Annotated in this window: 49 protein-coding genes (2 of these 49 only partly in view); 14 read left to right on the forward strand and 35 right to left on the reverse strand. The window is 71.5% G+C overall.

Annotation, left to right across the window (positions count from 1 at the left end; all coding sequences use genetic code 11):
- Positions 1-407, forward strand: partial view of an RluA family pseudouridine synthase gene (locus ABZ478_RS10360; protein ID WP_359547166.1) — the 3' portion only. 547 nt of this gene lie to the left of the window's left edge; only the last 407 of its 954 coding nucleotides appear in the window; its start codon lies beyond the left edge, outside the window; it ends in the stop codon at positions 405-407.
- A gap of 32 nt (positions 408-439) precedes the next feature.
- Here the strand turns inward: ABZ478_RS10360 and ABZ478_RS10365 are convergent, their stop codons facing one another.
- The 6 genes from ABZ478_RS10365 to ABZ478_RS10390 form a co-directional block, all read right to left on the reverse strand.
- Positions 440-1,936: a cytochrome P450 gene (locus ABZ478_RS10365; RefSeq protein ID WP_359547168.1), complete on the reverse strand. Its 1,497-nt coding sequence runs from the start codon at positions 1,934-1,936 to the stop codon at positions 440-442.
- 41 nt (positions 1,937-1,977) lie between these two features.
- Entirely contained in the window at positions 1,978-2,598 is a 621-nt protein-coding gene (locus tag ABZ478_RS10370) for an ATP/GTP-binding protein (protein WP_358932072.1), read from the reverse strand.
- Positions 2,579-3,004 carry a DUF742 domain-containing protein gene (locus ABZ478_RS10375; protein WP_359547170.1) on the reverse strand — a complete coding sequence of 142 codons (426 nt, stop codon included), beginning with the start codon at positions 3,002-3,004 and terminating at the stop codon, positions 2,579-2,581. The genes ABZ478_RS10370 and ABZ478_RS10375 overlap by 20 nt, the downstream gene beginning before the upstream one ends.
- Entirely contained in the window at positions 3,001-3,405 is a 405-nt protein-coding gene (locus ABZ478_RS10380; RefSeq protein ID WP_359547173.1) for a roadblock/LC7 domain-containing protein, read from the reverse strand. Before ABZ478_RS10380 ends, ABZ478_RS10375 begins: the two co-directional genes overlap by 4 nt.
- A complete protein-coding gene (locus ABZ478_RS10385; RefSeq protein WP_359547175.1) occupies positions 3,402-5,060 on the reverse strand; it encodes an ATP-binding protein in 1,659 nt (552 codons plus the stop codon). Before ABZ478_RS10385 ends, ABZ478_RS10380 begins: the two co-directional genes overlap by 4 nt.
- 352 nt (positions 5,061-5,412) lie before the next feature.
- Positions 5,413-8,265: a DEAD/DEAH box helicase gene (locus ABZ478_RS10390; RefSeq protein WP_359547177.1), complete on the reverse strand. Its 2,853-nt coding sequence runs from the start codon at positions 8,263-8,265 to the stop codon at positions 5,413-5,415.
- 184 nt (positions 8,266-8,449) lie between these two features.
- Here ABZ478_RS10390 and ABZ478_RS10395 point away from each other — a divergent pair, with 184 nt between their 5' ends.
- Complete coding sequence (locus tag ABZ478_RS10395; RefSeq protein WP_358932062.1) at positions 8,450-8,725, forward strand: hypothetical protein; 276 nt, start codon at positions 8,450-8,452, stop codon at positions 8,723-8,725.
- Between the two features lie 80 nt (positions 8,726-8,805).
- On the opposite strand, the gene tatC is transcribed toward ABZ478_RS10395, so the two are convergent.
- The 10 genes from tatC to ABZ478_RS10445 all read right to left on the reverse strand — a co-directional run bounded on the left by tatC (position 8,806) and on the right by ABZ478_RS10445 (position 17,331).
- Positions 8,806-9,711 (reverse strand): twin-arginine translocase subunit TatC, encoded by a 906-nt coding sequence (gene tatC / locus ABZ478_RS10400; protein WP_359547519.1) that lies wholly within the window; start codon positions 9,709-9,711, stop codon positions 8,806-8,808.
- Positions 9,712-9,801: 90 nt separating this feature from the next.
- Entirely contained in the window at positions 9,802-10,080 is a 279-nt protein-coding gene (gene tatA / locus ABZ478_RS10405; protein ID WP_358932060.1) for a Sec-independent protein translocase subunit TatA, read from the reverse strand.
- A 253-nt stretch (positions 10,081-10,333) separates the two neighbouring features.
- Positions 10,334-10,528 (reverse strand): hypothetical protein, encoded by a 195-nt coding sequence (locus tag ABZ478_RS10410; RefSeq protein ID WP_359547179.1) that lies wholly within the window; start codon positions 10,526-10,528, stop codon positions 10,334-10,336.
- A 20-nt stretch (positions 10,529-10,548) separates the two neighbouring features.
- Positions 10,549-10,803 carry a hypothetical protein gene (locus ABZ478_RS10415; protein WP_359547522.1) on the reverse strand — a complete coding sequence of 85 codons (255 nt, stop codon included), beginning with the start codon at positions 10,801-10,803 and terminating at the stop codon, positions 10,549-10,551.
- Positions 10,804-10,865: 62 nt separating this feature from the next.
- On the reverse strand, positions 10,866-11,909 hold the full coding sequence (locus ABZ478_RS10420; protein ID WP_359547181.1) for a WYL domain-containing protein: 1,044 nt from the start codon (positions 11,907-11,909) through the stop codon (positions 10,866-10,868).
- Between the two features lie 16 nt (positions 11,910-11,925).
- Positions 11,926-12,903: a WYL domain-containing protein gene (locus ABZ478_RS10425; protein ID WP_359547183.1), complete on the reverse strand. Its 978-nt coding sequence runs from the start codon at positions 12,901-12,903 to the stop codon at positions 11,926-11,928.
- Positions 12,904-13,065: 162 nt separating this feature from the next.
- Positions 13,066-13,449, reverse strand: coding sequence for an FKBP-type peptidyl-prolyl cis-trans isomerase (locus ABZ478_RS10430; protein WP_358932052.1), 384 nt, complete (start codon positions 13,447-13,449; stop codon positions 13,066-13,068).
- A 93-nt stretch (positions 13,450-13,542) separates the two neighbouring features.
- Positions 13,543-14,556: an FKBP-type peptidyl-prolyl cis-trans isomerase gene (locus ABZ478_RS10435; RefSeq protein ID WP_359547186.1), complete on the reverse strand. Its 1,014-nt coding sequence runs from the start codon at positions 14,554-14,556 to the stop codon at positions 13,543-13,545.
- A gap of 144 nt (positions 14,557-14,700) precedes the next feature.
- The gene (pafA, locus tag ABZ478_RS10440) at positions 14,701-16,062 is read right to left on the reverse strand and encodes a Pup--protein ligase (protein WP_020938995.1); all 1,362 of its coding nucleotides are present in this window, start codon (positions 16,060-16,062) and stop codon (positions 14,701-14,703) included.
- A 9-nt stretch (positions 16,063-16,071) separates the two neighbouring features.
- Positions 16,072-17,331 carry an MFS transporter gene (locus ABZ478_RS10445; protein ID WP_359547190.1) on the reverse strand — a complete coding sequence of 420 codons (1,260 nt, stop codon included), beginning with the start codon at positions 17,329-17,331 and terminating at the stop codon, positions 16,072-16,074.
- A gap of 140 nt (positions 17,332-17,471) precedes the next feature.
- Here ABZ478_RS10445 and ABZ478_RS10450 point away from each other — a divergent pair, with 140 nt between their 5' ends.
- Positions 17,472-18,494: a LacI family DNA-binding transcriptional regulator gene (locus ABZ478_RS10450; protein ID WP_359547192.1), complete on the forward strand. Its 1,023-nt coding sequence runs from the start codon at positions 17,472-17,474 to the stop codon at positions 18,492-18,494.
- A 299-nt stretch (positions 18,495-18,793) separates the two neighbouring features.
- Here the strand turns inward: ABZ478_RS10450 and ABZ478_RS10455 are convergent, their stop codons facing one another.
- From ABZ478_RS10455 to arc, 8 genes are all read right to left on the reverse strand, one after another.
- On the reverse strand, positions 18,794-23,110 hold the full coding sequence (locus ABZ478_RS10455) for a cation-translocating P-type ATPase (protein WP_359547195.1): 4,317 nt from the start codon (positions 23,108-23,110) through the stop codon (positions 18,794-18,796).
- Between the two features lie 9 nt (positions 23,111-23,119).
- Positions 23,120-23,656: a hypothetical protein gene (locus tag ABZ478_RS10460; protein ID WP_359547197.1), complete on the reverse strand. Its 537-nt coding sequence runs from the start codon at positions 23,654-23,656 to the stop codon at positions 23,120-23,122.
- Between the two features lie 227 nt (positions 23,657-23,883).
- Entirely contained in the window at positions 23,884-24,627 is a 744-nt protein-coding gene (prcA, locus tag ABZ478_RS10465; protein ID WP_199209929.1) for a proteasome subunit alpha, read from the reverse strand.
- Positions 24,628-24,688: 61 nt separating this feature from the next.
- Positions 24,689-25,534 (reverse strand): proteasome subunit beta, encoded by an 846-nt coding sequence (gene prcB / locus ABZ478_RS10470; protein WP_359547199.1) that lies wholly within the window; start codon positions 25,532-25,534, stop codon positions 24,689-24,691.
- Complete coding sequence (locus tag ABZ478_RS10475) at positions 25,486-26,091, reverse strand: endonuclease VII domain-containing protein (RefSeq protein WP_359547202.1); 606 nt, start codon at positions 26,089-26,091, stop codon at positions 25,486-25,488. Before ABZ478_RS10475 ends, prcB begins: the two co-directional genes overlap by 49 nt.
- Before the next feature lie 48 nt (positions 26,092-26,139).
- On the reverse strand, positions 26,140-26,358 hold the full coding sequence (locus ABZ478_RS10480; RefSeq protein ID WP_031108679.1) for a ubiquitin-like protein Pup: 219 nt from the start codon (positions 26,356-26,358) through the stop codon (positions 26,140-26,142).
- Between the two features lie 199 nt (positions 26,359-26,557).
- Positions 26,558-28,069, reverse strand: coding sequence for a depupylase/deamidase Dop (dop, locus tag ABZ478_RS10485; protein WP_359547205.1), 1,512 nt, complete (start codon positions 28,067-28,069; stop codon positions 26,558-26,560).
- A 232-nt stretch (positions 28,070-28,301) separates the two neighbouring features.
- Positions 28,302-30,068, reverse strand: coding sequence for a proteasome ATPase (gene arc, locus ABZ478_RS10490; RefSeq protein WP_359547207.1), 1,767 nt, complete (start codon positions 30,066-30,068; stop codon positions 28,302-28,304).
- 516 nt (positions 30,069-30,584) lie between these two features.
- Here arc and ABZ478_RS10495 point away from each other — a divergent pair.
- A complete protein-coding gene (locus tag ABZ478_RS10495) occupies positions 30,585-30,887 on the forward strand; it encodes a ferredoxin (RefSeq protein WP_359547209.1) in 303 nt (100 codons plus the stop codon).
- 118 nt (positions 30,888-31,005) lie between these two features.
- Here the strand turns inward: ABZ478_RS10495 and ABZ478_RS10500 are convergent, their stop codons facing one another.
- The 3 genes from ABZ478_RS10500 to ABZ478_RS10510 form a co-directional block, all read right to left on the reverse strand.
- Positions 31,006-31,587 (reverse strand): hypothetical protein, encoded by a 582-nt coding sequence (locus tag ABZ478_RS10500; protein WP_359547211.1) that lies wholly within the window; start codon positions 31,585-31,587, stop codon positions 31,006-31,008.
- Positions 31,588-31,821: 234 nt separating this feature from the next.
- Positions 31,822-32,724 (reverse strand): tRNA (adenine-N1)-methyltransferase, encoded by a 903-nt coding sequence (locus ABZ478_RS10505; RefSeq protein ID WP_189951268.1) that lies wholly within the window; start codon positions 32,722-32,724, stop codon positions 31,822-31,824.
- A 53-nt stretch (positions 32,725-32,777) separates the two neighbouring features.
- Positions 32,778-34,493, reverse strand: a complete 1,716-nt coding sequence (locus ABZ478_RS10510) for a site-2 protease family protein (RefSeq protein ID WP_359547213.1) — start codon at positions 34,491-34,493, stop codon at positions 32,778-32,780.
- A 178-nt stretch (positions 34,494-34,671) separates the two neighbouring features.
- On the opposite strand from ABZ478_RS10510, the gene ABZ478_RS10515 reads away from it, so the two are divergent.
- The gene (locus tag ABZ478_RS10515; protein ID WP_359547215.1) at positions 34,672-35,655 is read left to right on the forward strand and encodes a RecB family exonuclease; all 984 of its coding nucleotides are present in this window, start codon (positions 34,672-34,674) and stop codon (positions 35,653-35,655) included.
- An 83-nt stretch (positions 35,656-35,738) separates the two neighbouring features.
- A complete protein-coding gene (locus tag ABZ478_RS10520) occupies positions 35,739-36,410 on the forward strand; it encodes a response regulator transcription factor (protein ID WP_359547217.1) in 672 nt (223 codons plus the stop codon).
- Positions 36,411-36,488: 78 nt separating this feature from the next.
- On the opposite strand, the gene ABZ478_RS10525 is transcribed toward ABZ478_RS10520, so the two are convergent.
- From ABZ478_RS10525 to metH, 3 genes are all read right to left on the reverse strand, one after another.
- Positions 36,489-38,093 carry an ABC transporter substrate-binding protein gene (locus tag ABZ478_RS10525; protein WP_359547219.1) on the reverse strand — a complete coding sequence of 535 codons (1,605 nt, stop codon included), beginning with the start codon at positions 38,091-38,093 and terminating at the stop codon, positions 36,489-36,491.
- A 462-nt stretch (positions 38,094-38,555) separates the two neighbouring features.
- The gene (locus ABZ478_RS10530) at positions 38,556-39,257 is read right to left on the reverse strand and encodes an HAD family phosphatase (RefSeq protein WP_359547221.1); all 702 of its coding nucleotides are present in this window, start codon (positions 39,255-39,257) and stop codon (positions 38,556-38,558) included.
- A gap of 194 nt (positions 39,258-39,451) precedes the next feature.
- Positions 39,452-42,967, reverse strand: coding sequence for a methionine synthase (gene metH / locus ABZ478_RS10535; protein ID WP_359547222.1), 3,516 nt, complete (start codon positions 42,965-42,967; stop codon positions 39,452-39,454).
- Between the two features lie 294 nt (positions 42,968-43,261).
- On the opposite strand from metH, the gene ABZ478_RS10540 reads away from it, so the two are divergent.
- The 5 genes from ABZ478_RS10540 to ABZ478_RS10560 all read left to right on the forward strand — a co-directional run bounded on the left by ABZ478_RS10540 (position 43,262) and on the right by ABZ478_RS10560 (position 49,867).
- The gene (locus tag ABZ478_RS10540) at positions 43,262-44,026 is read left to right on the forward strand and encodes an IclR family transcriptional regulator (protein ID WP_359547225.1); all 765 of its coding nucleotides are present in this window, start codon (positions 43,262-43,264) and stop codon (positions 44,024-44,026) included.
- 385 nt (positions 44,027-44,411) lie between these two features.
- A complete protein-coding gene (locus tag ABZ478_RS10545; protein ID WP_351664139.1) occupies positions 44,412-45,206 on the forward strand; it encodes an MIP/aquaporin family protein in 795 nt (264 codons plus the stop codon).
- A gap of 69 nt (positions 45,207-45,275) precedes the next feature.
- On the forward strand, positions 45,276-46,814 hold the full coding sequence (gene glpK / locus ABZ478_RS10550) for a glycerol kinase GlpK (protein ID WP_359547228.1): 1,539 nt from the start codon (positions 45,276-45,278) through the stop codon (positions 46,812-46,814).
- Positions 46,815-46,854: 40 nt separating this feature from the next.
- Positions 46,855-48,471: a glycerol-3-phosphate dehydrogenase/oxidase gene (locus tag ABZ478_RS10555; protein WP_359547231.1), complete on the forward strand. Its 1,617-nt coding sequence runs from the start codon at positions 46,855-46,857 to the stop codon at positions 48,469-48,471.
- A 385-nt stretch (positions 48,472-48,856) separates the two neighbouring features.
- Entirely contained in the window at positions 48,857-49,867 is a 1,011-nt protein-coding gene (locus tag ABZ478_RS10560) for a PAC2 family protein (RefSeq protein ID WP_359547234.1), read from the forward strand.
- A gap of 85 nt (positions 49,868-49,952) precedes the next feature.
- On the opposite strand, the gene mshC is transcribed toward ABZ478_RS10560, so the two are convergent.
- The 4 genes from mshC to ABZ478_RS10580 form a co-directional block, all read right to left on the reverse strand.
- Positions 49,953-51,182: a cysteine--1-D-myo-inosityl 2-amino-2-deoxy-alpha-D-glucopyranoside ligase gene (mshC, locus tag ABZ478_RS10565; protein ID WP_359547237.1), complete on the reverse strand. Its 1,230-nt coding sequence runs from the start codon at positions 51,180-51,182 to the stop codon at positions 49,953-49,955.
- Between the two features lie 93 nt (positions 51,183-51,275).
- Positions 51,276-52,109: an SCO1664 family protein gene (locus ABZ478_RS10570; RefSeq protein ID WP_359547239.1), complete on the reverse strand. Its 834-nt coding sequence runs from the start codon at positions 52,107-52,109 to the stop codon at positions 51,276-51,278.
- Positions 52,073-52,663, reverse strand: a complete 591-nt coding sequence (locus tag ABZ478_RS10575) for a DUF3090 domain-containing protein (protein ID WP_359547241.1) — start codon at positions 52,661-52,663, stop codon at positions 52,073-52,075. Before ABZ478_RS10575 ends, ABZ478_RS10570 begins: the two co-directional genes overlap by 37 nt.
- Before the next feature lie 91 nt (positions 52,664-52,754).
- Positions 52,755-53,441, reverse strand: a complete 687-nt coding sequence (locus tag ABZ478_RS10580) for a histidine phosphatase family protein (protein WP_359547243.1) — start codon at positions 53,439-53,441, stop codon at positions 52,755-52,757.
- Positions 53,442-53,503: 62 nt separating this feature from the next.
- Between ABZ478_RS10580 and ABZ478_RS10585 the strand changes: the two genes are divergently transcribed.
- A complete protein-coding gene (locus ABZ478_RS10585; protein ID WP_359547523.1) occupies positions 53,504-54,505 on the forward strand; it encodes a magnesium and cobalt transport protein CorA in 1,002 nt (333 codons plus the stop codon).
- Positions 54,506-54,661: 156 nt separating this feature from the next.
- Here the strand turns inward: ABZ478_RS10585 and ABZ478_RS10590 are convergent, their stop codons facing one another.
- The gene (locus tag ABZ478_RS10590) at positions 54,662-55,717 is read right to left on the reverse strand and encodes an LLM class F420-dependent oxidoreductase (RefSeq protein WP_359547245.1); all 1,056 of its coding nucleotides are present in this window, start codon (positions 55,715-55,717) and stop codon (positions 54,662-54,664) included.
- A gap of 198 nt (positions 55,718-55,915) precedes the next feature.
- On the opposite strand from ABZ478_RS10590, the gene ABZ478_RS10595 reads away from it, so the two are divergent.
- The gene (locus tag ABZ478_RS10595) at positions 55,916-56,896 is read left to right on the forward strand and encodes an aldo/keto reductase (protein WP_359547248.1); all 981 of its coding nucleotides are present in this window, start codon (positions 55,916-55,918) and stop codon (positions 56,894-56,896) included.
- On the forward strand, positions 56,893-57,445 hold the start of the coding sequence (locus tag ABZ478_RS10600) for a helix-hairpin-helix domain-containing protein (RefSeq protein ID WP_359547251.1). Its footprint extends 1,613 nt past the window's final position; only the first 553 of its 2,166 coding nucleotides appear in the window; it begins with the start codon at positions 56,893-56,895; its stop codon lies off the right edge, out of view. The genes ABZ478_RS10595 and ABZ478_RS10600 overlap by 4 nt, the downstream gene beginning before the upstream one ends.

Below are 57,445 nucleotides of genomic sequence, written 5' to 3' on the forward strand. Positions count from 1 at the left end.
CGTACGATCCGGCGCTCGCCCTGCCCCGTACCGTGCGCAGCCGGATCGTGAAGGAGCGCGGGGTGCAGGCCGCGCGGGAGGTCGAGGGCGAGCCGAACGCGGTGACCCGGGTGGAGCTGGCCGGGCACCGGGACGGGCTGGGCCGGTACCGGCTGCTGCCGGAGACCGGGCAGACCCATCAGCTCCGGGTGCATCTGAACGCGCTGGGCGTGCCCATCCTCGGCGACCCGCTGTACCCGGAGGTGACCGGCCCCGTACCGCCCGGTGATTTCCGGCGCCCGCTGCAACTGCTGGCCCGGAGGCTGGAGTTCACCGACCCGGTCACCGGGGCGCGGCACGCCTTCGTCAGCGGGCGGACCCTGCGGGCCTGGTCCTGCCCGGCCGGGTGGGCCGGGCAGGAGCCGTAGCCGTCCCGCTCACGCCTCGCGGGGCCCGCCGCTCACTCCCCGCGCCACCAGCGCAGCAGCCGCTCCCACACGTTCTCGCGGCGGGGCGGTGCCGGCGCCGCGGGGACGGTGACGGGAACGTGAGCGGTGACCGGGGCGGGAACCGGCGGCCGGGGTCCGGCGGCGGGGGCCGGTTCGACGTGCGCGGTGACGGCCGGCGGGGCGGAGCGCTGCGGCGGGACGGTCGACGGGCCGGGCGGCAGGCTCGCGTCCTGCTGGGCCTTGGGCTCGAAGCGCACCGGCAGCGACACGAGGTGCCGGGACGCGATCGACGAGCGCCAGCGCAGGTCCTCCTCGGCGCAGTCGAGCTGGACGTCGGGCAGCCGCATCAGCAGCGCGTCCACACCGACGTCGGCGATGGCCCGGCCGATGTCCTGGCCGGGACACTCGTGCGGGCCGCCGCCGAACGCCAGGTGGGACCGGTTGCCCTGCATGCCGGCGGAGAGGTCGGGGCGCACCCGGGGGTCGACGTTGCCCGGGGCGGGCGCGAAGAGCAGTCCGTCGCCCCGGCGGATGCGCCGCCCGCCCAGCTCCGTGTCCTGCTTGGCGAAGTAGCCGAGGACGGTGCTGAACGGCGGCTCGTCCCACAGCGACTGCTCGATGGCCTCCGGCACCGTCATCTGGCCGCCGTTGAGCCGGGCGCGGAAGCCCGGCTCGGTCAGCACCATGCGCAGCGCGTTGGCGAGCAGGTTGACGGTGGCCTCGTAGGCCGCGAACAGGACGAGCCGCAGGTGCTCGCGGACCTCGTCGTCGGTGAGCCCCGCCGGGTGGGTGATGAGGTGGCTGGTGAAGTCGTCCTCGGGGCGGGCCCGGCGGCGGGCGGTGAGCCGGCCGAGCGCCTCCATGACGTAGGTGTGGCTCTGGATGGCGGTCTCGGTACCCTTGAGCGCGTCGCGGGCGGCCTGCACCAACCGGTCGCCGTACTCCTCGGGCATGCCGAGGATCTCGCACATCACGGCCATCGGCAGGTGCTCGGCGAACTGGGAGACCAGGTCGGCCCGGCCGCGCTCGCAGAAGTCGTTGACCAGGGTCTGGGTGGAGCGGCCGATGTGGCGGCGCAGGCCGCGGTGGTCGATGGGGGCCATGGCGCCGGTGACCGCCGCGCGCAGCCGCTGGTGCTCGTCGCCCTCGGCGTGCGAGCAGATGGGCTGCCAGGCGATGTGCGGCATGAGCGGGTGGTCGGGCTTGACCCGGTCCTGGAGCAGCGGGGCCCAGATGCGGCTGTCGCGGGTGTACTGGGAGGGGCTGCGCACCATCTGCAGGTTCTCGGCGTGGCCGAGGACCACCCACATCGGTACGTCGTCGTGGAGCAGTACGGGCGCCACGGGGCCGTGCAGCTCCCGCAGGTGCTCGTAGAGGCCGCCCAGGTCCTCGGCGTCGGGGCCGTGGATCCGGTGCGCCTCGCCGGGGCCGAGGCCGTGCGCCGGGCAGCCGGGCGGCGGGCCGGGGGTGGGTTCGAGGCCGGTCAGGGACTGGGGTTCAGACGTCACGGTGCAGCTCCGGAACGGATGGAGTGGGGGTCGGACACGGGTCAGCGCAGGGCGCCGGACAGGGCCAGGGAGTGCAGGAAGCGCATCAGGGTCATCAGCACGTCCTTGCTGGAGGCCCGGCGGCGCACGTCGCAGTCGATGATCGGGATCTCCGGGGCCAGGTCCAGCGCGGTGCGCAGTTCCTCGATCGGGTAACGGGGCGCGTCGGGGAAGGTGTTGACGGCGACGACGAAGGGCACGCCGCGTTCCTCGAGCCGTCCCATGACGTCGAAGCTCACTTCCAGGCGCCGGGTGTCGACCAGGACGACCGCGCCGAGCGCGCCTTCGAACAGGCCGTTCCACAGGAACCAGAAGCGTTCCTGGCCGGGGGTGCCGAACAGGTACAGCACCAGCTTGTCGGTGATGCCGATGCGGCCGAAGTCCATCGCCACGGTGGTGGCCGTCTTGGTGTCGGAGCCGTAGTCGTCGTCGACCCCGATGCCGGCCTGGGTCATGGTCTCCTCGGTGGTCAGCGGCCTGATGTCGCTGACCGAGCCGACCATGGTGGTCTTGCCGACGCCGAACCCGCCCACGATCACGATCTTCACCGCGGCCTGGGCCGTCTGCGGCAGGTGGTCCTCGGTGCGTGGGCCGGGGATGGTGTCAGAGCCGTTGAAGTCCATGCATCACCGCTTCGAGGAGTGAACGGTCGGGGAGCGCCTGGCGGACGATCGGGGCGCGCGCCTGCACCAGTTCGGCCGTGATCAGCTCGGTGAGCAGGACGGTCGTCGCGCTGAACGGCAGGTTGAGGTAGGCCGAGAGTTCGGCCACGGACAGCGGCGCGGTGCAGAGCCGGAGCACCGCCGCCTGCTCGGGGGAGGCGGAGGGTGTCGGCGCCGAGTGCGCCACGATCAGCGTCACCAGGTCGAGTTCGGCCCGGGCGCCGTCGGCGGGGCCAGCGATGGTGTACAGCCGCTCGGGGTTGCCGGGCCGCTCGGGGCCGTCCGCCGCTTTCGCGGACGGCGGGGGTGGCGGCGGGGGTGACGGGAGCTGCGGTGGCCGACGGCGTTTGCGTCGCGGAGGAGTCATACGGTCTGCCCGTTCCGCCGGGGCGGGCTCGTCAGATGGGCGCCGATCCGGACGACGAGGTCGCGCATCATGCCGCTCATCCGGCCCGGTTCGCAGGTCACGTCGGCGAGCACCGCGAGGAAGGCGTTGGCGCCGGCGTTCATGAGGTAGAAGTAGCCGCCGTCGATCTCGATGACGACGAGCTTCATGTCACCGCTGCCCTTGATCTCCTGGGTGATGGCACCGGCCAGACTCTGCATTCCCGCGCAGGCGGCGGCCACCCGGTCGGCGGTGTCGGGGTCGCCGCCGTGGCGGGCGATGCGCAGCCCGTCGGCGGAGAGGACCACGATCATCTGGATGCCCGGGACGCCGTCGTTGAGCTGCTTGAGCATCCAGTCGATGTTGCCGCGCTGCTGGATCACTTGAGGTTCCCCTCGTCGTCGGCCTCGGTGGGGCCTGCCGAATCGTCGATCAGGTGCAGGTAAGCGGTCGGGTTCCGGGTGAAGTCGGTCAGCTCGGCCGCGGTGGCGCCCTCGGGCATGCCCTTCTTCAGGCCGTCCCAGAAGGCGTCGACCCACATGCCCGGCGGCCGGTCCTTAAGCTTCTGGAGCTCGGGGTCGATCTCGGGCCCGGGTTCCGGTTCGGGCGCCGGCTGGGACCAGACGGTGGGCCTGCCCTCGCGTTCGGCGCGCTCGATGGCGGCCTGTTCGGCGATCCGCCGGCTGAGCGGGGTCTTCACCCGGCTGCGGCGCTGCGGCAGGCCGCCCGCCGTCCACTCGGTGACCTCGGGGACGTCGTCCTCCATGGAGATCCCGGCCGGGATGCGGGGGCTGGTGGGGCGGCGCTTCTTGGGCGGGCGCTTGGGGCCCTCCACGGCGCCGAGTTCGGGCATGGGCACCGCGGTGGCACCGATGCCGTGGGCGGCGCCGACGCCGGGCTCGGTGGTGGTCATCACGCGCGGCACGACGAGGATCGCGCGGACGCCGCCGTAGGCGGAGGCGCGCAGCGAGACCTGCATGTCGAACGCCTTGCAGAGCCGGCCGACGACGGCGAGGCCGAGGCGCGGGCTCTCGCCCAGGTTGTGGGCGTCGTCGGCCGCCATGGCGTCGGTGATCGCCTTCTCGATGCGGGCCCGGGACTCCTCGCTGAGGCTGACGCCGGCGTCCTCGATCTCGATGGCGAGGCCGGTCTGCACCTCGACGGCGGTGACGTGCACCTTGGTCGACGGCGGCGAGTAGCGGGTGGCGTTGTCGAGCAGTTCGGCGGCGGCGTGGATGATGGGCTCCACCGAGGTGCCCTTGATGTTGATGTTGACGATGGAGTTCAGGTCGATGCGCCGGTACTCCAGGATCCGGGACATCGCGCCGCGCAGGACGCTGTACAGCGACACGGGCAGCGGCCACTGGCGGCCGGGGCGGCCACCGCCGAGCACGGAGATGGAGTCGGCGAGGCGGCCGATCAGCGCGGTGCCGTGGTCGATGCGCAGCAGGTCGTCGAAGACCTCGGGGTTGCGGCCGTGGTCCTCCTCCATCTCGCGCAGTTCGTAGGCCTGCTGGTGGACGATGGCCTGGACGCGGCGGGCGATGCTGACGAAGGAGCGCTCGGTGGCGTCGCGCATCGAGATCTCGTGGTCGGCGCCGCGCAGTGCCGTGTGCAGCAGCGTGCGCTGCGAGTCGGGCAGGTGACGCAGTTCGGGGTCGCTGTCGACGACCTTGCGCATCACCTCCCGGAGCGGTTCTCCGGCGCGCAGGTGGAGCAGGGCGGTGGGCAGGACCTGGGTGCCGAGCCGGACGATCTCCGCGTCGTGGGTGGCGAGGCGGTGCTCCAGGTACGCGGTGTGACGGGCGTGTTCGGCCCGGGTCCCGCGGAGCCCGCGGTCGCGGCGGACGATCTCCGCGGTCAGGGCGAGGATCAGCAGCAGGGCCACGGTCCCGCACCCGACGACGGCGATCCGGGCGGCGGCCGGGACCAGGGAGGCGGCGGCCCCGGTCGCCCCTGCCATCACTATGGCCGGCGGCAACAGCACGCGCGCGAAGGGAAGTTCAGGGCCACCGGGAGGCTTTCGAACACTCACCATGGATGCCTTCTGAGACGAGTCGGCTGGGTGTCGGGGGAGCTTGCGCGGGGAAGAGTCACGGAACTACCGGGATCTTCGGGAGATTTGGGAACAGGCGCACGAATTGGCTCAACTCGGTGCGTCGCGGGCGAGCTTAGTCCGACCGGATCATCGCCGTGTCATATTCGGCAAGCACCTGAATTCACCCGTGCAACAGGAGTACGCTCGACTCCATTTACACGCTGCGCATTTGTTCGAACACCATCCGTGACGGCGTGCGGGTATGCGAAACCCGTTCACCGGGGCGGGTGAACGGGGAGGGTCGGCGCCGGACGCGACCGGCCGGGGGCCGGTCGCGTCCGCGCGAGCGGGCTCAGCCCACCGACGAGTAGGCCACCACGCCGCGCAGCAACTGGTCCACGGCCTTGCGCGCGGTCTTCGCCACGGTCGAGTTCCCGACGGGGGCGGCGGCGGAGATCTGCCCGAGCACGTCGATCACCTGCTTGCACCAGCGCACGAAGTCGCCCGCCGGCATCTCCGCCTCGCGCAGCACCTCGTCGAGGCCCTTGCCGGAGGCCCACATGTACGCGGCCCAGGCGAAGCCGAGATCCGGCTCGCGCTGGCCGACGCCCTCGGTCTGATTGATCCGGAACTCCTCCTCGACGGCGTCGAGCCGGCCCCAGATCCGGACCATCTCGCCGAGGGCGGCCTTCGCCTTGCCCGAGGGCAGCTTGGGCGCCGTCGCGTCGTCGCTCATCCGGGCCTCGTACACCAGCGCCGAGACGCAGGCGGCGAGTTCGGCCGGGGCGAGGTCCTCCCAGACGCCCTCGCGCAGGCATTCGCTGGCCAGCAGGTCCAGTTCGCCGTAGAGCCTGGCGAGCCGCCTGCCGTGCTCGGTGACCTCGTCGCCGCGCAGGTAGTCCAGCTCGGTGAGCAGCGCCACGATCCGGTCGAAGGTCCGCGCGATGGTGTTCGTACGGCCCTCGATCCGGCGCTCGAGCTGCGAGGTGTCGCGCAGCAGGCGGTGGTAGCGCTCGGCCCAGCGGGCGTGGTCCTCGCGGTCGTCGCAGCCGTGGCAGGGGTGCGCCCGGATCGCCGTGCGCAGCCGGGCGATCTCCCGGTCGTCGGCGGCCTGCGAACGCTTCTTGCGGGCCCGCTCCGGCGGGATGTGCCCGGCCTTGGTGCGCAGTGCCGAGGCGAGGTCCCGGCGGGACTGCGGGGAACGCGGGTTGAAGGACTTCGGGATCCGCATCCGGTCCAGCGCCTCGACGGGCACCGGGAAGTCCATCGACGCCAGCCGCTTGACCTGTCGTTCGGCCGTCAGCACCAGCGGGCGCGGACCGTCGTGGTGGTCGAAGTCGCGGTGGCCGTTGGAACGCCCGGCGGGCAGGCCCGGGTCCAGCACCAGGGCGAGGCCCGCGTACTTGCCGGTGGGCACGTGGATGACGTCACCCGGCTTGAGCCTCTCCAGGGCGACGGCGGCCTCGGCGCGCCGCTGGCTGGCGCCCTGCCGGGCCAGTTCGGTCTCCCGGTCCTTCAGCTCGCGGCGCAGTCGCGCGTACTCCTCGAAGTCGCCCAGGTGGCAGGTCATGGAGGCCTTGTAGCCGTCCAGGCCCTCCTCGTTGCGCTGCACCTGCCGGGAGATCCCGACGACCGACTTGTCGGCCTGGAACTGCGCGAAGGAGGTCTCCAGCAGCTCGCGGGAGCGGTGCCGGCCGAACTGCTCGACGAGGTTGACCGCCATGTTGTACGACGGCTTGAAGCTGGAGCGCAGCGGGTACGTGCGCGTGCCGGCCAGACCCGCCAGGTGCTCGGGGCTCATGCCGCGCTGCCACAGCACGACCGCGTGGCCCTCCACGTCGATGCCCCGGCGGCCGGCCCGGCCGGTGAGCTGCGTGTACTCGCCGGGGGTGATGTCGGCGTGCTGCTCGCCGTTCCACTTGACGAGCTTCTCCAGCACCACCGAACGGGCGGGCATGTTGATGCCGAGCGCGAGCGTCTCGGTCGCGAACACGGCCTTGACGAGACCGCGTACGAACAGCTCCTCCACTACCTCCTTGAAGGTCGGCAGCATGCCCGCGTGGTGGGCGGCGATACCGCGCTCCAGGCCCTCCAGCCACTCGTAGTACCCGAGGACGTGCAGGTCCTCCGGCGGAATGGCGGCGGTGCGCTCCTCGACGAGGGCCCGCACCCGTTCCCGGGCCTCGTCGTCGTTGAGCCTGAGGCCCGCGTACAGGCACTGCTGGACGGCGGCCTCGCAGGCGGCCCGGCTGAAGATGAAGGTGATGGCGGGCAGCAGGCCCTCGGCGTCCAGCCGCTCGATGACCTCGGGCCGGCCCGGCGTCCACACCCGGGAGCGCTGTCTGCGTTCCCGCTCCCGGTCGGCCTCGCGCATCGCGCGCCCGCGCCGCCGGTCCTGGTACGAGGGCCGGCTCGCCTCCATGCGGGCGAGCCGGGCGAGGTCGGGGTTGACGGCCTTCCTGTGGCCCTCGCCCTCCTCGAACAGGTCGTACATCCGGCGCCCGGCGAGCACGTGCTGGAACAGCGGCACGGGCCGGTGCTCGGAGACGATCACCTCGGTGTCGCCGCGGACGGTGTCCAGCCAGTCGCCGAACTCCTCGGCGTTGGAAACGGTCGCCGACAGCGACACCAGGGTCACCGACTCGGGCAGGTGGATGATCACTTCCTCCCAGACGGCGCCGCGGAAGCGGTCGGAGAGGTAGTGCACCTCGTCCATGACCACGTGGCCGAGGCCGAGGAGGGTCTGCGAGCCGGCGTACAGCATGTTCCGCAGCACCTCGGTGGTCATCACGACCACCGGGGCGTCGGAGTTCACGCTGTTGTCGCCGGTGAGCAGGCCGACCTTGGCCGCGCCGTAGCGGCGGCACAGGTCGGCGTACTTCTGGTTGGAGAGCGCCTTGATGGGGGTGGTGTAGAAGCACTTCTTGCCCTGCAGCAGGGCGAGGTGGACGGCGAACTCGCCCACGATCGTCTTGCCCGAGCCGGTGGGGGCGGCCACCAGCACGCCCTTCCCCGCCTCGAGCGCCTGACAGGCCTCGATCTGGAAGGGGTCGAGGCCGAAGTCGTACATCTCGCGGAAGGACGCGAGCGCGGTGGCCTGCTCGGCTGCCCGCTGACGGGCGGCCGCGTACCGCTCGGCCGGTGAGAGGTCCTCTGTCATCGTGCTTTCGAGCGTACCGGGCCGCACTGACAACAGGACGATCATTATCCGGATCACCCCGCCCGGGCGGGACGTGCCGGTCCCCGCGTCCCGTCGTGGCGGCCGACGTGAACTCCGTCACGGTCGTCACGGGCGCCGGAGCGGGCGCGGCCCCCTGTCCTAAGATCGTCCAGGCAATCAAGATCGATTGCCACGGGGTTGACCAACCTCTCTGACCAGGAGGAGAACCTTGAAGATCCGCTCCATAGCGGTGGCCGGTGCGGTGGCGTTCAGCGCCACCGTGTTCCCGATCGCGCTGGCCTCCACCGCCGAGGCCGCCAACTGTGTGACGGCGACCTACCACCCCAACGACAACGCCGTCGACATCCACAACGGATGCTCGACGACCAAGCACTACAAGGTGGCCGAGCGCTGGTGGCCGGACAGCGACTGCTTCACCATCAAGCCCGGGAAGACCAAGCACTACGAGGCCACGGGCTCGATCCAGGGGATCAAGGAGTGCTGAGGCGCTGAGGCGCACAGCCGAGGGGCCGGACGCATGCCGTCCGGCCCCTCACTCGTGTCCGCCTGGTCCCGCGCGGTCGCTCACGTCACGTCGTCGTAGCCGTTGTGCCGCAGGGACGGGTCGCCGTCGGCTCCGCCGCGGGTCTGCTCCGGCAGGGTCCGTGCGGCCGACACGCGCTCGACCTCGCCGACCGCCTCCGGCGTCAGGTCCAGCACGGAGGCCTCGTCGTCCGCCAGCCCGGCGTCGGGGTTGGCACGGCCGCGCCGCCGGTCGTTCAGCAGGGCGACGCCGACGGCCAGGAAGTACAGCAGCACGATGGGGCCGGAGAGGGCGATCATGCCGAACGGGTCCGTGGTCGGGGTGGCCACCGCGCCGAACACGAAGACACCCACCACCATGCCGCGCCACCAGCCGGCCATCCTGCGCCCGCTCACCATGCCCGCGAAGTTCAGCATCACGAGCAGCAGAGGCAGTTCGAAGGCTCCGCCGAAGACGAGGATCATCCGGACGATGAAGTCGAGGATCTTGTCCATCGGCAGGATGTTCGCCGAGCCGTCGGGCGTGATCCCCAGCAGCACCCGCATGCTGATCGGGAGGATCGTGTAGGCGAGCCAGGCACCGCCCAGGAACAGGGGCACCGCCGCCGAGACGAACCAGTACGTGTACTTCCGCTCGTGCTTGTGCAGGCCCGGCGCGACGAAGGCCCAGAGCTGGTACAGCCAGACGGGGCTCGAGACGACCATGCCGGCCATGAAGCAGACCTTGACCGTGGTGGTGAAGGGCGACAGCAGGTCGGTGTAGGCGATGACGGCGCAGCTGCCGCCGGTGGACTCGCCCAGTCCCTTGGTGCAACGCGGGACCGGATGCATGAGGAAGGACATCAGGTCCTGGCTGTAGAAGGCGAACACCACGGAGACCACCGTGATCGCCAGCATGCCCTTCGCGAGCCGGTTGCGCAGCTCACGCAGGTGCTCCACGAGGGGCATCCGCCCCTCGGGGTCCTTCTCTCTCTTGCGGGCAGACTTGAGCAACCCACGTCCTCATCTCGTGCGGCAGGCCGAACGTCCGGCCCTGCGTCAGCGCTTGGTGGTGTCCGACGGCTCGTTGACCGGGCGGGAGCTGGTCACGTCGCCGGGGGCCGCCTGGATGGTGCGCTGGGAGGGAGGCTGCTCGTTGGAGCCGGGCGCCGGGGCGGAGGTGTTGCCCTCGTCCTTCATCGCCTTGGCCTCGCTCTTGAGGATGCGCGCGGACTTGCCGAGCGAGCGCGCCATGTCCGGAAGCTTCTTCGCGCCGAACAGCAGGACGATGACGACGAGGATGAGAATGATCTCGGGGGCTCCGAGCCTTCCGAACATAAGTCTTTACCTTCTCACCGAGGCGACTGGGTGGGTGCTGTCCGACCAGTCGGACACGTGTCCGAGCGATCGTGCTGCCAGCGATCGTAACGCTCAGGGGTGAACGTGAGGCAATCCCCGTGCGTACTCCCGGTCCGCGGCACGCGCCTCGTTCTTCGCACCGCGATCAGCAGCGTACCTGCCCCGCCACCCAGCATGACAGGGCGAAGTGCCCCAAACCGCTTCCCTTACCAGACTCTCGGGGTCGTGCCGCTCACAGCGTGTCCACGGCGCGGGCCGCGCTCACCGCCGCCCGCTCCAGGTCCTCGGCGGCCCGGTTGATGCGGCGGGCGGAGTCGCCGACCTGCCGCCCCAGGCGCCGTGCCTCGAGGAAGACCCACACGGCGAGCACCCCCAGCACGGCGAGTGTCAGGAAACCCACGGCTACCGCGAACATCGGCCAGAACATGACGTCGACCTTAGACGGTCCTACACCGTGGAGTGCAGCCGCAGGGTGCGGACGCCTCCGCCGGTGAGCAGCTCGACGATCCGCTCCCCGGCGGGCTTGCGCACCGAGGCACCGCAGTCGGGGCAGGTGAAGGAGTAGAACGTCGTCCGGCTCGTGGCACCTATGGCCAGGCGCAGGGCGCCCGCGGCGAGTTCGAAACGGCCCCGGCAGTCCGGGCAGCCGGCCCGGAACAGCACCGCTCTTCTCATCCCGGCGAAGGCGGACGCCACCGTCATCGGGCCGCCCGCCTCCCTCGCGTCCCTCGTGGCCTGGCCCGCACCGGACACCGCAGACTCGCTCAACGCTCTCGCTCCTGCCTGTCGTCACGCCGGTCGTCGGCACCACCGCGCACCGGCGGGGCGTCCGTGTCGTACGCCGCCAGTGCCTCGCGGGCCGCCCGGCGGGCGCTGTCGGCCAGCTCGGGCGGCGAGACGATCCGGCCGTCGCGGCCGAGGCGCAGGGCCAGCCGTCGCAGCGAGGCCGGATCGGGGGTGCGCAGAGTGATACGCAGCCCGCCGTCGGGAAGCTCATCGGCGCTGTCGTGCGGGTAGTACTCGGCCACCCAGCGGCCGCCGGGGCCGACCTCGACGACCACTTCCGGGTCCTCGGCGGCCGGCTGCACCAGGGCCTCGGACAGGTCCCGCAGCTCCATCTCGGGCGGCGCGGACGGCTCGTCCAGGATCCTGATCTCGGCGACCCGGTCCAGCCGGAAGGTGCGGCGCGCCTCGGAGCGGCGGCACCAGGCCTCCACGTAGGTGTGGCCGACGCTGACCAGGCGGATGGGGTCGATCTCCCGCTCGGTGATCTCGTCACGCGCGGGTGAGTAGTAGCGGATCCACAGCCGGCGGCGCTCGGAGATCGCGCGGTCCACGTCGGCGAAGACCCCGCCCTCGGACTCGAAGGTCACCGAGAGCCGGGCGCTGGCGCCGGCCGCCTCACCGGCCGCCGTCTCCACCTTGGCCGTCGCCCGCAGCAGCGCCTGGCGGTCGCCCTCCCTGAGGCCCGGCAGGGTGGACACCGCGCGGGCGGCCACCAGCAGGGCCGTGGCCTCGTCGGCGGCGAGCCGGAGCGGCTCGGCCGCCTCCTCGCCGAGCGCTGCCGGGTTGTGCCACCAGATGCGCTCGCCGTCGGTGTCGATGTCGAGCAGATCGCCGCCGCGGAAGCTGGTGCCGCACATGGGCAGCAGATCGAGGTCGGAGACCAGCTCGTCCTCGGTGATGCCGAAGGCGCGCGCCACGTCCGCGATCCGGGCGCCGGGGCGCTCCCTGAGATAGGTGACCAGGGAGAGCATCCGCCGGGTCTGGTCGATGGCGTTCACGGGCCTGACCGGTTTGCCTGCCATGGTTGTGCTCTCCCCCTCAGCCCTTGGCCACGGCACGCAGCCGGTCCACCACGTCCGCGCGCAGCTCGGCCGGCTCCACGACCACCGCGTCCGGCCCGAACTCCACCAGCCAGGCGTCCAGTCCGTGCCCGTACGGAATTTCCAACTCGTCCCAGCCGTCGCCGAGTTCCCGGACCGCGGTGGCCTTCGCCCGAAGGGGGTAACCGGAGCCGGAGCGCAGCCGGATCAGCGCCGAGCGGTCGGCGATCTCGCCGGCCCAGCTCGCGACGGTCTCGCGCACGGTGACCACGTCGGGCACGGGCGCGGTGAAACCGGTGCCGCGCGAGCGCACCCGGCCGGTGATCCGGGAGAGCCGGAAGACGCGCTCGGCGCCCCGATCCCGGTCGAAGCCGGCCAGATACCAGTGGCCGCGCCAGCACTCCAGCGCCCAGGGCTCGACGTGCCGGGGCTCGGGGTGGGCGGCGGAGGCCTTGCGGTAGTCGAAGACGACGGGGCGGCGGTCGCGGCAGGCCAGCATCAGCGGTTCGAAGGCTGCCTCGTGCACCGGGATGCGCGGCTCCAGGGCGCCGTGCGTCTCGTAGGGGTCGACGTCCTCGGGGAGCCCGGCGGCGCGCAGCTTCTGCAGGGCGCCGCTGGCCGCGCCGGCCAGCCGGGCCTGCTGCCAGACCTTGGCTGCCAGGCCCAGGGCGGCGGCCTCCTCGGCGTCCAGGGTGATGGGGGGCAGTCGGTTGCTGTCACGGCGGGCGAGGTAGCCGACCTCGCCGTCGAGGTTCTCCACGGTCTCGATGACCAGACCCAGCTCGCGCAGGTCGTCCTTGTCCCGCTCGAACATGCGGTTGAAGGAGTCGTCGCTGCCCACCGCGCCGCGCTCCGGCCTGGAGGCCTCGACGTACGCCTCGATGGAGTCGCGCAGCTCGCGCTTGCTGAGCGGCCGGCGTGTGCCGAGCAGGCACAGCGCGAGGTTCATCAGCCGCTCGGCCTTGGCAATGGCCATCGACGCCCTTCGCCTTCCCTATGGTGCTTCCGACCGATGACCGTACCGCCCCGGGGTGTCGGGGCAAAAGCCGGAGCGGGGAAGCGGAGCCGTCCTGATCAGCGGTGGTCACGCGAGGAGGGCCCGTGCGGACAGCACGGGCCCTCCTTCGACCAGGTCCGGTCAGCGCTTGGCAACGCCCACGAGGTCGCAGACGAAGATCAGCGTCTCGCCCGGGGCGATACGGCCGCCACCGGCGCCGCGGTCGCCGTACGCGAGGTGCGCGGGGATGGTCAGCTGGCGGCGGCCGCCGACCTTCATGCCCTGGACGCCCTTGTCCCAGCCCTGGATGACCTGGCCGACGCCGAGCTGGAAGTCCAGCGGGGTGCCGCGGTTCCAGGAGGCGTCGAACTCCTCGCCGGAGGAGAAGGCGACGCCCACGTAGTGGACCTTGACGATGTCGCCCGCTTCGGCGGTCTCGCCGTCCCCTTCCCAGATCTCCTTGATCTCGAGGTCCGCCGGCGGCTCGCCGCCCGGGAAGTCGATCTCGGGCTTCTCGATGCTCACGTCAAAAGCTCCTGCTTGTGTACGACACGAAACACGGACAGTCTGTCATCCCCGCTGGTCTCCCGCCCGCTACGGCGCCACGGCGGGGCCCGGTCACATCGCGGCGAGGATGTCCACCGAGAACACCAGCGTGGCGCCCTTCTTGATGCCGCTGCCGCTCGGCGGGGTGTCGCCGTAGCCCAGGTCCGGCGGTACGACGATCAGGACCCGGCTGCCCACCTTCTTGCCGGTCAGTCCCTGCGACAGCCCCTTGACGACCTGCTGCATCTGCTCCAGCGAGAACTGGCTGAGCCGTCCGGAGTCGTACGTCTGCTGGAACGCCTTGTCGCTGCCCCAGACCACGCCCTTGAACTGGCACAGCACCGCCTGGTTCGCCTGGACCTCGGGGCCGTCGCCCTCCAGGACGTAGGCGGAGGCCAGCTCCTTGGGCGGGGTGCTCTGCTTGGCCGGCTTGATCTCGGGCGCCTTGCCGTCGGTGTTGGTGCCGACCGTCGGCAGCGCGGCGTCGTCCTGCGGGACCGGCTTGCCGTGGGAGGAGCTCTTGGAGTTGAAGGAGTCGATCAGGTCGATGACGAAGACCAGGGTGTCGGTGCCCTTGATGCCCGCCTGCGCGTTGCCCGACTTGCCGTAGCCCCAGGTGGGCGGGACCGCGATGAGCACGCGGCTGCCCGTCTTCTTGCCCTGCAGGGCGTACCGCCAGCCGTCGATGAGGCTGCCCTGGGCGAGCTGCATGACCAGCGGGCGGTGACGGTCGTAGGAGTTGTCGAAGACCTTCGCGGTGCTCCAGATCTGGCCCAGGTAGTTCGCCTCGACGAAGTCGTTCTCCGCGACCGTGCGGCCGCTGCCCGCGATGACCGTCTTGACCGCGAGATCCTTCGACGGGTCGCCCGGCCCCTTGGCGACGGTCGGCTTCTCACCGAACTTCGTGCCCGCCGTGATGGCCGGCAGCGGCCCGTCCACGATCTTGGGCGGGGGTACCGAGGACGCCGAGCCCGACGGTGTCGGTGACGCGTCCGCCTTGCTGGACTCGGGCTTGTCGTCGCCGCAGCCGGCGAGCGTGACCAGTCCTGCGGGTACGGCGGCGAGGATGAGTGAGCGTCGGCGCACGGGAAGGGCCTCGTAATCGGTCGATCTTACGGATTGGCGTGCGCGCAACTCTACGACGCGAGGCGGGCGCCGTACGGAAAACGTACGGCGCCCGTGTGGCGTTCCGGCATCTCGGACCGGTGACGCTCGACTCGCGTGCGGGTGTCACATTCCGGCGATGAGCTTCTCCACGCGGTCGTCCACCGAACGGAACGGGTCCTTGCACAACACGGTGCGCTGTGCCTGGTCGTTGAGCTTGAGGTGCACCCAGTCGACCGTGAAGTCGCGGCGCTGTTCCTGTGCCCGCCGGATGAAGTCGCCGCGCAGCCGGGCCCGAGTGGTCTGCGGGGGGACCGACTTGCCCTCGAAGATCTTCAAGTCGTTGCAGATCCGGGTGGCTTGGCCCTTCTTCTCCAGCAGGTAGTAAAGACCCCGGCGACGGTGGATGTCGTGGTAGGCGAGGTCTATCTGGGCGACCCGCGGGTGCGACATGGTCATGTTGTGCTTGGCCCGGTACCGCTCGATGAGCTTGTACTTCATGACCCAGTCGATCTCGGTGCCGATGCGGTCCAGTTCCTCGGTCTCGATGGCGTCGAGGGTGCGGCCCCACAGCTCCAGGACCTGCGCGACGGTGCCGGTGCGGATGCCGCGGCGGTCGCAGAAGTCGACAGCCTTGTCGAAGTACTCGCGCTGCACCTCCAGCGCGGAGGCCTCCCGGCCGCTGGCCAGGCGCACCTTGCGCCGGCCGGTGATGTCGTGGCTGACCTCGCGGATGGCCCGGATCGGGTTCTCCAGGGTGAGGTCGCGCATCACGGTACCCGCCTCGATCATGCGCAGCACCAGGTCGGTCGCGCCGACCTTGAGCAGCATGGTCGTCTCGGACATGTTCGAGTCGCCGACGATGACGTGCAGCCGGCGGTAGCGCTCGGCGTCCGCGTGCGGTTCGTCGCGGGTGTTGATGATGGGCCTGGAGCGGGTCGTCGCCGAGGAGACGCCCTCCCAGATGTGTTCGGCGCGCTGGCTGACGCAGTACACCGCGCCGCGCGGGGTCTGCAGGACCTTGCCCGCACCGCACAGCAGCTGCCTGGTCACCAGGAAGGGGATGAGGATGTCCGCGAGCCGGGAGAACTCCCCGTGCCGCGCCACCAGATAGTTCTCGTGGCAGCCGTAGGAGTTGCCCGCCGAGTCGGTGTTGTTCTTGAAGAGGTAGACGTCGCCCGCGATTCCCTCCTCGTGCAGGCGTCGTTCCGCGTCCACCAGGAGTCCTTCGAGAATGCGCTCGCCGGCCTTGTCGTGGGTGACCAATTCGGTCACGTTGTCACATTCGGGTGTGGCGTATTCCGGATGTGACCCCACGTCCAGATAGAGCCGGGCGCCGTTTCGCAGAAAGACATTGCTGCTGCGGCCCCATGACACGACACGGCGGAAGAGGTACCGCGCCACCTCGTCAGGAGACAGGCGGCGCTGTCCCCTGAACGTGCACGTGACGCCGTACTCGTTCTCCAGCCCGAAAATGCGGCGGTCCATGACTGAACATTACGCCCGATCCCCCGAGCTGAAACGGGGTTCGGCAGCACGATTTGGATCATTTTCCGATGAAGCCGCAACAACCCCGCTCCGCTCGGGAGCTGCGAGGACCCGCCCGGTGGCGAGCAGGACCAGCAGGGACACGGCTCCCGCGGCGCCGGGGACGGCGTACCCCCACAGCGGGCCACCGGCCTGGACCACCGGGCCCGCCAGGCCCGTTCCCACCGAGGCGCCCACGGTGAACGTCGTCACGAGCCAGGAGAACGCCTCGGTGACGGTGCCGCCCGGCGCGTGCCGGTCGACGATGATGAACGCGCAGGCGATGCAGGGGGCGAGGAACACCCCGGAGACCAGGCTGAGCAGCACCATGGCGACGGCGCCCGGCATCAGCATCAGTGGCAGGTAACAGACCGCCAGAAGGGCCACCAGAACCCGCAGTCGCCGCTCGGGCGTGCCGCTCCAGGCCCGCGCGCCGTACACGGTGCCGCCGATGAGCGCCCCGAGGCCGAGAGCGGCCATCAGCCAGCCGTAGACCGCGTCGCCGCCGTGCTCGTCGGCGTACGGCACCGAGGCCACGGTGATGGAGCCGAGCGCGATGCCGACGAACAGGAAGGCGCCGAGCAGCACGAGCAGGCCGGGCGAGCGCAGGGCCCCCAGCCAGTGTGCCTCGCGCGGCGCCGAGCGCCACGCGCGCGAGGGCGGGGAGAGGACCACCGAGAGCGCGCCGAGGACACCGACGGCGTTCAGCACCAGCAGCGCCGCCCGCTCCGACCACAGCGACACGCACAGCGTCACCAGCAACGGGCCCACGGTGAACATGACTTCCTGGGCGACGGCGTCCATGGCGTACGCGGTGTGCACCTGCTCCTCGCGGCGCAGCACCGAGGGCCACAGGGCCCGCAGACCGCCCTCCAGCGGCGGGGTGAACAGCCCGGCGGCGGCCACGGCGGCGCAGGCGAGGGGCAGCGGGCCGGTTCCGGCGAACGCGAAGACGGCCATCGCCAGCGCCGACAGGACGGCCGCGGGCAGCTGGACGCGCGGCTGGCCGTACAGGTCCACCAGGCGGCCCAGCACGGGCTGGCCGACCGCGTTGGCGACGCCGTACACGGCCGCGAGGGCGCCCGCCAGGCCGTACGTGCCGCCGTCGGCGCGGACGAACAGCACCAGCGCGATCGCGGCGGTCGCGTTGGGCAGCCGGCCCACCAGGGTGCCGGTCAGCAGCCGGGCCGCGTGTCTCGCCCTGAGGATCTCCAGGTACCCCGCGGCCATGTCCCGCCTCCAAGTGTTACGTATAACCCCGCCTGTCATACGTACCATGTGCGCTGTTCACCCGTCCAGACGACCGGACGTGACCCGGCGGGCCGCCGAGCTCCCGGGCGTACGACCGCCAGAACAGGAGCAGCCCCGCGGTGGCACGCAGCAGCACCCGCCCGACCAGCCGGGACGTCGCACAGGCGGCCGGAGTCTCCCAGGCGGCCGTCTCCCTCGTGCTCGGCGACAAATGGCGCGGCCGGGTCTCCGAGGCCACCGCCGACCGGGTCCGGGAAGCCGCCCGCGAACTCGGCTACCGGCCCAACCTCGCCGCCCGCAACCTGCGCCTCGGCCGCACCCGCACCGTCCTGCTCGTCGTCCCCGCGCTCACCACCGAGTTCTTCGCCGGCGTCTACACCGGCGCCGCGCGCGTCGCCGCCCGGCACGGCTTCGGCGTCGTGCTGTACCCCTCCCCCGAGGGCATCGGCCCGGCCCGCGACCCCTTCGCCTCCGCACAGTCCGCCCTGGACGGCGTCATCGCTTCCTCCATGGCCGCCGACGCCCTCACCGCCATCCGCGGCGACCAGCTCCCCCTCGTCATGCTCGACAGCGACCCGGACGGCAGCCTCGGCGCCGCCACCGTGAACCTCGACATCGCCGACGGCGTCCGCCAGGTCACCGGACACCTGCTGGCCCTCGGCCACCGCCACTTCCTGCACCTCGCCGCCGACGTGCCCTCCTGGACCTTCGAGATGCGCGCCCGCGAACTCGCCGCCCGCCTCGCCGCCGTACCCGGCACACAGGTCCGGACCGCCCCCGCACCGATCTCCATCGACGGCGCCCGCACCGCCACCGAGGCCGCGCTGGCCGCGCCCGGCCCCCGCCCCACCGCCGTGGTGTGCGACGACGACAAACTGGCCGCCGGCGCCTACAAGGCCCTGCGCCGCCTCGGCCTGCGCGTCCCCGACGACGTGTCCGTCACCGGCCTGGACGACCTCGCCCTCGCCACCGCCCTCGACCCCGAACTCACCACCGTCCGGCTCGACGCCGAACTGTTCGGCCAACGCGGCATGGAAGCCCTGCTCGCCGTCCTGGACGGCCGCGAGCCCCCCGGCGGGGACATCCCCGTCGAACTCGTCGTACGCGGCTCCACGGCCCCGGCAGCGCCCGTCTCCCCCTAGGGGACGGAACCGCGGGCGCGGTGCTGGTGCGTCCGCCCGCGCCGACGGGGCACCGTCGCCCGGAGCCGGCCCGCTCCGCCCGACCGGCCCTGGGCCGTGTACGCAAAGTCTGCCCGCGTCGCGACGCGGCGGCACGCTCCCCCAGAGAGGGCACCCCCACTGGCCGCACCGGCCGAAAACCCGGGTACGCCCCGTACGATGGCATCCGGCCGGCACTCCCCCGGCCTTCGGCCGGGGGGACCCCCAGAACACGCACCGGACGCCGCGACGCCCGCCCGGCGGGCGAACGACGCTTCAGGTCAACGCACCTGGCCGCCGGCCGGCAGCAGACGGCCCACCGTCTCCTCCAGCCGCGGCAGCACCCGCTGGCCCGCCAGGGCCACCGCGATACCCGCCACCACACCGGCCCACCCCACCGGCCCCAACGGGGTGCAGCCGACCGCGTGGCTCACCACCGGGACCTGGATGAGCGCGACCAGCGCCACCGCCGAACCCAGCGCCGTCACCCGCACCAGCGGGCTGTCCCGGCGGTCCAGCAACGTCTGCGCGAGCTGGGTACCGACCACCCCGCACAACGCCATCGTGCTCGAACGACGCGCCGTCCCCGGCGTGAAACGGCCGATGAGCCACGCCGTCACCGCCCCCAGGCACGTGGTCAGCGCCCGGTGCCGGATCTGGCGGACCAACGGCTCCCCCAGCACACCGCCCGCAGCGTCCTCCGGCGACCGCGGCCCCACCCGCTCCGCGTCCTCCACCCCGGCCTTCGGCGTCACCGCCACCGCCATCGCCGGGAACAGATCCGTGAACAGGTTCACCAGCAGCATCTGCCGCGTCGACAACGGCGCCCGGCCCGACACCAGCGTGCCCAGCAGACCGAAACCCACCTCACCCGCGTTACCGCCGATCAGGATCGCGATCGCGTCCGCCACGCTGTGCCACAACGCCCGCCCCTCCACGACCGCGTCGATCAGCACCGTCAGATCGTCGTCCGTCAGCACGATGTCCGCGGCATTGCGCGCCGCGGCGGAACCACGGGCGTTGATCCCCACACCGATGTCGGCCGCCCGGATCGCCGCCGCGTCATTGGCACCGTCACCCACCATCCCCACCACCCGGCCCGCATCCCGCAACGCCTCCACCACCTGCAGCTTCTGCTCCGGCGCCACCCGCGCCACCACACCCGCGTCCCGCAGCATCCGCGCCCGCCCCGAACGGTCCGCCGCACCCAGCTCGTCCCCCGTCACCACCACCGGCTCCTCCGGCCACCCCAGCTCCCGGGCGATCGCCCGAGCCGTCTGCGGATGGTCCCCGGTCAGCATCACCGGCCGCACCCCCGCCTCGTACAGACCCCGCACCAAGGCCGTCGACGTCTCCCGCGGCACATCCGAGAACGCCAGCAGACCCGTGAAACCCAGGTCCCGCAGCGGCTCCTCCAGCACCCCGGCCGCCACCTCGCCCTCCGCCAGCCGGCGCCCGGCCACCGCGAGCACCCGCAGCCCCTCACCTGCCAGCGCATGCGCGCCCTCCGAAGCGTGCGACGGCAGATCCCGGCAGGCCGGCAGCACCGTCTCCGGAGCCCCCTTCACCACCAGCACCCGCACCCCGTCGCCCGTCCGGCCGACCGCCGCCGCATACCCACGAGCGGCCTCGAACGGCAGCCCCTCCAACTGCGTCCACCCCGGGTCCTCCCCGGCCGCGTCCAGCACCGCCTCGTCCGTCGCGTGCACCGGCCGCTCCGACCCCCCGTTCAGCCGCGGACACGCACGCGCCGCCGCCCGCACCGTCTCCTCCGCCGCCGCATCGTCCGCGGCACACACCCCGCCCCCGGCACCCCACACCCGCACCAGCCGCAGCCGGTTCTCCGTCAGCGTGCCCGTCTTGTCGAAACAGACGGTGTCCATCCGCCCCAGCGCCTCCAGCGTGCGCGGCGTACGCACCAGCACCCCGTCACGGCTCAACCGCCGCGCCGCCGCCAACTGCGCCACCGTCGCCACCAGCGGCAACCCCTCCGGCACCGCCGCCACGGCGACCGCCACCCCACCACTCACCGCATCCCGGACCGGCGTCCCCCGCAACAACGCCAGCCCCGTCACCGCCGCCCCACCTCCCAGCGTCCACGGCAGCGCCCGCCGCGTCAGCTCCTGCAACCTCGCCTGCACCCCACCCGCCGGCGGCACCCGAGCGGCCAGATGAACCGCCCGCGCCGCCTCCGTACGGTCACCCGTGTCCACCACCACGGCACGGGCCGTCCCCGCCACCACCGTCGTCCCCTCGAACACCATGCACCGCCGGTCCGCCACCACCGCGTGCGGCGTCCGGTCCGTCTGCTTCTGCACCGGCAGCGACTCCCCCGTCAACGCCGACTCGTCGACCTCCAGACCCTCCTCCCACAACAACCGCGCATCCGCCGGCACCACATCGTCCCCGGCCAGCTCGATCACATCACCCGGCCGCAACCCACCCGCGTCCACCGTGCGCGTCCCACCCGCCGGCGCCTCCTCCTGCGACGGCGCCACCCGCGCCTTCCGCTTCTGATCCGCCAGCAGCCCCGACAACGCCCGCTCCGCCCGCAACCGCTGCACCCCACCCACCAGCGCGTTCAGATCCAGCGCCCCCACCACCAGCAGCGCGTCCACCACCGAACCCAAAATCGCCGACGCCGCCGAACCCACCGCCAGCACCGGAGTCAGCGGATCATGCAACTCACCGCTGACCGCCCGGCCCAGCCGCACACCCAAGCGCACCGGACCCACCGCCGGATGCCCGGCCACCGCACCCGCCGCCCCACGCACCCCCGCCGGCACCCGGCCCAGCCCACCCACCTCGGCAGCCGGCTCCCGGCCCAGCCGCTCCCGCGCCTCCTCCGCGTCCAGCTCATGCCAGTGCACCCGCGCACGCGGACGCGGAGCCGAAGCCGCCGCCACCCCCAGCCCCGCCCGCACCCCCGAGAACAACGCACCCGCCGCCGCCACATCCACCGGCACATGCCGCATCCCCGGCAGCACCGCCAGCCGCCCACGCCCACCCCTGGACTCCCCCACCGCCACCAGCAACCCCGAAAGCGCGGCACCCGACCGCGCCAGCGTCTGCGACCGCCCACCCACCGCACGCGCCGCCGGAACCGCCATCAGCAGCCGCCACACATCCGGCAGACCACGCCGGGCCAGCACATCCGCACCCCACACCACCGCGCCGTCCCCGTCCACCAGAGCCACCGCCAGATCACCGGCCCACAACCCCGCCAGCACCGCGCCGTCGTCCGCCGAACCCAGCCGGGCGACCGTGATCACGGTCCCCCCGTCACCACGCACCTCACACACCACGTCGTCCAGCGGCCGACGCGCGTCCACCACCACATCCGCCAGACCCGCGAAATCCTCCAGCACCGGGTCGTCCACCACCACGACCCGCAACCCCGCCCGTCGCGCCGCGTCCAGCACCGGCTCCGTCCACGGATCCACCGAACCGTCCGCCAACCGCAACGCACTCGGATGCAACACCACCGCCCCCGCCAGCTCCAACTGCCACAACCGCTCCGGCGCCCGCACCAGCGCCCCCACCCGCGCCAGCGCACCACCCAGCACGGCATGGAAAGCCGCCGGACCGTACCGCGCCGCCTTCGGCGAACCGGCCAGCACCGCCTCCGCCGCCTCCGCAACGTCGTGCTTCACCAGCAACGTCGCCAGCGCGCCGACCACACTCCCCGCCGCCGCATGAGCCGCGTACTCCTGCGCCGGAGTCACCCGCAACGGCGGCCGCTCCCACCCCCCACCCCCCACACTCACCCGCTCCGGAGCACACAACTCGTCATGCACCGAGTCGAACGCGGCCACCCGCGCCACCGCCTCCGCCAGCTGACACCCCCGCAACGCCCCGTCCAGCACCAGCGAAGCCGGACTCTGCCCCACCCCGTGCGCCACCGCGTTGGCACCCGCCAGCACCAGATCCATACCCGGCCCGCCCAGCCGCCGGCGCAACACCGCACGCACGCGCGGGTTCTCCCGCAGAAACGTCACCACCGCCGTCACCGTCCTCGGCGACGGCGGCAACCGCCACGCATACGCCGCGAACGCCGCACCCGTCCCCACCACATCGGCCACGAACGCCGCCGCCGCCACCCGCACCGCCACCGGATCCGCCGGATGCGACAACTCCTCCGGATCACCACCCAGCTCCAGACCATGGCACGCCGCCACATCCGCCACATGATCCAGCACCCGGTCCGTCAGCCCGTCCTCGGACGCCGTCACCACCAACCGGGCCAACCCCTCGTCCCAATAGGCCAGCAGCACATCGGGATGCTCCGCCACCGCGGCGGCCACCCGACGCCCAAGACGCTCCCTGCCACGCCGCGCCGCCTCCTCATGCGCCGGCCGCAACGCCACATGCTGCCGGGCACCCGCACGCCACCGGCCCGCACCACCCGGCAGCGCGTTGCCCGCGACCCGGCCCACCCGCACCGCCACGTCAGCCCCACGCACCCCGGCACGCGCCGTACCAGCCACCGCCCCCGCCGCCGCACCCACCACCGGAACAGCCACCCGCGCCAGCAACCGCGGCGCCGCCGGCACCAACCGGGCGGCAGCCGACGGAACCGTCAACAGAGAGAACACCATCGAACGTCCTCAGCGCGCCGTACGGCCAGGCCGCGCCGTGGGCCCGAGACGCCCACCATGCGCGCCATGCCCACTGTGCGTGGCGGAACCGCCAGGCTCACCGTGCCGCTGCCCCGGCCGCTCCCCGGCCGGCGCCGTCCTATGCGTCGCCGCCCACGCCATCGCCTCGTCGTCCGGCTCGGCCGCCACCGGCTCCTCCGGCACATCCACCACATCCGCACGCTCCACCGGCTCACCGTCCTCCACCGGCGCACCGAGCCGCCCCACCGCACCCTCAGCGCGCCCAGCGCCCGGCCGCGACTGGGTCAGCCACGCCACCGCCGCACCCGTCAACGCCACCGGCCACTCCACCACCCCCGCCACCCCCAGCACCCCGGCCCCCGTGTACACCGCCAGCCGCCTGCTCCTCGGCGACACCGCGCCCACCCTGTCCAACGTGCCCGCCGCGACCCTGCTCACCGTCCCGGCACCGGGCAACCGCCCCAGCACCGAGGCCGCGCCCCGCACCGGAGCGGTGAGAACCGAGGACGACCTCTGCTCCGCCATGACTCCTCCACCTCCGCACACTCCTGCCGTGCCCTCCGAGTGCCCCGACACAGCGGGTCATCCCACAGGTCAGCGACGAACGCCGCCCACACCTCCAGGTTCCGGTCCCTCGGCGCGAGCCGCACGCCGAACAGCCCCCGACAGACCCCGGAACGCAACCGCGCCCCGGCCGGAACGGCCGGGGCGCGACAGAGGTGAGACGGCGGCGAAGCCGCCGCGGAACGGGCCTACTCCTCTTCCTCCACGGAGCTCTCCGCCTCCGTGGCCGCACCGTCCGCCTCCAGAAGACGCGACAGCTGACGGCCCACGATCCGCTTGAACTTGCGCTGCTGCGGCCGCGTACGGTCCAGCACCGCGACCTCCAGACGCTCCGCCGGAATCTCCCGCTCACTGCCATTGGTGTCACGCGACAGCGCCTGCACGGCCAGCTTCAGCGCCTCGGCCAACGACATGCCGTCCCGATGACGCTGATCCAGGAAACCGCTGATCTGCTCCGCGTTGCCGCCCACCGCCACCGAGCCGTGCTCGTCCACGATGGAACCGTCATGCGGCAGCCGGTAGATCTGGTCACCCTCGGGCGTCGCGCCGACCTCGGCCACGACCAGCTCCACCTCGTACGGCTTCTCCGCCGCCGACGAGAAGATCGTGCCCAGCGTCTGCGCGTACACGTTCGCCAGACCCCGGGCCGTCACGTCGTCACGGTCATAGGTGTAACCACGAAGATCCGCGTACCGCACACCACCGATGCGCAGATTCTCGTACTCGTTGTACTTGCCGGCGGCCGCGAAACCGATCCGGTCATAGATCTCGCTGAACTTGTGCAGCGCACGGGACGGATTCTCGCCGACGAACACGATGCCATCGGCATACTGCATGACCACCAGACTGCGGCCACGCGCGATGCCCTTACGGGCGTACTCCGCCCGGTCGGCCATCGCCTGCTGGGGTGAGACATAGAACGGCGTCGACACCGGTTATCCGTCCCTTTCTGTCATGGTCACTGGATCACCTCGAAAACAGCCGGGCCCACGCTCAGAGCAGAGCGGCCTTCGGACCGTCCGGCTCCTCCAGCCGCCGCTGGAGCACCGCACGCGACAGCTCCGAGGCCTCGTCCTCGGTGAGCCGGCGGAAACCGTCCTCGGTGATCACCGTGATGATCGGATAGATCCGGCGGGCGACATCGGGACCACCGGTCGCCGAGTCGTCGTCAGCCGCGTCGTACAGAGCCTGCACCACCAGCGTCGTGGCCTGCTCCTCGGACAGGTCCTCCCGGAACAGCTTCTTCATCGCACCACGCGCGAAGATCGAACCCGAACCCGTCGCCGCGAAATTGTGCTCCTCGGAACGGCCGCCCGTCACGTCGTACGAGAAGATCCGCCCCCGCTCCCGGTCCACGTCGAACCCGGCGAACAACGGCACCACGGCCAGCCCCTGCATCGCCATGCCGAGGTTGGAACGGATCATCGTCGACAGCCGGTTCGCCTTGCCCTCCAGCGAAAGCTGCGCGCCCTCGACCTTCTCGAAGTGCTCCAGCTCCAGCTGGAAGAGCTTCACCATCTCCACCGCGAGACCGGCGGTGCCGGCGATGCCGACGGCCGAGTACTCGTCCGCCGGGAACACCTTCTCGATGTCCCGCTGGGCGATCACATTGCCCATCGTCGCCCGGCGGTCACCGGCGAGCACGACGCCCCCGGGGAACGTGACGGCCACGATCGTCGTCCCGTGCGGCGCCTCGATCACCCCCTGGGTGGGCGGCAGCTGCCGCTTGCCGGGCAGCAGCTCGGGCTGGTGGTCGGAGAGGAAGTCCATGAAGGAGGAGGATCCTGGCGTCAGGAAGGCAGCCGGTAGACGCCCGGTGCTACGAGTGTTGGCTTCCACGCGTTTCCTTCCACATATGCAGCAGCCCGCCTTATGGCCTCGGGCTGATCCTTGAACTGCCCCAGTGCGGCATTGCAGCTGAAGCACAGTACGCCTCGGACCCTACCCGTCTCGTGGCAGTGATCCACGTGTGCGGGCACGGCAGCCAGGCATGTACAGCAGACGCCCCCCTGGGAGGCGATCAACTCGTCGCGCTCGGTCTCGGTGATGCCGTACTGGCGCTTCAGGTGCCCCCGCCGTCCCTGGACAGCGCGACATGCCTTGCAGCGTGTCGCCAACCCGTCGGACGCGGTCGAGTTGCGATGCCAGTCGCTGTGCGGCTTGACCTCCCCACACGTCCGGCAGAACTTGTGCCCCGGCGGGACATCCACTCTCTCCCGCACAGTCTCGCCCATTGCCTCCCGGCGGCGCCGGTAGTGCGCGGCGCTGTACTCCGCCACGCACTCCCGGCAGTGCACCTGCAGGCCGTCACGCCGGTTCCTGTCCCGCGCGAACGCGTCAGGCGGCAGGTCTCGCCCGCACTTCCTGCAGCTCTTGCCGTTCGGCTCGCCGACCACAGTCTCCCCCGTGACCTTCAGTTCGAAGGCTGAAGTACTTCGAGGCCTTTACTGGCCCCCTTTTTGCACGAAGCTCCGAACGAAATCCTCTGCGTTCTCCTCGAGTACGTCGTCGATCTCGTCGAGGACGGAGTCCACGTCGTCGCTCAGCTTCTCCTGCCGCTCCTTGAGGTCCTCGGAGCCCTGCGCGTCCTGCGCCTGCTCCTCGACCTCCTCGGTGGAGCGCGTGGCCTTCTGCTGGCCGCCGCCGGTGTCCTTGGTTGCCATATCCCTCACCCCGCTCTGTTCGCCCGACATGGTCGACGGGTCGGCATTCCTGCCGATCGGTGATGATCAGACCCTACAAGCCGGGTCCGACATCGGCCCCGCAGTTTCGGCAACGTGCGGGGGCCATCTCGATGATTCCCGGGCGGTGGGGTTTCCACCCCGGCCGCCCGGGCGGGTCCGAGTACCCCGTGGATCCCGCTCAGCCGCCGGACAGGACCCTGACCAGGTCTTCCGCCGTGCGGCAGCGGTCCAGCAGCTCCTTGACGTGATTTCGCGTTCCGCGAAGCGGTTCGAGGGTTGGAACGCGCTGCAGCGAATCCCGGCCCGGCAGGTCGAAGATGACCGAGTCCCAGCTCGCCGCGGCCACGTCGTCGGCGTACTGCTCCAGGCAGCGGCCGCGGAAGTAGGCGCGGGTGTCCTCCGGTGGCGTCGTGCGGGCCCTTTCGACCTCGGCCTCGTCCAGGAGGCGCTTCATGCGCCCGCGGGCCGCGAGGCGGTTGTAGAGGCCCTTCTCGGCGCGTACGTCGGCGTACTGGAGGTCGAGGAGGTGAAGCTTGGCGGCGTCCCAGTCGAGGCCGTCGCGGCGGCGGTAGCCCTCCATGAGTTCGCGCTTGGCGACCCAGTCGAGTTCGCCGGCCAGGCTCATCGGGTCGTTCTCGAGCCGGTTGAGGGTGTCCTCCCAGCGGGAGAGGACGTCCTTGGTCTGGTCGTCGGCGTCGGCGCCGAAGCGTTCCTCGACGTACTTGCGGGACAGCTCGTAGTACTCCATCTGAAGCTGGACCGCGGTGAGTGTGCGGCCGCTGCGCAGGGTGATCAGGCGCTTGAGGCCGGGGTCGTGGGAGACCTGGTGGAGGGTCCGTACGGGCTGGTCGACGGCCAGGTCGACCGCGATGAAGCCGTCCTCGATCATGGACAGGACCAGCGAGGTGGTGCCCAGCTTGAGGTAGGTGCTGATCTCGGAGAGGTTGGCGTCGCCGATGATGACGTGCAGGCGGCGGTACTTCTCCGCGTCGGCGTGCGGTTCGTCGCGGGTGTTGATGATGGGCCGCTTGAGCGTGGTCTCCAGGCCGACCTCGACCTCGAAGTAGTCGGCGCGCTGGCTGAGCTGGAAGCCGTGTTCGTGGCCGTCCTGGCCGATGCCGACGCGGCCGGCTCCGGCGAAGACCTGGCGGGAGACGAAGAAGGGCGTGAGGTGGCGCACGATGTCCGAGAACGGGGTTTCCCGTTTCATCAGGTAGTTCTCGTGCGTGCCGTAGGAGGCGCCCTTGTTGTCGGTGTTGTTCTTGTAGAGGTGGATGGGCTGGGCGCCGGGGAGCTGTGCGGCTCGTTCGGCGGCCTCGGCCATGATGCGTTCGCCGGCCTTGTCCCAGAGGACGGCGTCGCGCGGGTTGGTGACTTCGGGGGCGCTGTATTCGGGGTGGGCGTGGTCGACGTAGAGGCGCGCACCGTTGGTGAGGATGACGTTGGCGAGGCCGATGTCCTCGTCGGTGAGCTGGCTGGAGTCGGCGGCCTCGCGGGCGAGGTCGAAGCCCCGGGCGTCCCGCAGCGGGTTCTCCTCCTCGAAGTCCCAGCGGGCCCGGCGGGCCCGGTGCATCGCCGCGGCGTAGGCGTTGACGATTTGGGATGAGGTGAGCATGGCATTGGCGTTGGGGTGGCCGGGGACGGAGATCCCGTACTCCGTCTCGATGCCCATTACTCGCCGTACGGTCATGCGGCCCTCCTTGCCCGGCGGCACCCTCGGTCGTGGGTACCGCTCGCGTACCGCCGGCGTTCCGGTGCGTGTGCGGTGCCCGTCCCCGCACTGTGCGACCCGGCGGTAGGAAAGAGCCTAGAACGCCTTTGCGCTGGTGGGGAGATCATTTGCGTCATTGGCTGCTCCGGTCGTGGCCTGAAAAGCAGTCGGCTGCGGGTACCCGTGGTGGGCACCCGCAGCCGCCCTGGTTCTACAGGTACTGACCGGTGTTCGCCACCGTGTCGATGGAGCGTCCGGTGTCTGCGCCCTGCTTTCCGGTGATGAGGGTGCGGATGTAGACGATCCGTTCGCCCTTCTTTCCGGAGATGCGGGCCCAGTCGTCCGGGTTGGTGGTGTTGGGCAGGTCCTCGTTCTCCTTGAACTCGTCCACGCAGGCCTGGAGGATGTGGGAGACGCGCAGGCCCTTCTGGCTCTTGTCCAGGAAGTCCTTGATCGCCATTTTCTTGGCGCGGCCGACGATGTTCTCGATCATGGCGCCGGAGTTGAAGTCCTTGAAGTAGAGGACTTCCTTGTCGCCGTTGGCGTAGGTGACTTCCAGGAAGCGGTTTTCCTCGGATTCGGCGTACATGTGCTCGACCGCCGTCTGGATCATGCTCTGGACGGTGGTGGCCTTGTCGCCCTGGTGCTCTCCGAGGTCGTCCGAGTGGAGCGGGAGGCGCTCGGTGAGGTACTTGCCGAAGATGTCCTTGGCCGCTTCGGCGTCGGGCCGCTCGATCTTGATCTTCACGTCGAGGCGGCCGGGGCGCAGGATGGCGGGGTCGATCATGTCCTCGCGGTTGGAGGCGCCGATGACGACCACGTTCTGCAGGCCTTCGACGCCGTCGATCTCGGCGAGGAGCTGCGGGACGATGGTGTTCTCCACGTCGGAGCTGACGCCGGAGCCGCGGGTGCGGAAGAGGGATTCCATCTCGTCGAAGAAGACGATGACGGGGGTGCCCTCGCTGGCCTTCTCGCGGGCTCGCTGGAAGACGAGGCGGATCTGCCGCTCGGTTTCGCCGACATACTTGTTGAGGAGCTCGGGGCCCTTGATGTTGAGGAAGAAGCTCTTGCCGGCGGCCTGTCCGGTGACCTCGGCCACCTTCTTGGCGAGCGAGTTGGCGACGGCCTTGGCGATGAGCGTCTTGCCGCATCCGGGGGGCCCGTAGAGCAGGACGCCCTTGGGCGGGCGCAGCTCGTGCTCCTTGAAGAGGTCGGGGTAGAGGTAGGGCAGCTCGACGGCGTCGCGGATCGCCTCGATCTGGTTGCCGAGGCCGCCGATCTGTTCGTAGCCGATGTCGGGGACTTCTTCGAGGACGAGTTCCTCGACCTCGCTCTTGGGGACGACCTCGTAGACGTAGCCGGAGCGGGGTTCGAGCAGGAGGGCGTCGCCCGGGCGGATGGTGACGTCGAGGAGGGGTTCGGCGAGCCGTACCACTCGTTCTTCGTCGGTGTGTCCGAGGACGAGGGCGCGCTCGCCGTCCTCGAGGATCTCCTTGAGGGTGACGATGTCGCCGACGCGCTCGAACTCCATGGCGTCGACCACGTTGAGCGCCTCGTTGAGCATGACCTCCTGGCCGCGCCTGAGGTCGTCGAGTTCGACGCTCGGGCTGACGTTCACGCGGAGCTTGCGGCCGCCGGTGAAGATGTCCGCGGTGCCGTCTTCGTTGGCCTGCAGGAAGACGCCGAAGCCGGCGGGCGGCTGGGCGAGCCGGTCGACTTCTTCCTTGAGGGCCACGATCTGGTCGCGGGCTTCGCGGAGTGTGTTGGCCAGGCGCTCGTTCTGGGCGGAGACGCCGGCCAGGTTGGTCTGCAACTCGACGATCCGCTCTTCGAGAATCCTCGTGTGCCGCGGAGAGTCGGCGAGCTTGCGTCGCAGGACGGCGATCTCCTGCTCAAGGTAGGCGATCTGTCCGGCGGGGTCGTCGGACCCTCGTCCCGGGCGGATGCCGCGGTTCATGTCGTCGTCGTGGGCTGCCACGGTCCTCACCTCCTCCAAGGGGAGCTGGACGCTTCCAGACCCTACCTGGGTGGGTGACGATTGAAACCCCTAGATCACAAAGACTGTCAAGGTGTGTCGTCGGTCACCCGGTGCGTTCCCTCTCGCACGGAGGGGATACCCACTCAACGTGATTCGGAAGCCGCTTGTTCCTGGTCCGTGGCGGTCAATACCCGGCGTGTGTGGCTGGAGTTGTCCGTTCCGGGCCGGTCGGCCGGTTCCTGGGCACGTTTCGGTGCGCTCGCGCGGTCATCACGCAGAGCGACGGTCTGGTCGGTCGCGGTCATCGTCGGGGCGGCTGGAAGTGTTCGCCCGGTTCCGGGGCTCCCTTTCCCGGTCGGGCGCTCGTACCCGAGGGGGTGCCGAGGGAAACCCGATACCCGTGGAATCGGGAGGGTATGCGGGCGGGGGTAGGGTCGGGGTGTTCAACAGCCGCTGGTGCGGACCTCGCTGGCCGTCGGGCCGGGGGTGCCGTCCGGCGATTCGACGGCAGGAGAGATGACCGTGCAGCAGGAGGCCCCGGACGGCGAGGCGCTGGAGGTCTGGATCGACCAGGCTCTGTGTACCGGCGACGGGATCTGCGCCCAGTACGCGCCCGAGGTGTTCGAGCTGGACATCGACGGGCTGGCCTATGTGAAGGGCGCGGACGACGAGCTGCTGCAGGCCGAGGGTGCCACGGTGCCGGTGCCGCTGCCGCTGCTCACGGATGTGGTCGACTCGGCGAAGGAGTGTCCCGGGGAGTGCATTCATGTGCGCCGGGTTCTGGACAAGGTCGAGGTCCACGGTCCGGACGCGGAGTGAGGCCGGGCCGGTGACCGGCTGTGGTGCGCGCGCGTGAGCCGTCTTCGGGCGGGTCGCGCGCGTGCGGCGTTTTCCGGGCCGGGTGCTCGCTCGGGGGGCGCGGCCGGGCCGGGGTGTGTCAGACGCTGTGGGCCGCGGTGGGCGTGGAGCGGATGAACGCCTTGCCGTTCCAGTGCCAGCTGGTGGGGGTCTTCAGGTCGGGGCAGCAACTGGGTACGCCGGCCGAGGAGTAGCCGAGCAGGGTGGCGGTGACGGCGCCGGCGTCGTAGGCGAAGTCGGTGACGGTGCGCCGGTCCTTGGGGTCGACGAGGGTGGCGACGACGCGGGCGGTGCCGCCGGTGGTGCCCCGGGTGAGGACGTAGACGCCGTCGGGCGGTGTGCCCATGGGGGCGTCGCAGTGCACGACGGCGACGGTTTCCGGTGCGCCGTCGCCGTCGAGGTCGCCGGTGACCTTCTTGACCACGATCGCTTTCACGGGCCCGCAGGTGAGCGGGAAGTGCACGCCGCTGGTGCTGGGTGGTGCGGCGGCCGCCGGCGCGGTCTTGGTCTCGGTGCGCGTGGTGGTCTGGGCGGCCGTGGCCGATCCGGGCTGTACGGCGGAGGAGAGGGCGACGACGCCGGCGATCGCGGTGGCGGTGGCGACCCAGTGGATGGGCCGGGTGTGCGTGTGGGCGAGCTCCGGAACGGCGGATGGCTGCACTAGGAGTGTCTCCTGTGAGGGCTGTGCCGGTGGGGGGTGGCCAGCATGGTGCCACACGTCACAGTGCGTGGGAACGGCGGGGTCGGTACGGGATCTCGCGCGCGGGGAGTACGCGCGCGGTGGGGGTGCGCGGCCTGGTGCCGTGTCAACGCGTCGGCGCCGTGGCCGGGTTCCCGATTGTGGTGGGGAACTCGGGCACGGCGCCTTCGCGTTGTGCCGGTCGGAGGCGGCGGGTCAGCGGCCGGTGCCGCCGTCGGCGTTGGGGCCGGCGTAGTCCTCGCCGTAGGCGCCCTTGGCGGGGCGGCGGCGGCGCATGGGCGGCTCGACGCCGTCGGCGAGGCGGCGGGCGGTGAGCAGGAAGCCGGTGTGGCCGATCATCCGGTGGTCGGGCCGGACGGCGAGGCCTTCGATGTGCCAGTTGCGGATCATGGTCTCCCAGGCGGTCGGCTCGTTGAAGCAGCCGATCTCCCGGATGGACTCCACGGTCCGGGCGAGCTGGGTGGTGGTGGCCACGTAGCAGCACAGGATGCCGCCGGGGACGAGTGCCTTGGAGACGGCCTCCAGGCATTCCCAGGGGGCGAGCATGTCGAGGATGACGCGGTCGACGTCGGTGTCGGACAGGTTGTCCTGGAGGTCGCCGACGGTGAGCTGCCAGGCGGGGTGGGAGCCGCCGAAGTAGCGCTCGACGTTCGCCTGCGCGATCTCGGCGAAGTCCTCGCGGCGCTCGTAGGAGTGCAGCATGCCCTGGTCGCCGATGGCGCGCAGCAGGAAGCTGCTGAGCGAGCCGGAGCCGACGCCGGCCTCGACGACGCGGGCGCCGGGGAAGATGTCGGCGAAGGCGAGGATCTGCCCCGCGTCCTTCGGGTAGACGACGGCTGCCCCGCGGGGCATGGACAGGACGTAGTCGGGGAGCAGGGGGCGCAGCGCGAGGTAGGCGACGTTGCCGGTGGTGCGGACAACACTGCCTTCGGGAGCGCCGATCAGTTCGTCGTGCGGGAAGGAGCCCTTGTGGGTGTGGAAGTTCTTCCCGGCTTCGAGCGTGAACGTGTAGTGGCGGCCCTTGGGGTCGGTCAGCTGTACCTGGTCCCCGACCTTGAAGGGCCCGCGCCTGCGGGCGGCACCGGTCGGTTCGGACATGTGACCAGCCTACCGGCGTTTGCGGGGGCCGCCGACCACGGGAGGGCGGGCCGTCAGGGGCGGGCCATGGCCTTGACGAAGGCGCGCTCGACGTCGGCGGCGGAGAGGACGCCGTAGATCTCGCCGGTCTCCTCGACGACGAGGTATTCGGTGGCGGGGGTGGCCCGGAGGGTGTCGAGGAGTTCTTCTCCGGCCAGTTCGGCGGAGACCCGCATGCCGTCGGTGAGGTCCTGGGCGAGGCCGCTGACGGCGACCCAGGGGCGGCGGTGTTCGGGGACGCCGACGATGGCGGCCTCGCGGACGAGGGAGAGGGGGTTGCCGTCGGGGTCGACGACGACGAGGGCGCGGGCGCCCGCGGCGTTGGCGCGGCGGAGGGCTTCGGACAGCGGGGTGTCGGTCTCGACGGGGACGGCTCGCCGGGTGAGGGCGCGGGCCTTGAGTTCGGGGAGGTGTTCGCGCAGGCGGGCCATACGCAGGCTGTTGCCGGCGCCGGTCCAGATGATCGCGGCGAGGATGGCGGCGAGCAGGGCGTCGGTGACGGTGTGCATGCCGCCCATGTCCTGGTTGCCGCCGCCGAAGGCGCCGGACTGGTTGAGCAGCGGCAGGCCGACGAGGACGGAGATGGCGAGGGCGCGGCCGACCCAGGCGGCGGCGACGGTGCCGCTCATGGGTTTGCCGGTGATCTTCCAGACGACGGCGCGGAGCATGCGGCCGCCGTCGAGGGGCAGGCCGGGCAGCAGGTTGAAGGCGGCGACGATGAGATTGGAGATCATCAGGCCGGCGAGCAGGACGCCCGGGACGCTGTCCGGCTGTACGGGCTTCATGGCCAGGTAGAACAGGCCGGCCAGGGCGAGGGAGAGCAGGGGGCCGACGAAGGCGAGGACGAATTCACGTCCCGGGGTCTCGGCCTCCTTCTCGATCTCGGAGACGCCGCCGAAGAACTGGAGCTGGATGCGGCGGACGGGGAGTTTGAAGCGGATCGCGGCGACCGTGTGGGCCAGTTCGTGGACGAGGACGGAGGCGTAGAAGGCGACGGCGAAGAAGAGGGAGACCAGGTAGCGGGCGGCTCCGAGCTCGGGCAGGACCCGGTCGAGCTGGCCGCCGAAGACCCAGGTGATCAGGGCGGCCACGAGGAACCAGCTGGGTGCCACGTAGACGGGGACGCCGAAGGGGCGGCCCATGAGCAGTCCGCCGCCGGGTTCCTTGGGTCGCGGCTGCGGGGGTTCGCCCTTGGCGATGCCGGAGTGGGCGAGGGAGCGGTGTTCGGCGGGGTGGGCGCCGGGGCCGGCCGCGGGGGTCTCCTCGCCGGTGGCGGGGTGGGTGGGGCCGGTGTGGCGGGTGGTCTCGCCGGTTTCGGCGCCGGGGGTCGGGCTCGGGGGCCGGGTGTCCTTCGGGGTGTCCGTGTCGGGGTACTCGTCCCGGCCGTCGTGGCCGTGCCGGGCGTCGTGGTCCTGCCCGTCGCCGTGGTCGTGCCGGGCGTCGTGGTCCTGCCCGTCGTCGTGGTCGTGCCGGCCGTCGTGGTCGTGCCGACTGTCCCGGCCGTCGCGGTCATCGGGGTCGTGGCGGTCGTCCGGTTCGTGGGAGTCGCCGAGGCCGGCGCGCTTCCCCGGGCCGGGGTGCGGGGTGCCCGCGGGCTCGGGGGCGTCGTCGGGCTCCGGGCCGGGGTGGTGACCGGTGGGTCCGGTCGCCGGGACCGTAGGGCTCGCGGGGTGCTCGGCCGGCTCGTCGTTGCCGGACCGCGGCTGCCCGCTCCCGCCGCTCACGTCCACGCTGTCCCCTCGTTCGAAGCGTCTTCCGCGCCATGCGGGCGGAAGGTCTCGGGTCGATGGTATGCGGCCGTGGTGGTCCGTTCCGCCCCGGCACCCCTTGTCTTTGCCCCGCTGTCGCCGGGCCTAACGCGGCCCGCGGCTGGGTCGCTGTCAGTGCCGGGCCGTATGGTCTGGGGTCATGGACAGCAGCATCGAGGACGCGGGGGCCCTGCTGGGTCAGGCCGGGGGGACGGTTCCGGCGGCGGGGGCGGCGGAACCGGCGCCGGACGCGGCGGCGGCCGCCGGGGAGCCGGTGGTGCCGGGCGGTGGTGCGGCCGGGCAGGCGGGAGAGCGGGTGGCCGTCGCCCCGTCCTCGTTGTCGCCGTCCCGGGCCGGTGACTTCATGCAGTGTCCCCTGCTGTACCGGTTCCGGGTGATCGACCGGTTGCCGGAGAAGCCGAGTGAGGCCGCGACGCGGGGGACGCTGGTGCACGCCGTGCTGGAGCGGCTGTTCGACGCGCCCGCCGCGGAGCGGACGGCGCCGCGGGCGAAGGCTCTGATCCCCGGGCAGTGGGACCGGTTGCGGGAGAGCCGGCCGGAGATCGGGGAGCTGTTCGCCGAGGATCCGGAGGGCGAGCGGCTGGCCCGCTGGCTGGGTGAGGCCGAGCGGCTGGTGGAGCGGTGGTTCACGCTGGAGGACCCCGCCCGGCTGGAGCCGGCCGAGCGGGAGCTGTTCGTGGAGGCCGAGCTGGAGTCGGGGCTGCGGCTGCGCGGGATCATCGACCGTGTCGACGTGGCGCCCACCGGCGAGGTGCGGATCGTGGACTACAAGACGGGGAAGGCGCCGCGGCCGGAGTACGCCGAGGGCGCGCTGTTCCAGATGAAGTTCTACGCGCTGGTGGTGTGGCGGTTGAAGGGGGTCGTCCCGCGCCGGTTGCAGCTGGTGTATCTCGGCAGCGGTGACGTGCTGACCTACGATCCCGTCCCGGCCGACCTGGAGCGGGTGGAGCGCAAGCTGCTGGCGCTGTGGGAGGCGATCCGGCAGGCCACGGAGACCGGCGAGTGGCGGGCCCGGCCGACGAAGCTGTGCGGTTGGTGCGATCACCGGTCGCACTGCCCGGAGTTCGGCGGTACTCCCCCGCCCTATCCGCTGCCGGTGCGGTCCGCCGCGGCCGGCGAGTAGGGGCCGGCGGCTGCCTCGAGGGCGCCGCCGGCGGCCTGCCGGGGGCAGGGCAGAATGGGTGCGGAATAGCGAAGGAGTGTCACGTGGCCATCCGCGTCCTACTGGTCGACGACCAGCCCCTGCTGCGTACCGGTTTCCGGATGATTTTGGAGGCCGAGCAGGACATCGCGGTCGTGGGCGAGGCCGGCGACGGCCTGCAGGCCCTCGATCAGGTACGGGTCCTGCAGCCGGATGTCGTGCTGATGGACATCCGGATGCCGCGGATGGACGGTGTGGAGGCCACCCGGCAGATCACCGGTCCGGGGCGGGACGGCCCGGCGAAGGTGCTGGTGCTGACCACGTTCGATCTGGACGAGTACGTGGTGGAGGCGCTGCGCGCCGGGGCGAGCGGGTTCCTGCTGAAGGACGCGCCCGCCGACGAGCTGGTGCAGGCGATCCGGGTGGTGGCCGCCGGGGAGGCGATGCTGGCGCCGAGCATCACGCGCCGCCTGCTGGACAAGTACGCCACGCATCTGCCGTCCGGTGAGGAGTCCGTGCCGGACACGCTGCACACGCTCACCGACCGTGAGGTGGAGGTGCTGAAGCTGGTGGCGCGCGGGCTGTCCAACGCGGAGATCGCCGCGGATCTGTTCGTCAGCGAGACGACGGTGAAGACGCATGTGGGACATGTGCTGACCAAGCTGGGGCTGCGCGACCGGGTGCAGGCGGCGGTGTACGCGTACGAGAGCGGACTGGTGCGGCCCGGCGCGAGCTGAGCCGGGCCCCGTTACGATGCCGAGGGCGCCCCTTCCCGTGCGGGAAGGGGCGCCCTCGGCATGTGAGGCGGGCGGGTGTCAGCCGCTCACACCGCGGCCGAGCTCCCACAGCTGGAGCGAGGCGACGGAGTTGAGGGCGTAGGAGACACCCGTGACGTTGTCGCGCGCGGCGACGTACTGCTTGCCCTGCCACAGCGGCAGCACGGGGACGTCCTCGGCGACGGTGTCCTGGATCGCGGTGAGGGTCTTGACCGCGTTGAGGCGGTCGGCCTCGCGCCGGGACTCGGGGATCAGCGTGCGCTGGATGGTGCCGTTGGAGTAGGGCGAGCCGAGGAAGTTGCCCTTGTCGAGGAAGGGCGCGACGAAGTTGTCGGCGTCGGGGAAGTCGGGGAACCAGCCCATGCCGTAGACGTCGTACTGGCCCTTCTGCTCGGCGGGCCGGAAGGTCGACCAGGGGTGGCCCTGGATGCTGACGTCGAACAGGCCGCTGTTGTTGAGCTGCTTCTGCAGGATCTGGAACTCCTGCTTGGTGGCCGAGCCGTAGTGGTCGGTGGTGTAGTGCAGCGTCAGCTTCACCGGGGTGGTGATGCCGGCCTTCTCGAGCAGGCTCTTGGCCTTGGTGGCGCTGGGGTCGCCGTACTTGTTGAAGAACGAGTTCGAGTGGCCGGTGAGGGTGGCCGGGACCAGCGAGTACAGCGGCTCGGCCTGGGTGCCGTAGACCTTGGAGACGAGTTCGCCGCGGTTGATGACCTGGGCCATGGCCTGGCGGACGGCCTTGGTCTTCACGGTGGGCGCGTCGGTGTTGAAGGCCAGGTAGCGGATCTCGAGGCCGGGCATGTCGACGAGGTCGACGTTGGCCTTGGAGCCGGAGTCCAGCTTGTCGATCTGGGACGGCGACATGGTGCGCGTCATCAGGTCGATGTCGCCCTTCTCGATGGCCTGCCCCATGGCGTCGGCGTCGTCGAAGGAGCGCATCTCGACCTCGTCGTTGTTCACCGTCACGCTGCCCTTGTAGGAAGGGTTCTTGGTGAAGGTGGCGGTGACGATCACGTTGTCCTTGACGTCGGACTTGAGCGTGTAGGGGCCGGAGCCGTCGACGTCGAAGCCGTCGCGCAGCCTGTCCTTGGCGTAGTCCTTCGGGTTGACGATGCCCGCGACCGGGGTCGACAGCTTGTACGGGAACGTGGCGTCGGCCGTCTTGAGGTGGAAGATCACCTCGCGGTCGCCCTGGGTCTCGATCGTGTCGACCGTGTTCAGCAGGGTGGCGACACCGCTGTCCGCCTTGATGCGCAGGGCACGCTCGATGGAGTACTTGACGTCGGCGGCCGTGACCTTGTCGCCGTCGGAGAACTGCAGGCCCTCGCGCAGCTTGCAGGCGTAGCGCTCGTTGCCGCTGTCGGTGAAGGAGCAGCTCTCGGCGGCCTCCGGGACGGGGTTGCCCTCGCCCTTGGGCTGGGTCATCAGGGTCTGCACCGTCTGGCGCAGGATGTTCCAGGTGCCGACGTCGTAGGCGTAGGCGGGGTCGAGGGGTGCCGGGGCGTCGCTGGTGGCCTCGAACCGGTCCGTGGTGCCGACCACGATGGCGTCCCCGCTCTTGCTCCCGCTGTCGGATCCGCCGCACGCGGCGAGAACCGGCGTCAGCAGGCCGGCCAGTGCCGGCAGCACCAAGGTCTTGCGGTTCATGCGGGAGTTTCTCCAGAGCTGTTCGAGTCCATGTACTCGGCATGCATGGGTGGTGCGGCGAGCCACGGGGGTTGCTTCGATGTTCTCGCGACGAGATTAGTCCGCGCCCGCAGGGGGGTTCACTGACGCATGAGTTGAGCGTCCATCACGGAGTGAAACCGGGTGTGGACACACCGAAAACCCGACAGCGGCAGGATTAGTGCAGCGTCTCCCCAATCGGGACACAAGGTCACGCCGTCACGTCCCGGATCGGCACAGTCTGCACACTTGGGCAACGTTGTCGAGGACTCGACGCGTGGGGAACGTCACACCTGCGGCGAGGAGTTGGTGCTTACCGGAATTCGGCCGGGCGGCCCGCGCGGAATTCGCTCCTCGGTGTACTTCCCCGGAAATTTGTCCAACACGCCCATGGCGTTTGGCACTCGGCCGGCTCGGGGCCCGGGAGTACCCCCGAGTGAACGGCTACCGCTTTTGCGCCATCAGGTCGCGCAGGAATGTCAGGTCGACCTCTTCCAGGGAGGACACGACGGTGCGCCGTTCGGCCGGGGCGATGGGGGCGATGGAGGGCACGGCGACCACCTGGCAGCCGGCGGCCTCGGCGGCGGCGACGCCCGTGGCGGTGTCCTCGACGACGGCGCAGCGGGCCGGGTCGACGCCGAGTCCGGCGGCGGCGAGCAGGTAGGGGTCGGGGTAGGGCTTGGTGCGCGAGACCTCGTCGCCGGCGATGGAGAGGCCGAAGTGGTGGGGGCCCAGCACGGTCAGCACGCGGTCGATGATGCGCCGGTGGGAGGCGGAGACCAGGGCGGTGGGGATGCCGTGCTCGTGGAGTTCGGCGAGCAGCCGGGCGGCGCCGGGCATCAGCGGCAGGGCCCGCCCGATGCGGGTCTCGAAGCCGTCGTTGAGCAGCACGGAGACTTCGGCGAGGGTGATGGCGGCGCCGGTGGCCTCGATGAGGAAGCCGGCGCTGCGGGTCATGGGGCCGCCGACGACGACGTGCCGCCAGGCCTCGTCGAGGACGTGGCCGAGGGCGGCGAAGACCTCGACCTCGACGTCCCACCAGAAGCCCTCGGTGTCCACCAGGGTGCCGTCCATGTCGAGGAGTACCGCCTGCAGGGCGGAGCCTTCGGCCGTACGGGTTCCGAGCGCTGGGACAGTGCTGGTCATCCGTGCGCACCTCCTTCAGGGACGACCAGGCCGGTTCCCATGCGGGGAACCGGCCTGCGGTGGACCGACCAGTGTACGTCTCCGATGCCCGGAGCGCCTCGTTTATCCGTCCCGGTCCGGGGTACCTCCTGAAACACCCCCGTGCAGGCCAGGAGGCACTTCGGTGTTCCCGGACGCGGGGGCCGACGGGTGCCTCAGCGGGCGTTGAAGTACTTGGCCTCCGGGTGGTGGATCACGATCGCGTCGGTGGACTGCTCGGGGTGGAGCTGGAACTCCTCGGAGAGCTGGACCCCGATCCGCTCGGGCCGCAGCAGCTCGGCGATCTTGGCGCGGTCCTCCAGGTCGGGGCAGGCGCCGTAGCCGAGGGAGAAGCGGGCGCCCCGGTACTTCAGGGCGAACATGTCCTCCATGGCGGCGGGGTCCTCGCCGCCGAAGCCGAGTTCGGCGCGGACCCGGGCGTGCCAGTACTCGGCGAGGGCCTCGGCCAGCTGAACGGACAGTCCGTGCAGTTCGAGGTAGTCGCGGTAGGCGTTGGACTCGAAGAGTTTCGCGGTCTGCTCGCCGATCCGGGAGCCGACGGTGACGACCTGGAACCCGACGACGTCGGTCTCGCCGGACTCCTCCGGGCGGAAGAAGTCGGCGAGGCACAGGCGGCGGCCGCGGCGCTGGCGGGGGAAGGTGAACCGGGTGCGTTCGTTGCCGCGCTCGTCCAGGATGATCAGGTCGTCGTCCTTGGAGACGCACGGGAAGTAGCCGTAGACGACGGCCGCCTCCAGCAGGTTCTCCGTCTGGAGTTGGTCCAGCAGGCCACGCAGGCGGGGGCGGCCCTCGGTCTCCGCCAGTTCCTCATAGGTCGGGCCGTCGCCGGCGCGGGCCTGCTTCAGGCCCCACTGGCCCTTGAACAGCGCGCCCTCGTCCAGCCAGCTCGCGTACTCCTTGAGCTGGATGCCCTTGATGACGCGGGTGTCCCAGAACGGCGGGGCGGGCACCGGGTTGTCGGTGGCGACGTCGGAGCGGACGTGCCCCGCCTCCGGGCGCTCCTCGATCTCCACGGCGGCCGTGGCGCGGACCCGGCGCTGCCGCAGCTCGGGCAGCTTGGCGCCGGGCACGCCCCGCTTGACGCCGATGAGGGCGTCCATCAGGCGCAGGCCCTCGAAGGCGTCGCGGGCGTAGCGGACCTCGCCGTCGTAGATCTCGTGCAGGTCCTGCTCGACGTAGGCGCGGGTGAGGGCGGCGCCGCCGAGGATGACCGGGAATCGGGTGCCGAGGCCGCGCTGGTTCAGCTCCTCCAGGTTCTCCTTCATGATCACGGTGGACTTCACCAGGAGGCCGGACATGCCGATGACGTCGGCGCGGTGTTCCTCGGCGGCGTCCAGGATCGCGGAGACGGGCTGCTTGATGCCGAGGTTGACGACGTTGTAGCCGTTGTTGGACAGGATGATGTCGACGAGGTTCTTGCCGATGTCGTGGACGTCGCCGCGCACGGTGGCCAGCACGATGGTGCCCTTGCCCTCGGCGTCGGACTTCTCCATGTGCGGTTCGAGGTGGGCGACGGCCGTCTTCATGACCTCGGCGGACTGGAGCACGAACGGCAGCTGCATCTGGCCGGAGCCGAACAGTTCGCCGACGACCTTCATGCCGTCCAGCAGGGTCTCGTTGACGATGTCCAGGGCGGGCCGGTCCTGGAGGGCCTCGTCGAGGTCGGCCTCCAGGCCGTTGCGCTCGCCGTCGATGATGCGCCGCTTGAGCCGCTCCTCGAGGGGCAGCGCGGCCAGTTCCTCGGCCTTGCCGGCCTTCAGGGACTTGGCGGTGGCGCCCTCGAAGAGCTGCATCAGCTTCTGCAGCGGGTCGTAGCCCTCGGCGCGGCGGTCGTGGATGAGGTCGAGGGCGGTCCGCACCTCTTCGTCGCTGAACCGGGCGATCGGGAGGATCTTGGAGGCGTGCACGATCGCCGAGTCCAGGCCCGCCTTGACGCACTCGTCGAGGAAGACGGAGTTCAGCAGGATGCGGGCGGCCGGGTTCAGGCCGAAGGAGATGTTGGACAGGCCGAGGGTGGTCTGGACGGCCGGGTGGCGGCGCTTGAGCTCGCGGATGGCCTCGATGGTGGCGACGCCGTCCTTGCGGGACTCCTCCTGGCCGGTGCAGATGGTGAAGGTCAGGGTGTCGATGAGGATGTCCTCCTCACGGATGCCCCAGTTCCCGGTCAGGTCGTCGATGAGCCGTTCGGCGATCTCGACCTTCTTCTCCGGGGTGCGGGCCTGGCCCTCCTCGTCGATGGTGAGCGCGATCAGCGCGGCGCCGTGCTCCCGGGCCAGCGCGGTGACCTTCGCGAAGCGGGAGTCGGGGCCGGCGCCGTCCTCGTAGTTCACGGAGTTGATCACGGCGCGGCCGCCGAGCTTCTCCAGGCCCGCCTCGATGACGTCGACCTCTGTGGAGTCGAGGACGATCGGCAGGGTGGAGGCGGTGGCGAAGCGGCCGGCGAGTTCCTCCATGTCGGCGACGCCGTCGCGGCCGACGTAGTCCACGCACAGGTCGAGCATGTGGGCGCCCTCGCGGATCTGGTCGCGGGCCATCACCACGCAGTCGTCCCAGCGGCCCTCGAGCATGGCCTCGCGGAACTTCTTGGATCCGTTGGCGTTGGTGCGCTCGCCGATGGCGAGGTAGGAGGTGTCCTGGCGGAAGGGCACGCTCTGGTAGAGGGAGGCGGCGCCGGCCTCGGGGCGCGGGTCGCGGCTGCGCGGGGTGAGGCCCTCGACGCGTTCGACGACCTGGCGCAGGTGCTCGGGGGTGGTGCCGCAGCAGCCGCCGACGAGGGAGAGGCCGTACTCGCGGACGAAGGTCTCCTGGGCGTCGGCCAGCTCGGGCGCGCTCAGCGGGTAGTGGGCGCCGTCCTTGCCGAGCACCGGCAGACCCGCGTTGGGCATGCAGGACAGCGGGATCCGGGCGTTGCGGGCGAGGTGGCGCAGGTGCTCGCTCATCTCGGCCGGGCCGGTGGCGCAGTTCAGGCCGATCATGTCGATGCCGAGCGGTTCGAGCGCGGTGAGGGCGGCGCCGATCTCGGAGCCGAGCAGCATGGTGCCGGTGGTCTCGACGGTCACGGACACGATGACCGGCAGGTCCAGGCCGAGGGCGGCGAGGCCGCGGCGGGCGCCGAGCACGGCGGCCTTGGTCTGCAGGAGGTCCTGGGTGGTCTCCACGAGCAGCGCGTCGGCGCCGCCGGCGACCAGGCCCTCGGCGTTGCGCTGGTAGGCGTCGCGCAGGGTGGTGTAGGGGGCGTGGCCGAGGGTGGGCAGCTTGGTGCCGGGGCCCATGGAGCCGAGGACCCAGCGGGGCCGGCCGTCCTTGGCGGTGAACTCGTCGGCGACCTCGCGGGCGACGCGGGCGCCGGCCTCGGACAGTTCGTGCACGCGCTCGGGGATGTCGTACTCGCCGAGGGCGGAGTGGTTGGCCCCGAAGGTGTTGGTCTCGACGCAGTCGACGCCCACGGCGAAGTACGCCTCGTGGACGGAGCGGACGATGTCGGGGCGGGTGAGGTTGAGAATCTCGTTGCAGCCCTCGAGCTGCTGGAAGTCCTCGAGCGTCGGCTCCTGGGCCTGGAGCATCGTGCCCATCGCTCCGTCGGCGACCACCACACGGGTGGCGAGTGCCTCTCGGAGCGCGGACACACGGGTCCGGCTGTCGGCGGAAGGGGTCGTTGGCAACGAGGCCATGAAGGGGCTCCCTGGGATGCGACGGCTGTCGGCTATGCGCCTTCCCCGGCGGGAACCGGGGCAGGGCACGGCGTCAGGGTAACCGGGAGTGGGCTTGGATGGGCACCGGCGTCCACGAGGCGGACGCGGGTCGTGCCGGTTGGCCGGATCTCCACCGGTGTGCCGCACGGGATGTAACAGCTGTCGTCCGAACCATTGGCGGGAGGTCGACATGGACCGGTAGTGTTCGACATTGCCGAACAGGGTGTTGCACGCTGTTCGGCATTGGTCGAAGAGGGCGGAGGCAGGACGGCGATGGCACGGAACATCCAGTCGCTCGAACGGGCGGCGGCGATGCTGCGGCTGCTCGCGGGCGGTGAGCGGCGGCTCGGCCTCTCGGACATCGCCTCGTCACTGGGCCTCGCCAAGGGCACCGCCCACGGCATCCTGCGGACCCTGCAGCAGGAGGGGTTCGTCGAGCAGGACGGCGCCTCCGGCCGCTATCAGCTGGGCGCCGAGCTGCTGCGCCTGGGCACCACCTATCTGGACGTGCACGAGCTGCGGGCGCGGGCCCTGGTGTGGACCGACGACCTGGCCCGCTCCAGCGGGGAGAGCGTGTATCTGGGCGTCCTGCACCAGCAGGGCGTCCTGATCGTGCACCACGTCTTCCGGCCGGACGACAGCCGGCAGGTGCTGGAGATAGGGGCGATGCAGCCGCTGCACTCCACGGCGCTGGGCAAGGTGCTCTCCGCCTACGACCCGGTGGCGCACAGCGAGGCCATGGAGGCCGACCGCAAGCCGTTCACGGACCGCACGGTGTGCGAGCCGGCGGACTTCGAGCACCTGCTGGACCTCACGCGGGCGCGTGGCTACGCGGCGGACGTGGAGGAGACCTGGGAGGGCGTTGCGTCGATCGCCGCGCCGGTCCACGACGGGCGCCGGATGCCGGTGGGCGCGGTCGGCATCGCGGGCGCGGTGGAGCGGCTGTGCCGCGACGGCGAGGTGCGCCCCGAGCTGATCGCCGCGGTACGGGACTGCGCCCGCGCGGTGTCGCGGGACCTGGGCGCGGGGCGTTTCTGACCGGCGGCGATCCGCTGCCGGGCGACGGCCGGACACGGCCGGTCGCGACCTACTGACCGGGCGAGGACCGGGACGCGAGGCGGCGTCCCGGTTCTCGCCATACCCTGAAATGGACATATCGGGCGAGCAGGTATGTCAGTGCAGGAAGAGCGATAACCGGCAGCGATCAATAACGATCCTGTTTTCGATAACAGAACCCTTGACGCATGCGTGACGCCGAAGCAAGACTCCCGTCCACCGGTCGACATTGTCGAACACCTAACGGCAATACGCGCTAGAGTGTGACAACGCCAAGGGCCGGCATCGCTCTCACCCCCGAGGGCGCCAGAACCCCCGGAGGGACCCGGGGTTCGGTTTCCCTGGACGAAGGACAAAGGAGTCGCGGGTGTCCAGCTCCGACATCTTCATCGGCGAGACCATCGGTACCGCCATACTCATCCTGCTCGGCGGCGGCGTGTGCGCCGCCGTGACCCTGAAGGCCTCCAAGGCCCGTAACGCCGGCTGGCTCGCCATCACCTTCGGGTGGGGTTTCGCCGTACTGACGGCCGTCTACACCTCGGCGCCGCTCTCCGGCGCCCATCTGAACCCGGCCGTGACGCTCGCGCTCGCGATCAAGGACAAGGACTTCAGCAACCTGCCCGTGTACTGGGGCGGTCAGCTGCTCGGCGCCATGATCGGCGCGGCCCTCGTCTGGGCGGCCTACTACGGCCAGTTCCACGCGCACCTCACCGACAAGGAGATCGTCGGCGGTCCTGGGGCGCAGGCCACGACGGCCAAGGCCGTCGAGGCCCAGGAGAAGGGCGCCGGCCCGGTCCTGGGCGTCTTCTCCACCGGTCCGGAGATCCGGAACGCGGTGCAGAACCTCCTCACGGAGATCATCGGCACGATCGTGCTGGTGCTCGCCGTCCTCACGCAGGGCCTGAACGACAAGGGCAACGGCCTGGGCACCCTGGGCGCCCTGATCACCGCGCTCGTGGTCGTCTCCATCGGCCTCTCCCTCGGCGGCCCCACGGGCTACGCGATCAACCCGGCGCGTGACCTCGGCCCCCGCATCGTCCACGCCCTGCTGCCCCTGCCCAACAAGGGCGGTTCCGACTGGAGCTACGCCTGGGTCCCGGTGGTCGGTCCGCTGATCGGCGGCGCGATCGCCGCAGGCATCTACAACGTCGCCTTCGTCTAGGAAGCACCCAGCCTCCGCGGACGCGCCGTACGTAAAGCCCCATCACCACGGATCTTTCAGGAGCACACAGTGACCGACGCCCACACCGCAGGCCCGTTCATCGCCGCGATCGACCAGGGCACCACCTCCTCGCGCTGCATCGTCTTCGACAAGGACGGCCGGATCGTCTCCGTCGACCAGAAGGAGCACGAGCAGATCTTCCCGAAGCCGGGCTGGGTCGAGCACAACGCCAACGAGATCTGGACCAACGTCCAGGAAGTCGTCGCCGGGGCCGTCGAGAAGGCCGGCATCACCCGTGACGACATCAAGGCCATCGGTATCACCAACCAGCGCGAGACCACCGTGCTGTGGGACAAGAACACCGGTGAGCCCGTCCACAACGCCATCGTCTGGCAGGACACCCGCACCGACGCCCTCTGCCGGGAGCTGGGCCGCAACGTCGGCCAGGACCGCTTCCGGCGCGAGACCGGCCTGCCGCTGGCCGCCTACTTCGCCGGGCCCAAGGCGCGCTGGCTGCTCGACAACGTCGAAGGCCTCCAGGAGCGGGCCGAGGCCGGCGACATCCTCTTCGGCACCATGGACAGCTGGGTCATCTGGAACCTGACCGGCGGCGTCAACGGCGGCAAGCACGTCACCGACGTCACCAACGCCTCCCGCACCCTTCTCATGAACCTGCACACCATGCGGTGGGACGAGAAGATCGCCGAGTCCATCGGCGTCCCGCTGGCGATGCTGCCCGAGATCCGCCCCTCCGCCGAGGTCTACGGCGAGGTCACCGGCGGCAAGCTCGGCGACCTGCTCGGCGGCATCCCGGTCGCCTCGGCGCTCGGCGACCAGCAGGCGGCCCTGTTCGGCCAGACCTGCTTCTCCGAGGGCGAGACCAAGTCCACCTACGGCACCGGCACCTTCATGGTGATGAACACCGGTGACAAGATCATCAACTCCTACGCCGGTCTGCTGACCACCGTCGGCTACAAGATCGGCGACCAGCCGACGGTCTACGCCCTCGAGGGCTCGATCGCCGTCACGGGCTCCCTGGTGCAGTGGATGCGCGACCAGATGGGCCTGATCTCCACCGCGGCCGAGATCGAGACGCTCGCGCTCTCGGTCGAGGACAACGGCGGCGCCTACTTCGTACCGGCCTTCTCCGGCCTGTTCGCCCCGCACTGGCGTTCCGACGCCCGCGGTGTGATCGCCGGACTCACCCGGTACGTCACCAAGGCGCACCTCGCCCGCGCGGTCCTGGAGGCCACCGCCTGGCAGACGCGGGAGATCGCCGACGCCATGGTCAAGGACTCCGGCGACGAGCTGGTGACCCTCAAGGTCGACGGCGGCATGACCTCCAACAACCTGCTGATGCAAACCCTCTCGGACGTCCTGGACGCACCCGTCGTGCGCCCGATGGTCGCCGAGACCACCTGCCTCGGCGCCGCCTACGCCGCCGGCCTCGCCGTCGGCTTCTGGTCCAGCACCGACGAACTGCGCGCCAACTGGCGCCGGGCCGCCGAGTGGACCCCCCACATGGACGCGGAGAACCGCGACCGTGAGTACAAGAACTGGCTCAAGGCCGTCGACCGGACCATGGGCTGGATCGAGGACGAGAGCTGAGCTGAGTTCCGACAGCTCTGACGAGGAGTAAGTACCCGACATGACCAGTCAGTCCACCCTGCAGTCCGTGCCTGCCCTGGGAACGCACCCGGCCTCCGGCTCGAACCCGAGCCGAGCCGAGACCAGGGAGCAACTCGCCAAGGCGTCGTACGACCTTCTTGTGATCGGCGGCGGCATCCTGGGCATCTCCACCGCCTGGCACGCCGCGCAGTCCGGACTCAGGGTGGCGCTGGTCGACGCCGGCGACTTCGCCGGTGCCACCTCCTCCGCCTCCTCCAAGCTGCTCCACGGCGGTCTGCGCTACCTGCAGACCGGCGCGGTGAAGCTGGTGGCGGAGAACCACTTCGAGCGCCGTGCGGTGTCCCGCCAGGTGGCCCCCCACCTGGCGAACCCGCTCACCTTCTACCTCCCTGTGTACAAGGGCGGCCCGCACGGCGCGGCGAAGCTCGGCGCGGGCGTCTTCGCCTACTCGGCGCTCTCCGCGTTCGGCGACGGCGTCGGCCACCTGCTCTCCCCCGCCAAGGCGGCGCAGGACGTGCCCGAGCTGCGCACCGACAACCTCAAGGCCGTGGCCGTGTACGGCGACGACCAGATGAACGACGCGCGCATGGCGCTGATGACGGTCCGCGCGGCCGTCGAGGCGGGCGCCGTCGTGCTCAACCACGCCGAGGTCACCGGGCTGCGCTTCACCAAGGGCCGGGTCACCGGCGCCGAGCTCAGGGACCGGATGTCCGGCTCCGAGTTCGGGGTCAACGCCCGCCTGGTGCTGAACGCGACCGGCCCCTGGGTCGACCACCTGCGCCGGATGGAGGACGCGAACGCGGCGCCCTCGATCCGCCTGTCCAAGGGCGCGCACCTGGTGCTGAAGCGCACCGCCCCCTGGAAGGCCGCGCTGGCCACCCCGATCGACAAGTACCGCATCACCTTCGCCCTCCCCTGGGAGGACATGCTGCTGCTCGGCACCACCGACGAGGAGTACGAGGGCGACCCGGCGGACGTCTCGGTCACCGAGAAGGACATAGCCCAGATCCTGGACGAGGCCGCGTTCTCCGTCCGGGACCAGCAGCTCCAGCGCGACCTGATGACGTACGCCTTCGCCGGTCTGCGGGTGCTGCCGGGCGGTCCCGGCGACACCGCCAAGGCCAAGCGCGAGACGGTCGTGACCGAGGGCAAGGCCGGCATGCTGTCCGTCGCGGGCGGCAAGTGGACGACCTTCCGGCACATCGGCCGCACCGTGATGCAGAAGCTGGAGGAGCTGCCGGGCCACCCGCTCGGCGACGACTTCGAGCCGATCTCCTCGCTACCGAAGAAGCTTCCGCTGCCCGGCGTCGCCAACCCGCGTGCGGTCGCCCACCGCCTGCTGGTGGACCACCCGGCGCCCGGCCCGCGGATGGCCGCCGACACGGCCAGGCACCTGGCCACCCACTACGGTTCCCTGGCCTTCGACATCGCCCGGCTGGCGAACGAGCGCCCGGAGCTGGCCGAGCGCGTCCACCCGGACGCCCCGGAGATCTGGGCGCAGGTCGTCTGGGCCCGCGACCACGAGTGGGCCGAGACGCAGGACGACGTGCTGCGCCGCCGCACCACGCTGACCATCCGCGGCCTCGCGACCGACGAGGTCCGCGCCAAGGTCCAGGACGTGCTCGACCGCAAGTAGGCCCGGCCGGCGGCCTGCTCCCCTCCCTGACCGGGGCAGGCCGCCGCTGCCGCGCCGGAACCCGCCGCACCGGGTCCGGAAGGGCGGAAGGGGCGGCTCCACGCCGATGGAGCCGCCCCTTCCGGCTGCCCCTCCCCTCCGCCCCGCTCTGCCCGGAGGTCCGCCGCGGCCGCAACCGGGCATGCCCCGGGCCCCGTTGGGCCGGTCCCGCCGCGGGCCGGGCCGCCGGCGCGGCGGAGCGGTCCGGCGGGGCCGCGCCGGGTGTTCCGGCGTGGCGAACGGGGCAGTGATCCGGGCAGCCCCCGGTCAAGGGGGTCGCGGGCGCTCCCGCCGGACGCCGTAAGGTTGGGTGGTCAGGCGAGAGCACGTCGGAAGGAGGCACTGGGTGATCGAGCTGGAGGGGGTTCCCGAGCTGATCGACCCAGTCATGGTGGCCGCGTTCGAGGGCTGGAACGATGCCGGTGACGCCGCCTCCACGGCGGTCGCGCACCTGGAACGCGAGTGGAAGGGCGAAGTGTTCGCGGCGCTCGACGCCGAGGACTACTACGACTTCCAGGTGAACCGCCCCACGGTGTTCATGGACGGCGGAGTGCGCAAGATCACATGGCCGACGACCAGACTGTCGGTGGTGCGGGTCGGCGGGGAGAAGCCGCGTGACCTGGTGCTGGTCCGGGGCATCGAACCGTCCATGCGCTGGCGGTCGTTCTGCAACGAACTGCTCGGCTTCGCGCACGAGCTGGGTGTGGAGCTGGTGGTCGTCCTGGGCGCCCTGCTCGGCGACACCCCGCACACGCGTCCGGTGCCGGTCAGCGGGGTCACCTCCGACCCCGACCTGGCGCGCCGCATGGACCTGGAGGAGACCAAGTACGAGGGCCCGACGGGCATCGTCGGTGTCCTGCAGGAGGCCTGCACGCACGCGGGCGTGCCGGCGGTGTCGCTGTGGGCGGCGGTGCCGCACTACGTCTCCCAGCCGCCCAACCCCAAGGCCACGCTGGCCCTGCTCAACCGGCTGGAGGACCTGCTGGACCTGCGCATCCCGCAGGGCGAGCTGCCCGAGGACGCGCGCGCCTGGCAGGTGGGCGTGGACCAGCTGGCCGCGGAGGACAGCGAGGTCGCCGAGTACGTGCAGACGCTGGAGGAGGCCCGGGACACCGCCGAGCTGCCGGAGGCGTCCGGCGAGGCGATCGCCCGCGAGTTCGAGCGGTATCTGCGCCGCCGGGACGTCGGCTCGCCGGGCGGGCACGCCACGGCGGACGGCGGCGAGGGCGGCTCGTTCCGGCGGGACACCCCTCGTGACACGCCCGGCGGGCGCACCCGCCCGCCGAGGCCGGCCAGGCCGGAGACGGACACCCCCGGCGGCACCGAGGCCGACGACGAGGACGGCTCCGAGGACTGAGCGAGGACGGCGAAGGGGCGGTACGCGAGTCGCGTACCGCCCCTTCGCCGTCAGGCCGGGACCGTGCCCGGGCCGGGCGGGTGCGTCACAGGGCCACGCCGAGCAGCGCGTCCACGGCCCGGGTGACCATACCGGGGGCGCCGGTGTCGGTGCCGCCCTCCCGCTGCTGCCGCTCGGCCCAGCGGTCGACGGCGGCGAGCGCGGCCGGCGCGTCGAGGTCGTCGGCGAGGGCCGCGCGGATCTCCTCGACGAGCGCGTCGGCGGAGGGGCCGTCGGGCCGGGAGACGGCGGCCCGCCAGCGGCCGAGGCGGTCCTGCGCGTCACGCAGGACCTGGTCGGTCCACTCCCAGTCGGAGCGGTAGTGGTGGGCGAGCAGGGTCAGCCGGATCGCGGCCGGGTCGACGCCGTCGCGGCGCAGCCCGGAGACGAAGACCAGGTTGCCCTTGGACTTCGACATCTTCTCGCCGTGCAGGGCGACCATCCCGGCGTGCACGTACGCCTTGGCCATGGGGAACTCACCGGTGAGCACCTGGGCGTGCGAGGCGCCCATCTCATGGTGCGGGAAGGCCAGGTCGGAGCCGCCGCCCTGGACGTCGAAGCCCATGCCCAGGTGGTCGAGGGCGATCGCCACGCACTCGATGTGCCAGCCCGGGCGGCCGCGGCCGAGGCTGCCGCCGTCCCAGCTCGGCTCTCCCTCGCGGGCGGCCATCCACAGCATCGGGTCCAGCGGGTTCTTCTTGCCCGGCCGGTCCGGGTCGCCGCCGCGCTCGGCGGACAGCAGCCGCATCGCGGCCGCGTCCAGGTTCGAGACCTGCCCGAAGTTCGGGTCGGACTCGACGGAGAAGTAGATGTCGCCGTCGAGCTCGTAGGCCGCGCCGAGCTCACGCAGCCGCTCCACGAGCGGGACGATGCCGGGTATGGCCTCGACGGCACCTATGTAGTGCCGGGGCGGGAGCATCCGGAGGGCGGTCATGTCCTCACGGAAGAGGGCGGTCTCCTTCTCGGCGAGGGCGACCCAGTCGACGCCGTCCCGCTCCGCGCGCTCCAGCAGCGGATCGTCGACGTCGGTGACGTTCTGGACGTAGTGGACCTGCCGCTTGGTGTCGAGCCACACGCGCTGAACGAGGTCGAACGCGTTGTAGGTCGCCGCGTGACCCATGTGGGTCGCGTCGTACGGCGTGATGCCGCAGACGTAGATACGGGCGACGGGACCGGGGTCGAGGGTGACGAGGCCGCCGGTCGCGGTGTCGTGGATCCTCAGGTCGCGGCCCTGACCAGGCAGGGCGGGGACCTCGGAAGCGGGCCAGGCATGCATGTACATGAGCCTAACCGGCCGCGAGCTGCGGATACGAACGGGATCGGCCCGGATGGCCGGTTAGGCGTTCTTGCGGTTCGCGCCGCGATGTGCTTACACGGGCGGCCAGGGGATCGCCGGCCATTCCCCACCCGGCTCCGGGTGGAGCCCGGTCGCGAGCAGCGCGTCGACACGCGCGCGCGTGGCGTCGATCTCGGCCGGGGTGATCAGCGGGGCCAGCCGCCCGGCCAGCCCACCGCCTTCGGCGAGGGACCCGCGCAGCACCCCGAGCACCTCCGCGGCCTCGGCCGTGAGCGGCTCGCCCGCCCAGCCCCACAGCAGGGTGCGCAGCTTGTCCTCGGTGTTGAAGGTGACTCCGTGGTCGATGCCGTAGAGCCGGCCGTCCGCGGTGGGCAGCAGGTGGCCGCCCTTGCGGTCGGCGTTGTTGATCACGGCGTCGAGGACGGCCATGCGGCGCAGCCGCTCGTCGTCGGCGTGGACGAGCAGGGCGGTACGGCCCTCACCGACGTCGGCGAGCCCGATCGCCTTCCAGCCGGGCTCCGGTTCCTCGGCGTCCACCAGGGCGAGCAGCTCCGCCTCGGCGACGACGTCGATCCAGAGCTGGCACATGCCCTCGCCGTACGGGCCGTCGCGCAGCACGGTCGGCGGGACCAGCCCCCAGCCGGTGGCCGCGGAGACCTCGTAGGCGGCCACCTCGCGGCCGGCCAGGGTGCCGTCGGGGAAGTCCCACAGCGGGCGCTCCCCTGCCACCGGCTTGTACACGCAGGACGCTTCCCGGCCGTCCAGGGCGACCGTGCAGAACAGCGCCGCGTTGGACGCCTCGCGGATGCGTCCGCGCACGGACAGCTCACCGCGCTCGAGCAGCTCGGCGGCGCCGTCGTCCGCGGCCGTCACGCTCCGCGGCGGTATCCGTTCTGGCGCGGACATACGTGTCCTTCCGGGTCGAGCGGGAGGCTGCACAGCGGACACGGCGGCCGCCCGGCGTTGACGACGTCCAGGGCGCGCTTGGCGAAGGCCCTGGCCTGCGCGCCGGTCAGCCGGACCCGCAGCATCGGGGGCCCGTTCTCCTCGTCCTGGAGCAGCCGCTCCTCGGCCTCGGCGAGGTCCTCGTCGGTGTCGGCGTCCAGCTCCACCAGGGCCTGTGCCTCCACGATCATGCGCTGTTCGTCGCCGTCCCAGGCCAGGGCCATGGTGCCGACCCGGAACTCCTCCTCGACGGGGGTGTCCAGCGGGCCGGAGTCGGCGACCTCCGTGGGTGCCACGGCGGGGACGGCGGCGCTGCCGCCGCTGCGCCGGACGACCTCGTCCAGCAGCTCGTCCATGCGCTCGGCGAGCGCGGCGACCTGGGTCTTCTCCAGGGCCACGCTGGTCACCCGGGAGCCCGCGACGGCCTGGAGGAAGAACGTACGGCGTCCGGGCAGCCCGACCGTGCCCGCGACGAAGCGGTCCGGCGGGTCGAAGAGGAACACCTGACGGGACACGTCCTGTCTCCATGGGGATTCGGGGATTGCTGCGGTGCGGGCCATTGCGGGTGCTACGGGGTGGACCGCTTCACCCTACTGCGGGCGACGATCACGGTGCGCCCGCACCACCTCCGACCGGTGCGTCGCCCTCTCCGGGTTCCTCGCGCGGGGCGAGCGAAGCGAAGTCCCCGGTGTCGCCGAGGCGCAGGAGGAACGGCCTGAGGCGGGTGTAGCGGATCGCGGTGATGGAACACGGTTCCACGGAGATCCGCTGGAAGAGGTCGAGATGGAGTCCGAGGGCGTCGGCGACGAGCGACTTGATGATGTCGCCGTGCGAGCACATGAGGTAGACGGCGTCGGCGCCGTGGTCGCGCTCCACGCGCGCGTTCCACTCGCGTACGGCCTCGGCGGCACGGGTCTGCATGGCCCGCATGGACTCGCCGCCCGGGAAGGCGGCGGCCGACGCGTGGGCCTGGACGACCTCCATCAGCGGCTCGTCCTTCAGCTCGGCGAGCTTGCGTCCGGACCAGTCGCCGTAGTGGCACTCCCCGATGCGTTCGTCGGTGTGGGCGCGCAGTCCGGGACGGGCGTCGAGCAGCGGGCGTACGGTCTCCTGGCAGCGTTCCAGGGGGCTCGCGACGACCTCTGCGAGCGGCAGCGCCGCGAGCCGTCCGGGCAGCGCGGCCGCCTGCGCGGCGCCGCGCTCGTCGAGGGTGACGCCTGGGGTCCACCCGGCGAGCACGCCCGAGGTGTTGGCGGTCGACCGTCCGTGCCTGACGAGGATCAGCGTGGGCATGCGGCCCAGGGTAAGCGCATCCGCGGATGCACTGGTGAACGGGCGAAGGGAGAATGCGCTCCGTGATCGTGGACTGCGCCGTGTACCGGCACGGGCTCCGTACCGAGGGCCCCGAGGACCTGTCCGACGCGCTGGACGAGGCGCGGGCGGCGGGCGGCTTCGTGTGGATCGGGCTGCACGAACCGTCGGAACGGGAGTTCGACCTGGTCACCCGGGAGTTCGGGCTGCATCCACTGGCGGTCGAGGACGCCCTCAAGGCCCATCAGCGGCCGAAGCTGGAGGTGTACGACGACTCGCTCTTCATGGTGCTCAAGCCGGTGGTGTACGAGCCGAAGGGCGACACCGTCTCGGCCGGCGAGGTCATGGTGTTCGTCGGCGACGGCTTCGTGGTGACGGTCCGGCACGGCGTGGGGGCGCCGCTCGCGGCCGTACGGCGCCGTCTGGAGGAGGACCCGGAGATGCTCGGCACGGGCCCCACCTCGGTGATGTACGCGATCTCCGACGCCGTCGTGGACCACTACCTGGAGGTGGCGACGGAGCTGCAGACCGACTTGGAGGAGCTGGAGGCGGAGGTGTTCGAGCCGGTGAACGGCGGTTCGCGGCACACCGCGTCGCGGATCTACGCCTTCAAGCGGCAGGTCCTGGAGTTCCGCAGGGCGACCGGGCCGCTCGCGGTGCCGCTGACCCGGCTGGCCGGCACCGGACCGCTCGGCGGCGGCGGCGGTGTGCGGTTCGTGGACGACAAGGCGCGGCCGTTCTTCCGGGACGTGAGCGACCACCTCACGCGCGTGAACGAGTCCGTCGAGAGCCTGGACCGGCTGGTGTCGGACATCCTGTCGGCGCACCTGGCACAGACGAGCGTGCGGCAGAACGACGACATGCGGAAGATCTCCGCCTGGGCGGCGATGGCCGCGGTGCCGACGATGATCGCGGGCGTTTACGGCATGAACTTCGACCACATGCCCGAACTGCACTGGCTGTGGTCGTATCCGGTGGTGGTCGTGGTGATGGCCGGGCTGGAGGTCCTGCTGTACCGGCAGTTCAAGCGGCGCGGCTGGCTGTGAGCGGGCAGCCGTCGGAGGGCCGGGAGCGGGCCGTCCGCATGAAGGAGCGCCGGGGGTCGTAACCACCCGGCGTCCGGTGCGTTGTTCTGCGTGACGGCCGTGGCGGGGAAGACCCCCGAGCCCCCACCACGGCCGCAGAACTTCCCGCGGCGCGTGCTAGCCGAGGCCGGCGCGCTCCAGGGCCTCGCTGCCGGCTCGCAGCGAGGCGATCCGCTCGTCGAGCGTGAAGCCCGCGGGGGCCAGCGAGAGCGTGGTGACACCGGCGGCGGCGTAGGCCTTCATCCGGTCGGCGATGCGGTCCACGGAGCCCAGCAGCGTCGTCTTGTCGATCAGGTCCTGCGGGACCGCGGCCGCGGCGCCCTGCTTGTCGCCGGACAGGTACTTCTCCTGGATCTCGGCGGCCTCCTTCTCGTACCCCATGCGCTGGGCGAGCCGGTTGTAGAAGTTCTGCTTGAAGCTGCCCATGCCGCCGACGTACAGCGCGGTGTAGGGGCGGAAGGTGTCCGCGAGCCGGGAGACGTCCTTGTCGTCGCCGACGGCCAGCGGCAGGGTCGGGCAGATGTCGAACCCGTCGAGGGTCTTGCCCGCCTTCTCCCGTCCGGCTCGCAGGTGCGTGATCGTGGTGTCCTCGAGGTGCTCGGCGGACGGGAAGATCAGCAGGGCGCCGTCGGCGATCTCGCCGGTCTGCTCGAGGTTCTTCGGGCCGATGGCGGCGATGTACAGCGGGATGTGCTCGCGCTGCGGGTGCACGGTCAGTTTGATCGGCTTGCCCGGGCCGCCGGGCAGCGGCAGCGTCCAGTGCTCGCCCTCGAACGACAGCCGCTCGCGGGTCATCGCCCTGCGGACGATCTCCACGTACTCGCGGGTGCGGGAGAGCGGCTTGTCGAACCGGACGCCGTACCAGCCCTCGGAGACCTGCGGGCCGGAGACGCCGAGGCCGAGCCGGAAGCGGCCCTGGGACAGCGAGTCCAGGGTCGCGGCGGTCATCGCGGTCATGGCCGGCTGCCGGGCCGGGATCTGGAAGATCGCCGAGCCGACGTCGATGCGCTCGGTCTGGGCGGCGACCCAGCTGAGCACGGTGGCGGCGTCCGAGCCGTACGCCTCGGCGGCCCAGCACACGGCGTAGCCCAGCCGCTCGGCCTCCTGCGCGACGGCCAGATTGTCCGCGTCCATCCCGGCACCCCAGTAGCCGAGGTTGATCCCGAGCTGCATGGCCGAATCCCCTTACCCATGAGTAACGTCCGTTGGCTGCGACCTTAGCGAGCCGGGGCCGTCCCCGCACAGCCCCCGCCCGCCGGCCCCCGCCGGCGCCGGTGCCGGCGGGGCCCGGGAATCCGGGCGCCCACCGGGGCGGATCCGGTTGTCCACAGGCAACCCACGACACCAGCTCTGGCCAGTAATCTCCCGCACATGGAGCAGAGGCATCTCGGCCGTACCGGCCTGCGCGTGTCCCGCATCGGACTCGGCACCCTCACCTGGGGCCGGGACACCGACGAGCACGACGCCGCAGACATGCTGAAGACGTTCTGGGAGGCCGGCGGCACCCTCGTCGACACCGCGGACGTGTACGGCGACGGTGAGGCGGAGTACCTGCTCGGGCGGCTCATGGACGGCCTGGTTCCCCGCCGGGACCTGGTGATCTCCACCAAGGCGGGCAGCGTCGCCGACCCGGACCGGCGCGTCGACGGCTCCCGCGGGCATCTGCTCGCCGCCCTGGACGCCTCCCTCGCCCGTCTCGGCACCGACCACGTCGACCTGTGGCAGATCCACGCCTACGATCGGGGCACTCCGCTGGAGGAGACCCTCCAGGCCCTCGACGTGGCGGTGAGCAGCGGCCGGGCCCGGTACGTCGGCGTCGCCAACTTCTGCGGCTGGCAGCTCGCCAAGGCGGCCACCTGGCAGCTCGGGGCGCCGGGCCGCACCCGGCTGGCCGGTACGCAGCTCGAGTACTCGCTGCTCCAGCGCGGCGCCGAACGCGAGGTGCTGCCCGCGGCGCTCGACCTGGGCGTCGGTCTGCTGCCGTCCTCCCCGCTGGGCCGCGGTGTGCTCACGGGCAAGTACCGGCACACCACTCCGGCGGACTCGCGCGGCGCCTCCGAACACCTGGCGCCGTTCGTCGAGCCGTACCTCGACGACACCGCCTCCCACATCGTGGACGCCGTCACGACGGCCGCCGACGGGCTCGCGGTCACCCCGCTCCAGGTCGCCCTCGCCTGGGTCAGGGACCGGCCCGGGGTGGCCGCCCCGGTCGTCGGCGCGCGCCACGCGCAGCAGCTCACGGCGGCACTGTCAGTGGAGACGCTTAGTCTTCCTGACGAGATCTGCCGGGCGCTGGACGATGTGTCGGCGCCCGTGCACCGCTATCCCGATCACGACTGGAGCACGCTGTGAGCACGGAGCCGGAGACCACGGAGGACACCGGGCCCGAGGCGCCGGACGTCCCGGAGAGCCCGGACACCGATCGGACCCCGGAGCAGGGCACTGCGGCCGGCGGCGACCCGGGGAGCACGGGCGCGGAGCCCGCCGGTGACGCGGGCGGGCCGGAGCTGTCCGAGGCGGAGGCCGAGCTGGCCGCGCAGCGGATGGAGCGGGAGCGGATCGAGCAGCGCAGGGCCGAGCGGAAGGCGCCCATCGCGAGCGGCACCGCGCTCAGCGGGAAGGCGGCCGACCTGCTCGCCGCCGTCAGGGCGGTCGAGAGCGGCGAGCAGCCGGCCGCCGCGGTCTTCGCCGAGCCCGCGCCGGCCCCCCGCCGCCCGGCCCCCGAGCCGGTCCGGCGGCCGCAGCCCGCCCCGGCCGCGGTGCCCGCGGCCCACGGGCCCGCCCCCGCGGCCGTGGAGGCCGTGCGGCGGGTGCTCGCCGAGGGCGGGGCGCCCGAGGCCCTGGCGGCCCAGGTGGCAGCGGAACTCGGCGAGGGCGCCGACACCGCGCTGCGCGAGGACC

It is taken from the genome of Streptomyces sp. NPDC005706 (genome assembly GCF_040631045.1).
GTDB lineage: Bacteria > Actinomycetota > Actinomycetes > Streptomycetales > Streptomycetaceae > Streptomyces.

What these genes read in the sequence shown, in the direction of transcription:
- ABZ478_RS10370 (WP_358932072.1), bottom strand. Translation starts at nt 2,598, where the DNA reads ATGGACTTCAACGGCTCTGACACCATCCCCGGCCCACGCACCGAGGAC.
- ABZ478_RS10375 (WP_359547170.1), bottom strand. Translation starts at nt 3,004, where the DNA reads ATGACTCCTCCGCGACGCAAACGCCGTCGGCCACCGCAGCTCCCGTCA.
- ABZ478_RS10385 (WP_359547175.1), bottom strand. Translation starts at nt 5,060, where the DNA reads ATGGTGAGTGTTCGAAAGCCTCCCGGTGGCCCTGAACTTCCCTTCGCG.
- ABZ478_RS10390 (WP_359547177.1), bottom strand. Translation starts at nt 8,265, where the DNA reads ATGATCGTCCTGTTGTCAGTGCGGCCCGGTACGCTCGAAAGCACGATG.
- tatC (WP_359547519.1), bottom strand. Translation starts at nt 9,711, where the DNA reads ATGCCCCTCGTGGAGCACCTGCGTGAGCTGCGCAACCGGCTCGCGAAG.
- tatA (WP_358932060.1), bottom strand. Translation starts at nt 10,080, where the DNA reads ATGTTCGGAAGGCTCGGAGCCCCCGAGATCATTCTCATCCTCGTCGTC.
- ABZ478_RS10410 (WP_359547179.1), bottom strand. Translation starts at nt 10,528, where the DNA reads ATGTTCTGGCCGATGTTCGCGGTAGCCGTGGGTTTCCTGACACTCGCC.
- ABZ478_RS10415 (WP_359547522.1), bottom strand. Translation starts at nt 10,803, where the DNA reads ATGACGGTGGCGTCCGCCTTCGCCGGGATGAGAAGAGCGGTGCTGTTC.
- ABZ478_RS10420 (WP_359547181.1), bottom strand. Translation starts at nt 11,909, where the DNA reads ATGGCAGGCAAACCGGTCAGGCCCGTGAACGCCATCGACCAGACCCGG.
- ABZ478_RS10425 (WP_359547183.1), bottom strand. Translation starts at nt 12,903, where the DNA reads ATGGCCATTGCCAAGGCCGAGCGGCTGATGAACCTCGCGCTGTGCCTG.
- pafA (WP_020938995.1), bottom strand. Translation starts at nt 16,062, where the DNA reads ATGGACCGCCGCATTTTCGGGCTGGAGAACGAGTACGGCGTCACGTGC.
- ABZ478_RS10445 (WP_359547190.1), bottom strand. Translation starts at nt 17,331, where the DNA reads ATGGCCGCGGGGTACCTGGAGATCCTCAGGGCGAGACACGCGGCCCGG.
- ABZ478_RS10455 (WP_359547195.1), bottom strand. Translation starts at nt 23,110, where the DNA reads ATGGTGTTCTCTCTGTTGACGGTTCCGTCGGCTGCCGCCCGGTTGGTG.
- ABZ478_RS10460 (WP_359547197.1), bottom strand. Translation starts at nt 23,656, where the DNA reads ATGGCGGAGCAGAGGTCGTCCTCGGTTCTCACCGCTCCGGTGCGGGGC.
- ABZ478_RS10480 (WP_031108679.1), bottom strand. Translation starts at nt 26,358, where the DNA reads ATGGCAACCAAGGACACCGGCGGCGGCCAGCAGAAGGCCACGCGCTCC.
- dop (WP_359547205.1), bottom strand. Translation starts at nt 28,069, where the DNA reads ATGACCGTACGGCGAGTAATGGGCATCGAGACGGAGTACGGGATCTCC.
- ABZ478_RS10495 (WP_359547209.1), top strand. Translation starts at nt 30,585, where the DNA reads ATGACCGTGCAGCAGGAGGCCCCGGACGGCGAGGCGCTGGAGGTCTGG.
- ABZ478_RS10505 (WP_189951268.1), bottom strand. Translation starts at nt 32,724, where the DNA reads ATGTCCGAACCGACCGGTGCCGCCCGCAGGCGCGGGCCCTTCAAGGTC.
- ABZ478_RS10515 (WP_359547215.1), top strand. Translation starts at nt 34,672, where the DNA reads ATGGACAGCAGCATCGAGGACGCGGGGGCCCTGCTGGGTCAGGCCGGG.
- ABZ478_RS10525 (WP_359547219.1), bottom strand. Translation starts at nt 38,093, where the DNA reads ATGAACCGCAAGACCTTGGTGCTGCCGGCACTGGCCGGCCTGCTGACG.
- ABZ478_RS10530 (WP_359547221.1), bottom strand. Translation starts at nt 39,257, where the DNA reads ATGACCAGCACTGTCCCAGCGCTCGGAACCCGTACGGCCGAAGGCTCC.
- metH (WP_359547222.1), bottom strand. Translation starts at nt 42,967, where the DNA reads ATGGCCTCGTTGCCAACGACCCCTTCCGCCGACAGCCGGACCCGTGTG.
- ABZ478_RS10540 (WP_359547225.1), top strand. Translation starts at nt 43,262, where the DNA reads ATGGCACGGAACATCCAGTCGCTCGAACGGGCGGCGGCGATGCTGCGG.
- ABZ478_RS10555 (WP_359547231.1), top strand. Translation starts at nt 46,855, where the DNA reads ATGACCAGTCAGTCCACCCTGCAGTCCGTGCCTGCCCTGGGAACGCAC.
- mshC (WP_359547237.1), bottom strand. Translation starts at nt 51,182, where the DNA reads ATGCATGCCTGGCCCGCTTCCGAGGTCCCCGCCCTGCCTGGTCAGGGC.
- ABZ478_RS10570 (WP_359547239.1), bottom strand. Translation starts at nt 52,109, where the DNA reads ATGTCCGCGCCAGAACGGATACCGCCGCGGAGCGTGACGGCCGCGGAC.
- ABZ478_RS10580 (WP_359547243.1), bottom strand. Translation starts at nt 53,441, where the DNA reads ATGCCCACGCTGATCCTCGTCAGGCACGGACGGTCGACCGCCAACACC.
- ABZ478_RS10590 (WP_359547245.1), bottom strand. Translation starts at nt 55,717, where the DNA reads ATGCAGCTCGGGATCAACCTCGGCTACTGGGGTGCCGGGATGGACGCG.
- ABZ478_RS10595 (WP_359547248.1), top strand. Translation starts at nt 55,916, where the DNA reads ATGGAGCAGAGGCATCTCGGCCGTACCGGCCTGCGCGTGTCCCGCATC.